Source organism: Natronomonas sp., from assembly GCF_046483325.1.
Classification (GTDB): Archaea; Halobacteriota; Halobacteria; order Halobacteriales; family Haloarculaceae; genus Natronomonas.
Genome location: NZ_JAWODL010000042.1, coordinates 1 through 55,448, shown reverse-complemented (window position 1 = coordinate 55,448; position 55,448 = coordinate 1). Strand labels below are relative to the sequence as shown.

Here is a 55,448-nt window from a genome sequence, read left to right as displayed (position 1 = left end):
CTCATCATCCTCTTCGTCGCGACGCCGGAACTGTTCCGGATGCTCGGCCGCCACCTCGATCGGCGCGGGACGATCGACCTCAAGAGCGGAGGTGAGAAGCGTTGAGCGATCTCGGCAGGACGGCGCTCAAATGGGGGCTGTTGGCGGCGGCGGCGATCGCGGCGCTGTTCGTCGGACAGTTGCTCGCACCGACCGGTTCGGTGACCGAGCAGGCCTTCGACGCGCTGCTCACGACGAGCTACGCCAGCGCGATCCTTCGCGTCAGCGTTCCGATCGGCTTCGCGGCCCTCGGCGGGATCTTCGCCGAGAAAGCCGGCATCATCAACATCGGAATCGAGGGATTTCTGGTTCTGTCGGCGTTGAGCAGCGTCGTCGCGCTCCACCGCCTCACGGAGGCCGGCATCGGGACGACCGCAGCGCTTTGGACCGCTTTCGCTGCGGGAATCCTCGTGAGCGTCGCGGCTGCTACCGTGTTCGCCGTCTTCGTCATCCGTTATAAGGCAGATCAGGTCATCGCCGGGCTGGCGGTGTGGCTTATCTCGCTCGGTGTCGCACCGTTCGTCTCGCTCGTGTTGTTCGAGAGCGTCAACAGTCCATCGGTGGAGACGTTCGGCACGTGGCGGATCCCGATCTTGGCGGAGATCCCGGGGATCGGACCGGTGCTGTTCGACGCGTCCCCGATGGTATATTTACTGCTCGTGGCGACGCCGATCTGTTGGTACGTGCTCGGACACACGCGACTCGGGCGGCGGATCCGAGCCAGCGGCGAGAACCCGCGTGCGCTCGATACGGCCGGAGTGAGCGTCAGCCGAACCCGCTACGTCGCCGTCTTGCTCTCCGGCGTCCTCTGTGGTATCGGCGGTGCGGGGTTCACGCTCGGTCAGCTCGGCCGATTCGTCGGGGCCGGAGCTACGAGTATCGACGGCCGCGGGTTTCTCGGCATCGTCGCGTACCTGTTCGGAAACTACAATCCGATTACCTCACTCGGCGGCGCGCTCTTGTTCGCCAGTTTCGACTCGCTGCAGTTGCGACTCCAGCAGATCTCAGAACTCGACGTACCGAGCGCGCTGTTCGGCATTCTGCCGTTCGTCGTCGTCATTCTCGTGTTGACGCTCATCGGCGGGACCCGCCTGCCGGCGGCGCTCGGCGAGGATTACGACGAAGATGAGTAGCGACCACCGTGAACGTCATTGTCCCGACCTGCTAACCCATCATCCATGGCAGAGATACGCGTCGCAGCCCTCGTCGGAAGTCTCCGTGACGGTAGCTACACCCAGCCGGCGTGTCGTCACGCGCTCTCCGTGGCGGCCGAGTTCGAAGCGGTCGAAACTGATCTCGTCGATCTTCGGACGCTGTCGTTGCCGATCTTCGACGCCGACGTGGACGACGTAGCGGACGCAGCCGAACTCAGATCGCGGCTTCGGAGCGCGGACTCGATCGTCCTCGGCAGTCCCGTCTACCACGGCTCGTACTCCTCGGCGCTGAAGAACGCGCTCGATTACTGCGGATTCGACGAGTTCGAGGACACGACGGTCGGACTGTTGTGCGTCGCGGGGGGGTCGTTTCCGACGCCGACGCTCGATCACCTCCGATCCGTGAGTCGAGCGCTCGATGCGTGGGTCGTTCCCCATCAGGTGGCGATTCCGAGGGCCCGAGAGTGCTTCGAGGCCGGTGAGATCACCGACGCCGGTGTTCGAGATCGCGTGGAGGTGCTCGGCCGTCGAATGGTCGAATACGCGCGGATCGAACCTGATCCGCGAACGTTCGAATCGACACAGAACGTGGGGGCCGACGGTCGATGATGGGGGCGATCCCGAGGCGCGTAGATTCCGACAACCGTTTTAATCCCCGACTGTTGTGTTTCGCTAATGGGTAACTGTATCATTTGCGGCACGTCCGTCGACGGACCGATTTGTGAGGTCCACCAGGAGGATGTCGTCTTCGAATTCACGGGGAATCAACCGTCACAGTTGACGCCGGGGCGGTTCTACCTCGGTAGCGTCGACGGCTACGCCGACTTCGGCGTGTTCGTCAACATCGGTCACGTGACCGGCTTGCTCCACAGAAGCAAACTCGACCGTCGGATCGAAAGCCTCGATTGGGAGGTCGGCGACGAGGTCTGTGTTCAGGTCAACAACGTCCGAGACAACGGTGACATCGATCTCGACTGGTCGATCCGACAGTCGCCTTCGGACTTCCGTGGACGGCTCGTCCAGACGCCGGCGGGGGACGAACTCCCCGAGGAAGACGAAGCGGACACACGATCGGGATCCGAATCCGAATCGGAGTCGGAACCGGAACCGGAACCGGAACCGGAGTCCAAAGCGGGAGCGCAAGCGGAAACGGGATCGGCCCCCGAGAGGGCAGCCGAGACGGATACCGAACCGACTGATGCCTCGGAGGCGGATGAAGACACCGTGGTCGGCGAGCCGGGGACGACGGGCGGTGCCGACGAACAGAGCAGCGGAAACCCGGGCGACTCCGAACTGGCGGAGATCGCGACGACCGACGGCGAAACGGAATCCGATGAAGAGGGCGAATCTGTGGAGCCTGCGGAACTCGAACGCGTCCAAGTCGGTTCGCTCGGAGATCGCGTCGGAGAGACCGTTCGACTCGAGGGGACGCTGGCCTCGGTTCGGCAGACCTCCGGCCCGACAGTCTTCGAACTCCGCGATGAAACCGATATCGTCGACTGTGCAGCGTTCGTCGAAGCTGGAGTCCGGGCGTATCCGGAGATCGACGCGGGCGACGTCGTCCGGTTGGACGGCGAAGTGCAACTGCGACGCGGCGAGATACAGATCGAAACCGACTCGCTCACCGTACTTGAGGAGGACGAGCGGTCGGCCGTCGAAGCACGGATGGACGAGGCCCTGGAAAACCGAGCGAGTCCGGAGCCGTTCGAGCCGATCGCCAGCGATCCCGAGATCGATGCAATCGTCGATGAGATCGACGCCGCGGCGACGGAGATCCGTCGTGCGGTGATCGAATCGCGCCCGATCGTCGTCCGACACGACTCGACGACGGACGGCTACGTCGCCGGCGCGGCGATCGAGCGAGCCGTCCTGCCGCTTATCGAGGCCGAACACGGGACGGCCGACGCGGTCTACCACTACTTCGATCGACGCCCGCTCGAAGACGGCGTCTACGACATGAACGACGCGACGAAGGACGTGACCCGCATGCTCTCGGACCGCGATCGTCACGGCGAGACGCTTCCGCTGTTCGTGTTCGCTGCGGCCGGATCGACAGCGGCCTCGACGGACGGGCTCGAGCTGCTGGACATCTACGACGCTCCGCGCGTCGTCCTCGACGGACGAGCCGCCGATGCGGCCGTGATCGAGCGAATCGACTCACTCGCCACCGCCGGGGGTCGAACCGCGTCGACCGTCGCGGCAACCCTCGCGGCGGCGATCAACGGCGACGTCCGCGACGATGTACGACACCTGCCGGCAGTTAGCTACTGGGCGGATGCGCCCGCGGTCTACGACGAACTCGCCGTCGAGGCCGGAATCGACCCCGAGTCCGCAAAACAGCTCCGCGAGGCGATAGCGCTGGAGGCGTACTACCAGTCCTACGAGGACAAACGCGAACTCATCATCGACCTGCTGTTCGAAAAGCGGACCGGACTCGCCGCGCAGGTCTCAGAGCAGTTCGCGACGAAACTCGATGCGGAGCTCGACACCGCCGTCCCGAACCTCGAAGAGCGGACCGTCGACGGCGTCACGGTGACCGTCTTGGACACCGACGCATACACGCACCGATACGACTTCCCGCCGACGCGACTCCTGCTCGACGAACTCGCCAGACGGATCGATTCGACGGCCATCATCGGCGTCGGCACCGACGAACTCCACATCCGAACCGATGGGCAGTTCGACCTCGACGCGGTCGTCTCGGAACTCACGGCGGCGATTCCGGAAGCCGGTATCGCCGACCCGGGTGCACGCGAGCCGAAGATAGAGTTCCTCGTCGGGGAGCGCGACGACGTTATCGAGGCGACCATCGAGGCGGTCGCAGCGGCGATTGCGACGCCGTCGGCCTGAGTCGGGAGTGCGGAAACCGGTCGAACTTTTATGATTTCGCCCGTATGGGTGGTATGCACCGCCGCACGTTCCTCGCCGGGGTTTCGGCCCTCTTTGCCGGTTGTAGCGGTCGCGAGGATTCCGACGTGATACGGCCGACGGTTACGCCGGTCGAGGTACCGGCAGACCCGCGGGCGGACGGCGACGCAGTTCCGATCGGCGGTTCCCGGTTCGGGGATGACGTACCTGGTCCCGATGGCGTACTCTGTTTTCACCGGCTCGATCGATTCGAGCAGGCGTACGTCGCCCCGTCCCGAGAACGGTTCTCGGTCGAAAACCCGGTCGGGTGGATGTACGTGACGAACGACGGGACGACCGACCTCGCGATCGGTACCGGCTGGGACCTGCTGAAATACAGCGGGCACCGATGGGTACCGATCAACGCACCGCAGGTCGGCGGCAGCGAAATATCGGTTCTCAGACCTGGCGAACGGTGGCGACGGGTCCACGTCGTACAGCGGGTGTTCGGGTTGCCGGTGTTAGGGCCGGGACGGTACGTCCGAGTCGAGTCGATACGCATTCAGAACGAAGGCCAACCGCGGTCGGTCGGCGCGATGTTCGAGGTCAGCGAAACGCAGTTCCGGATGGTTCCCCAACGGGAACCGACCGAACGTGGCGACGATCTGATTCGAATCGAAACCAGACAACGAGCCGAGCTAGAACTCGTCTTCGAGCGCGTCGAGAACACTGCGGACGGCGTCGAACTCGTGCCGGAGGCGATCGGCGCGATCCCGATGTTTCGGGACTCGATCCCCCGACTCCGAGACGTATCGATCGTCCGGTTTCGGACCACCAGTGCCGACGCCGCGTTCACCTACCTGGACGCCGCGACCGCCAGGGACGAACCCGTGGGCCCCGGAGATCCACTCGTCGTCGGGGACGTGTCGTTCACCGTACGAATCGCCGAACGCAACCGCTAGCCATTTCCCGTCGCGCCCCGTTGTGCCGATAGCGAATGAGTACCGACGCCGATCCCGCGGAGTCCGAAGCGTTCGAGCGCGTCTGTGAGTCGCTCGTCGAGGCGATCCTCGCCGGCGATGTCGACCGCGACGATGTCGAGAGCGCGAAGATGGACGCCTGCCGCGAACACTCCGCGCCGAAGGTGCCGAAGAACACCGAGGTGCTCGATCACGCACCCGAAGAGCACCGCGGGGAGCTCGAATCGGTCCTCCAGCGGAAACCGGTCCGAACGGCCTCGGGCGTCTCCCCGGTCGCGATCATGACCTCGCCGCATATGTGTCCACACGGAAAGTGTCTCTACTGTCCCGGCGGGCCGGCGTCGGAGTTCTCCTCCTCGCAGAGCTACACGGGCCACGAGCCGGCGGCGGCGCGCGGCGTGCAAAACGACTACGATCCGTACGGGCAGGTGACGCTTCGACTCCACCAGCTCCGCAAGATCGGCCATCCCGTCGACAAGGTCGAGCTCATCCTCATGGGCGGGACGATGACCGCCCGAAGCCACGACTACCAGGAGTGGTTCGTCAAGCGCGCGCTGGAGGCGATGAACGACTACGACCTCGACGTGCCGCCCGAGCCGAGCGAATCGGAGTCGTTCAAACCGGCTCCTGAGACGAGCGAGTTCCGCTATCTCGAGGACGTGATCGCCGAAAACGAGACCAACGAGATACGAAACATCGGAACGACCTTCGAGACGAAGCCCGACTGGTGCGATCCCGAACAGATCGACAGAATGCTCGCGTTGGGCGGCACGAAGGTCGAGGTCGGCGTCCAGACCACCTACGAGCGGATCAACCGCGAGATGCACCGTGGGCACGGCGTTCAGGCGTCGCTCGATGCGAACCGCCGGCTCCGGAACGCGGGGTTCAAAGTCGGCTTCCACATGATGCCAGGCCAGCCGGGGATGTCCAAGGAGATGTGCGTACAGGACTTCCGCGAACTCTTCGAGAACGCCGACTGGCGGCCGGATTACCTCAAGATCTATCCGACGCTGGTCGTCCGCGACACGATCACCTACGACATGTGGCGACGCGGGGAGTACGAACCGCTCACGAACGAGGAGGCGGCGAAACTCGTCGCCGAGATCAAATCCATGATCCCGCGATACACTCGCCTCCAACGGGTCCAACGGGACATCCCCGCCGACTTCATCGACGCCGGCGTCTGGAAGTCGAACCTCAGACAGCTCGCCAGGCGGCGGATGGACGAGCACGGGTGGACGTGCGAGTGTATCCGCTGTCGCGAGGTCGGGATGAACGACGCCGAACCCGACATCGTCGAGTCGAACGTCGAGAGCTACGAGGCCGCCGGCGGGACGGAGCACTTCATCTCCGTCGAGGACTTCGACAAGGACCTATTGATCGGCTTCTGTCGGCTTCGATTCCCCGGGGGATCGCCGGAGGAGCGAGTGCTCCCGATGGACGACCCGATCAGACCCGAACTCGAAGACGCCGCCGTGGTCCGCGAACTTCACGTCTACGGCAGCGAGGTCGGCGTCGGCGAGGCGAGCGGCGACGACCACCAACACCGCGGTTACGGCCGCCAACTGCTCGAAACGGCCGAATCGATGGCGGCCGAGGCCGGATTCGAGAAGCTATCGGTCATCTCCGGTATCGGCGTCAGGGAGTACTACCGCGAGAAACTCGGCTACTACCAGGACGGGCCGTACGTCTCGAAGCGACTCTGAGGCGAAGCCGCCAACGGATCTTCAGACGTCGAGGATCGCGTCCATCAGTTTCGACTGCGCCGCCGAGAGATGCTCGGAAAACGTCGAAGTGGTAATCCCGAGTTCGTCGGCGACCTCGCCGGCGTTGGCGCCCTTCGGGTGCTCGAAGTAACCCATCGAGCTGGCGGTCTCGAGCACCTCCCGCTGTCTGTCGGTGAGTCGACTCCGATCGAGCAACACCAGGTTGGCCTCCGGGGCGTCGTGTTCGCTGCGGAGCAATCGCCGAACGTCGACCTCGGAGAACCGATCTTGCAGCGACACGATCGTCTCCTGGAGGGTGTCCATATCGGCGGCGTGAAAGACCAGATACAGCGAATCGTCCCGCGAGTGGAGATCGACGATCGGGCAGTCAAACACTTCGACGATCTCGCAGGGACAGCCGCGACCGCGCTCGCGGCTGAACCGATACATCCTCTTCGCACCGTAGTCGAACACCTCCGTCAACTCGACGCTTGCTTCCGGATCGCCGCCGCTTTCGAGTATGAACTCCTCGTTCACCCGTTCGGCGGTGCTTCCCGTAACGCTCCGCGCGATCGTGTACGACGGCGAGCCGAGACCCGAGGACGCCTCGACGATCGGGCAGGTGCCGTCGGGGTCGACGCGGATCTCGGCGCGAATCCCGGTGCCCATCGGTTCGAGTTGTATCCGAGCGTACCTAAGTCTGCTTGCTGGCGGAGGACGTTCGGACGTCCTCCGACAGGTTATAAAACACCCTGTATACTGAGGGATGGATTTCGCCACCCAAACGGACGTTGTATCGGGTGCGAAGATGTCAGCTGAACTCCACCCGAGAGATGGCCTGCGGACAGCGAACGAAGACCACTCGAGTCGGACTGATTGTGGGGCGATCCTGACTGCACTCGAAGACCCAGACTGTCGAGCGCTACTCGAAGCGACGACCGACGAGGCGTTGACCGCGAGCGAGCTGACCGAACGATGTGACGTCCCGCGATCGACGACCTATCGGAAGCTTGAACAGTTAACCGAGGCGGGGCTCTTGGAGGAGCGCGTTCGGCTCAGTACCGACGGTAAACACGCCAGCGAGTACCGGCGGACGTTCGACGACGTCACCATCTCGCTCGGTGAGACGGACGGCCTGACTGTCGGTCTCTCGTCGGCGACCGCGGCGCCGGAGGCAGCCGACTGACAGTGCCGATCGTCGACGCCCCCGAACCGAATCGAGCGGATCAGCGTCCGCAATCGCCGAACACCACATCGATATATGACACAGAATGTCGTGCCCACAAAACGACCGGACACCCGATAGCCGGGATCAGACGATGAGTACGTACATTTTCGTCTGCCCCGATTGCAAACAGGAGATCGAGGTCAACGCCTCGATGCGAGAGGCGATCCTCTCGAGCGGCTGTCCGGTGTGTACCGAAGCCGTGGAGACGGCTCACTTCGAGGCGGCGTAGTCGCCGTCGACAGTATCGGCTACTACTCGCGAGAGACTTCTACGAGACGGCCGCTGAGCGTCTCGGGGTCGAGACGGTACAGTTCGATATCGAGCTCGCCCTTCCGGTTCGGCCAGATCTCGAAGAGCGGCCGCTTGGCGTCACCGTACTGTTGGACGTCCTCGACGGTCAACTCCCCCGGGTCGATGTGGACGAGCGTACCGACGGCGATAACGCTCCGATAGACGTCGTCATCGGCGTCGTAGATGACCAGCCGTGCGTCCGGGGTCGAGTCGAGAAACCGACGCTTTTCGCTATTTGACGCCGAAACCAATCGCATGTAGAACTGTCGATCGGACGCGTCGTATCCGAAGGATATCGGGATCGCATACGGCTCGTCCGTCCGCGCGAGCGATATCACCCCCGTCTCGTGGACACCGAGGAAGGCGTCCATTTCCTCGGGCGACATCTCGGAGCGGCGATCGATTGCCATACGCCGAGAAACGCCCCCCGGTACTTATCCTTGACTTATCCGGTAGCACTCAACGCCAGGCGGAGAGTTCGACGATCGCGTTGCTATCGGCACTGATCCACTGCGTGAGACGCTCGATCCCGTCCGCATCGCGGGGAACGAACGTGTACTGGCCGGTCGGGTCTTCGGGGTCGCTCGGGAGCACCTCGAGCGTGTACGGGTGGTCGGTCGATCGAACCCGCCTCGGTCCGAAACCGCTGGAGGAGTCGGTCATACCTTACAGTTCGATCCACCGCTCATAAATCAAGGCGGGGGATCTCAAACGGTGAGACCGGGGCGAAATCGAACATGTTCGGGGGAATCGACTTTCCGTCTCGTCGCCTCCCAACCGACATGAGCAGTAACCGATCCATCGCCGAGCACGCGGAACCGAGTAGCCGGACGACCGTCGAAATCCGCTGTACCGGTTACGTCAGAACGGAAATCGGCAAGCACAGCTTCGAGTACACGTTCGCGGGATCGACGCTTCGGGAGTTCCTCGAGGCGTTCTTCGAGGAGTACGACGTCGCCGACATGCTCATCGCCGAGACCGAGGCGGACGCCACCACGAAAGGATGGGCGCCGAACGACGGCAATCCGCCGGGAACCTGGAAGAAAAATCCCGAAGGCGAACAGGCCCGCGCGTTCGCTCGCGTGGCGATCAACGGACGGTTCAACGAACACATCGACGGCCTCGACACGGAACTGACCGACGGCGATCGCTTCGCTTCGGTGTACCCGTTCATGTTCTGTTTATAACCCGATCGTGCGGCTCCGTCGTCGTCGCGGCGAGGTTCACACAGCAGCAAGCGACCTGCTGGTATCAAGTTCCCGAAACGGTCGGGCCGGAAAGCGACCAGCCAGGGAGGACGAAGCCGGTCGCGACCCGGATACTTCGAACCGTGATCCCGAGCAAAAGCGATACGAGTCTCGACTGATGTACGGGGCCACCCGATCGAAGCTCCTCGAATCGCTCGGCGTGGAGTAATCACTCCGGACAATCGGATCCGAGCCACCAGGACGCTCGACGATCCGATAGTTGGGAATCCCGATCGCGGATGACCGCGAAACCGTCGTTTTAGTGGGCTCGGCCCGTCTTGGCTGGTATGCCAACAGTTGGAATCGTCGGTGCGGGTGCGGCGGCAGCGACAGCCTCGTTCGCCCTCCAGCGAGCCGTTCCAGACATCGAGATAACCGTCCTCGAAAAATCCGGCGGGCTCTGCGGACGCGCAGCGACCCGACGGGGCGACGACGTCGTGTACGATTACGGCGCGAACTACGTCAAATCCGACGACGAGCGCGTCGTCGAACTCCTCACTGAGACGCTCGAGACGGAGGGGCTCGTCGACATCTCCGAACCGATCTACACCTTCGACGAGTCGGGATCGGTTTCGCCGGGACGCGACGCGGACGCACAAAAGTGGAGCTACGAGACCGGGCTGACGCAGATCGCAAAGCGCCTGTTCGGGCGGACCGACGCGACGATCCATCGCAGAGCGCGGGTCGAGACGATCCGCCGCGACGGCGACCGCTGGACGCTCGTCGACACCGACGGCCGGTCTTGGGGACCGTTCGACACCTTGTGTCTCAATCCCCCCGCCCCACAGACGGCCGAGTTACTCGGCGACGCCGAGTGGGACGACGAGCGGCGAGAACGGCTCCGCGAAGCGGCCTCGGCGGTCCCCTATCGGACGATCTGGACGGCAGTGCTCGGCTATCCGTTTCGGCTCGATCGGCCGTACTACGGACTCGTCAATACGGACAAAAACCACGCGGTGGGATGGCTCTCCCGCGAGGAGTGCAAAGCCGGTCACGTCCCCGATGGCGAATCGGTGCTGATCGCCCAGGCGAATCGCGAGTGGTCGGAGGCGAACTACGACCGAGACCCGGCCGAAAACGTCGCCGAACTCGCCGAACTCACGGCCGGCGTGGTCGGCGACGATCGGCTGTCCGATCCGGCGTGGAGCGATCACCAGGGGTGGCGGTACGCCCTGACCGAGGACCGCGTCGCCCGCGATCCCCTCGTGGCGGCCGAAGCGGCCGGCCTGTACTGTCTCGGCGATTGGGTCGCGGGGGAGGCGCGGATTCACGCCGCGCTCGCGAACGGGCTGGACGTGGGCGAACGGATCGCCGACACGTACTGACCGGTGTCCGACCGAGAAACGCCGATCCGCGTGGCCGGCTGGGAAAGACGGATACCGCTCGCGACACATACCCCACGTATGAGCCGCGACCGGACCCGGACGCGGGACCGACCTGCGGACGCCTCCACCGACGAGTTCGACGTCGAATTCGACCTGAACGACGATCGGAGCCGAACGGGATCGCGTGCCGATCCGAACGCAGAGCGTGGGCTTCGAGAGCGTGCGGCCGAACGAGCCGGACGGCTATTCTCCCCCCGACACTTCATCTCGGCGCTCCTTCTCACCGTCGCCGGCGTCCTCGGAGCCGGAACGTTGCTCCCGCTTCCCGGTGCCGGCCTCCTGGGGATCTTCGTCGCGACGTTCCTGTTCGGTCTCGTCGTCTCGGAGCGCAGATACGCCGAGACGATCCTCGCGGGGGCGCTCGCGGCGTCCGCGAGCACCCTCCTCGATTTCGCCGTCGTCGCCTTCCTCGGCGGCTTCGGGATCTCGCTTGCGGCCCTCGCGGGCGGGCTCGGCGCTGTCGTCGCCGGCGTTGGAACGTACTTCGGACGCGATCTCCGAGACGGGCTGACGAGGGATATCTAACCGGGGAACGGACGCGATCAGGAGTCGGTGGCGACGAGTCTCCAGCGGTCGCCGTCGCGTTCGACGACGCCGTAAGCCGAGAGCCCTTCGAGTGCGTCGCGAACGATCTCGGGCGGGGCCTCGGACTTTCTGGCGAGACTCTCGACCGTCTCCGGTCCGCACGTGAGACCGCGAAGGAGGTCACCGTAGAATCGACCGTCGACGCCCTCGAAGTGTGCGCTGATCCGATCCAGCGTCTCGGTCAGCCGACCCTGAACCCACCGCTGAGCCATCGAAAGTTCGTTCTCGAGCCGTTCGAGCTGTTCGAGATCCGCGGCGAGGGCGGCGAGGTCGTGTTCGCCGGTTTCCTCGTTCCCGTTTCCGAGTTCGTTCCCCGAGGGAGCGTCCGACTCCCGGCCGACGTGCAGCGAGACGTGTCGCCAGGAGGTGATATCGAGGTTCGGGGAAGCGGAGTAGGCGCTTTTCGTGCCGAACTCGTACGGCGAGACGTTCACTTCGAGTCGGAGGTTTCTAGCGATAGAGAAGTATTTGCGTCGACCGTCGTCGACGTGTGACTCGACCAACCCGGCCTCCTCAAGCTTTCGGAGGTGGTCGATGACCGCCTTCGGACTCACGCCGAGATACTCGCTGATCTCCGTGACGTAGCAGGGCTTTCTCGAAAGCAATCGCAGGATTCGCCGGCGGTTCTCGTTGCCGAGCAGATCCAGCAGTGCCGCGGAGTCCATCTGAATGGACGTAGGTTCCGAGGACGAAAAAGCGTAACGTGAGCGATCGACGGCCGACGAGAGGGGGAGATGTGCAGCGTCAACGCCCGTAGTCGGACGTCCCGACATTGAAACGGTTATATGCCGCGGGGAGCCACAAAGGGGTAAGAGGCTTTTCTATGTCTGAATCCGACACCACCGACGCCGGGGACGGCGCGCAGTTGCGGACGCCGATCGTGGCCGTTCTCGGCCACGTCGACCACGGGAAGACGAGTCTGCTGGACGAGATCCGTGGCTCCGCCGTTACCGCGGGCGAGGCCGGGGCGATCACCCAGCACATCGGGGCGACCGCCGTCCCGCTCGACACGATCTCGGACATCGCCGGCAGCCTCGTCGACCCGAAGGATTTCGATCTTCCGGGACTCCTCTTTATCGATACGCCGGGGCACCACTCGTTTTCGACGCTTCGCTCGCGCGGCGGCGCGCTCGCCGACATCGCTATCCTCGTTGTCGACGTGAACGACGGGTTTCAGCCGCAGACCCACGAGGCGCTCGACATCTTGAAACGCACGCAGACGCCGTTCATCGTCGCCGCGAACAAGATCGATACGATCCCCGGCTGGAACCCCAACCCGGACACGCCAGTGCAGACGACGCTCGAGCGCCAAAGCGATCGTGCCGAGTCGCGGCTCAACGAGAAACTCTACGAACTCATCGGGGAACTCTCCGACGAGGGCTTTTCGGCCGACATGTACTGGCGCGTCCAGAACTTCAGAGAGAACATCGGCGTCGTCCCCGTCTCCGCGGAGACCGGCGAGGGGATCCCCGACCTGTTGACCGTCCTCATGGGGCTCTCCCAGCGATATCTCAAATCGGAGATGTCGATCGACACCGACGGCCCCGGGATCGGGACGGTCCTGGAGGTCAAAGACGAGCGCGGCTTCGGGGCGACGATCGACATAGTCCTCTACGACGGGATGATCCGCGCCGACGACACGATCGTCGTCGGCGGGAAGAACGAACCGATCATCACGGACGTTCGGGCGCTGCTGCAGCCGCGACCGCTCGCCGAGATCCGGACCGAAAAGCAGTTCGAACAGGTCGACATCGTCCGGGCGGCCGCGGGCGTCAAGATCGCCGCGCCGGACCTCGACGACGCGATGGCCGGCGCGCCCGTCCGCGTCGTCCGGGACCGAAACCTCGAGGAGGTCGTCGCGGAGGTCCGCGCCGAACTCGCCGACATCGAGGTCGTCACCGAGGAGCAAGGCGTCGTCGTCAAGGCCGACACGCTCGGCTCGCTGGAGGCGATCTCCGCAGCGTTGGGGGAGGCCGAAATTCCGATCGTCCGCGCGGAAGTGGGCGACGTCGCTCCTCGGGACGTGGCCGTCGCCTCCACGGCCGACGAGCCGAAACACGCCGCGATCCTCGCGTTCAACGTCGATGTCCTCGACGACGCCGCACGGGAGATCGAACAGGGGAACGTCGATCTCTTCGCGGACGACGTGATCTACCAACTCATCGAGGAGTACGAAGAGCACGTCGCGGCCATCGAGGACGCCCAACAGGAGCAGATCCTCGACAAGATCCAGCGGCCCTGCCGCTTCCGGATCCTCGAAGATCACACGTTCAGACAGTCGAATCCGGCCGTCGTCGGCGTCGAAGTTCTCTCCGGAACGCTCAACCGAAACTCCCGCGTGGTCAAGTGGGAAGGCAACGAACCCGAGCGCGTCGGCGAGCTGAAATCGCTACAGGATGCGGGCGAGGACGTCGATTCGGCGCGGATGGGTGAGTCGATCGCCGCCTCCATCGACGGACCGACCGTCGGCCGCCAGATCGAGGAGGGCGACGAACTGTGGACGGAACTCCCCGAAAAGCACGCGAAGATCCTCGAACAGGAACTGGCCGACGAAATTCCGGCCGACGAACTGGAGGCGCTGCGGATGTATCTCGACAAGCGGCGCAAGCGGGACCCGTTCTGGGGGAAATAACGTCGCCTATTCGCTGCGTGTGACGCGATGTCTGAGCCGTATTTATTCGATACGAACGAGCCGGGGCCGCACTCCTAGTACCCGCCGGGCCAGGCGAAAAGCACCGCGAGCGCGAACAGCGGAACGGCGAAGGTGAACGCGTACCAGAATCCGCCGACCGCGAGGAGCAGCCACGACGCGACCGGGGAGTCGGACGGATCCCACGCGACGTCGAGACGTGGAAGTCCAACGACTGCGGCGGTCGGAACGAAAAGCGTGTACACGACGCCGACGGCCAAAACGAGCGTGAAGATGGCGTTGCTCCACGCGGCCCCCTCCGACGGGAGCACGGTCACGATCACCGCGAGTCCGAGGACGTACGGGACCGAGGCGGTGAGGGCGATTCCGACGTAGGTGGGGAGCAACGATCCACGTGGAGGGAGCGCTACGACGAGGGTCCGAACGCGGCAGGACAACAGGAGGGGCGTCCAAAGAACCGCGGCGAGCAGGCCGGGAAGCGACAGAACAAGCAGGGTGAGTACCCACCCGAAGACGTCCTGGAGGGGGGACATACGGAAGGCTACGGCACGATAATAAAGAAACTGACGACCGATGCACGCTACGTCGCTCCGTGTCAACAGACGACCGCGTGCAGCGGGGGTAGAGTGGGCCGGGACGACAGTAAAACGGGAATGCGGCTCCTTCTTCGAATCATGACGCTCGAATACCCGTATTTTCTCATCAATTTCAAGCGCTACGAGGGACGGCCGGCGACGCCGGCCTCGAACTCGCGCGGACGATCGAAGCGGTCCATCGACGGACCGACGGGACGTTCGTCGTCGCCCCACAGACGCCCGACATTCGCCTGCTCGCCGAAGGGACGTCCCTCTCCGTCGTCGCCCAGTCGATCGACGCCGTCGAACCGGATCGCGGGAACGGGCAGGTAGCAATTCGGGCGGTCGCGGCGGCGGGGGCCGACGGCGTGGTTATAAATCACCCTGAGAGTCCGGACACGCTAGCGGACGTCGAGGCGTTCGTCGCGGGGTGTGCGTCTTTCGACCTCGAATCGATCGTCTGCGTCGACAGCGTCGAAGTGGGGCGAGCAGTGCTGACGCTCGATCCGGACTGTCTCCTCTTCGAGGCGCCCTCGGACGTCGCGACTGGACGCGCGATGACTCGCCAGCATCCCGAACGCGTCGAGGCGTTCGTGTCGATGGTCGAAAGCGAGAGTCCCCGCACCCGCGTTCTCCTCGGCGGCGGGATCTCCAGTGCGGCGGACGTTGGGGACGCGTTCGATCTCGGTGCCGACGCGGCCGGAGCGGCGTCGGCGTTCGTCGACGCGGCGGATCCGGAGGCGTGGCTGTCGTCGATCGCGGCCGCACTTGTGGCCGAGTAGGTCCGTGCTGACGGATCGGATGCATCGACCACATAGCGGTGAGATGTCCTGATGGTCCGCCTCTAGGAATCATCGATGTACATATATAATCGTCGGAGATAGTCGATTGTTATTACATAAACCCCACCTGTGGCAACGGTAGACTCATGCTATTCGGTGGTGTCAATTATGTAATGAGTGGAAGACCGCTGGACGAGATCGACTACGCAGTGTTATATGCCTTACAGGAGGATGCCCGCCACAACACGAACGCTGCGATCAGCGAACGCGTCAGCGTCTCCGCCAGCACCGTCGGCAAGCGAATCTCACGAATGGAAGCCGAAGGTATGATCAGGGGATACCGCTCGAGTGTCGATTACGAGAAGGTCGGCTTTCCGTTACAGGTTCTTTTCATCTGCACTGCTGGGATCGCCGAGCGCGGGTCACTCACGCAAGAGGCCCTCGGCCTCGATGGCGTTGTCAACGTCCGGGAGTTAATCCGTGGGGAGAACAACGTTCACATTCAGGCCGTCGGCGCCTCGAACGAGGACATCACGCACGTCGCTCACGAGCTCGACATCATGGGCTATACCGTCACCGACGGGATTTTGATGCGTAACGAGTACGACCGACCGTCAGTCCGGTTCGGGACGGACACTCCGAGCGGGTGATCGCGACCGGAGGTTCAGGATCGTTCACATCGGCCCCGTGTTTCGATCGTATCGCTTGTTTCGATGGATTCCATCGCCCAAACGGTTTGTTACGATGGGTTCGAAAGGTAACTTTCCAATATATATATGCTGAAACGAACCCTAGCCACGGCCGACCACACAATGAGTTCCATTCGGCCAGTGAATCCAACGGTGGACTCTGTCACACCAACGCAGGCTATCATCGAAGCGGTAGCGGCCGCCGCCTGCGTCGATGAGACGGACCTCGACCCGTTGTACGAAGCCATCGACCCCGACGCATTGAACGCGCTCGTCGAAGCTAGCGGCGGCGAACGGTCGGAGGTTCGGATCCAATTCCGTTTCAACGGGTATGTCGTAACGGTCGCGGATACCGGTGTGATCCAGCTCCAAGAAGTCGGAGACGAGAGCTAACCACTGAGCGAGCGATACGAGCTGACCTGTACTCAGAGGGATTATCGTAGTAGTTCATACACTCCCCCGCGAAGCATCGAGACACCGTGTCCAGTATGGGTTTCGAAAGCTCCCGCCGGCTGGAATAATCCCTACGATTGTTCGTTTCGAACGGCGGTCGTCGGGACGCTTACCGAGGTGTTCATCGCGATCGAGGCCCACAGGAAAGAACGAAACGCCGGACCCGCGAACCCTCTCGTCAACGTCCGTCGCGTGAACGACGCGGAGTAACGGTTAGACTTCGTCCGACACGTACTAGCTCATATACGGCTCGTGTGACACCGCGTAACCGTCCTCGGACACCTCGACCGACTCGACGGTATATAGGCGAAGCTGTCGTTCCTGCTTCGTCGTGACGGGAACGCCGTAGTGTTCGGCGTCGTACGCGAAAGTTTCGCCGGCCGCTCTGCGATCCTCGACGAACGATTCGTGGCGATTGAAACGGGTTTCCGCGACGCTTCGGGAGAGCCTTTTTATATCTCCCAGGGTCTCCTCGAATACGTTTATAAAGCCCTCGTCGAGTTCGTAACCGGCGGAGTTCCGGCCGGTAGCCATCGCGGCGAGCGATGTCGTCCCGGTCCCCCAGAACGGGTCGAGTACGGTGTCGCCGTAGACGCTGTACATGTTTATCAGGCGGTACGGGATCTCGAACGGGTAGGCGGCCGAACGTTCGCGGATGTCGCCACCGTCCCCGTCGAGAGCCTGTACTGTCCCGCGAACGTCCGTCCACACGTCGGAGAACCACTCGTTGCGTTCCTCCCAGAAGTACGCCGACTCGTAGCGCCGCTTGGATCCCGGTTCGAAGCTCCGTCGCTCGGCCCCGCGTCTGAAGATGAGGATGTACTCGTGTTCGAGGGTCGCGTAGGCGTTCGGCGGGATCATTCCCGATCCCATGAACTTCGTCGCGGAGTTGGCCGGCTTCCGCCAGAGGATGTCGGGGAGCGGTTCGAATCCCAACTCGTCGAAGTACTCGATGATTCTGGCGTGGTTCTGATACACCCGAAAGCCGCCGCCGACGGTCCGCGTGGCGTCGCCGACGTTGATGCAGGCGATCCCGCCGTCGACCAGCACGCGGGCGAGCTCGTCCCACGTCGGGTGGAGCGTCTCGTGCATCGATTCGAACGCCCGTCGTCCGTCGCCGGCGTCGAGGGCGGCCTCGATGTCGGGATCGAGCGAGCAAAACAGGTCATCCCACATCTCGATCATCGGATAGGGCGGAGAGGTGACAACGAGTTCGACGCTGTCGTCGTCCAGCGCCGACATCTCCCGGGAATCGCCGACGAACACGCGGTGGGACGTCTCCATGTCCGAGGCTGTCGGCGGAGCCCCGTATACCCTTCCTTCGACGGTCGTCACGCCGCGTCCGGATACGGGATCTCTGCGACGTCGCCGTCCTCGGGGACGAACGCGTCCTCGCCCGAGAACGCCCCCTCAGCGTCCCGCTCGATCGGGTCGGCGTTGCCGGCGTACCGAGAGGAGATGTGGACCAACGCGAGCCGTTTGGCTCCCGCGCGATTCGCTATGTCCGCTGCCGATTCGGCCGTCGAGTGGCCGGTTCGACGGGCGCGCGTCTCGTTGTCGGCCGCGAACGTCGCGTCGTGGATCAGCAGATCGGCATCCCGTGCGACCTCGGCGGTGCGGTCGACGGGTCGCGTGTCGCCGGTGTAGACCACGGTCCGGCCGGGACGCGGCGGGCCGACGATCTGTTCGGACTCTACGACGGTCCCGTCGTCGAGTTCGACCGACTCCCCGGCGTGCAGTTTCTGATACATCGGGCCGACGGGGACGCCGAGTTCCTCGGCGCGCTCGCGGTCGAAGCGGCCCTTTCGCTCGTCCTCTTTGAGCGCGTAGCCAACTGACGGGGTGTCGTGATCCGTCCGGAAGGCAGTGATCTCGTAGCCGTCGCCGTCGAGAACGGTGTCCTCATCGCCGACGCCGTTGATCCGGAGCGGAAAGGAGGGCCGACCTGACGCGGCGTCGATGAATGCCTCGAGTCGGTTCCGCGCCGCCGTGGGGACGTGTATCGACAGCGCGGCCTCGCGTTCGTTGAAGTCCATCGTCTGGAGGAGTCCGGGGATCCCGAGGGTGTGGTCGCCGTGGATGTGCGTGAGGAAGATATGCGAGACGGCGAAGCCGGTTCCGAACCGCATCATCTGGCGCTGGGTGCCCTCACCGCAGTCGAAGAGCAGTCGGTCGCCCTCCCGGCGGAGGAAGATCGAGCTCGTGTTTCGCCGCGTCGTCGGCACGGCACCACCGGTCCCCAGAAAGGTCACGCGAAGCGACATACCCGCAACGACAAGCGGCACCGATAAACCGACTTCGGTGTCACGCCACGCCTCGAACCAGATATCGGTTTTCGACGGGCTTATACCCCCTCCACGGCAAGACTGCTGGGAATGAGTAGCCCCGAACTCGATGTAGTTGAGTTCCTGTTGACTGCGGCTATCTACACCGGAAACCGCGATCTGGATGAACGCGATCTCCCCCCACGATACCGTCAGGTTTTCTGGAAGGATGGCGCCGTCGAACGACCGCTGACGACGACGACCAACACCATCGCCGCGGCGACCGGCGTCGAGCGTCCCTGGGAGGCCATCTCCGGACTGATGTTCACCGACCGGGACGACTTCTCCGGGAAGATCGAATTCACCGACCGCGGGATGGCCGAATCCTGGTTCCTCGAACGGATCTCCGCCGACGCGCTCGTAGAGAACCCGACGCTCGCGTACGCCTTCGGCGACCGGTTCGACGAGGTCGACTACGAGGCCGCCCGCGAGACGAACCGACCGATCCATGCCGACCGCGTCTGGATCGATTCGCTTCTGGAGGAGATGTTCGACGAGGACGAAGAGGAGATGCTGGACCTCGTCGAGATCCGCGCGCCCGAAGAGATCAAGATCACGCTCGATGACCTCGTGTTGACGGCCGATCAGGAGAACGAGATCCACAAGATCGTCAAGGCGATCGAACACCGCGATTACCTCGCGGAGATCGGTCTGCGCGAGATCGGCAAACTACTCTTCGTCGGCCCGCCGGGGACCGGAAAGACCTCCGTCGCCCGCGCGCTCGCACAGGACCTCGATCTCCCGTTCGTCGAGGTCAAACTCTCGATGATCACGAGTCAGTACCTCGGTGAGACGGCCAAAAACGTCGACAAGACGTTCGAGATCGCGAAACGGCTCTCGCCGTGTATCCTCTTCATGGACGAGTTCGACTTCGTCGCGAAGACGCGCGCCTCCGACGAGCACGCCGCGATCAAACGGGCGGTCAACACGCTGTTGAAGAGCATCGACGAGATCTCGCTTATCCAAGACGACGTGTTGCTCATCGGCGCGACGAACCACCCCGACCAACTCGACGCGGCCGCCTGGCGGCGCTTCGACGAGATCGTCAACTTCCCGAAACCCGACGCGGGGATGCGGTCGGATATCCTCCGTATCGTCACCCGTCGAATGGAGGTCGAGGGGTTCGACCCCGACGCGCTCGCCGAGGAGACGGAGGGACTGACCGGCAGCGACCTCCGACTCGTGCTTCGCGAGGCCGTTCTCGACGCGTTGACAGAGGAGCGAACGACGCTGACCCAAGCCGACCTGATGGAGGCTATCGCGGGGTTCGAGGAGCGCGACAACCTGAAGAACATGGACATGATCGAGGGCGACCCCGACGTGCTCATCGCGGGCGGGTCGGACGGTCACGACCACGACCACTGATGGAGGTCACGCTGCTCGGCACCGGGGACACGACCGGGACGCCCACGCCGAGGTGCGACTGTGCCACCTGCGAACGCGCCGTCGAACGCGGAGTCGAACGATCTCGATTTTCCGTCCACGTTCACAACGAACGAACCGGGGAATCGGTACTCGTCGACGCGAGTCCCGACTTCCGTTATCAGTTTCTCACCCAAGACGTGCCGTTGCCGGATTCGATCATCGTCAGCCACGTTCATTTCGACCACCTCGACGGGCTCGGCAACGCCTACCGCCTGCTCGACGACGTTCCGGTCTTCGCGGCGAACGAGACGGATCCACAAACGGGGCAAAGCGTCGCGGGGACCGTCGACGAAAAGTACCACTACCTCGATACGATAACCGTCCGTCCCCAAACGCCGTTCGAGACGTTCGAGACGTGCGGCTTCGAGGTGACGCTCGTCCCCGTTGAACACCCACCGTTGGTCTGTTATGGACTCACGATCGAGGACCCCGAAACCGACGGGAAGCTCTCGATTTCGGGCGACACGAACTACGATATCTCCGAGGAATCCAGCGACGTGCTCGCCGATCCGGACCTGTGTTTCGTCGACGGGATCGTTCCGGCGAAACACACCGAGTTCCACCCGCTCGGTGGCGATCACCCCGACGAGAACGGCGTCTACCGAACGTTCGGGACCAAACACATGACGATCGAGGGTGCGAGAGCGCTGGCGGACGACCTCGACGCCGACGAGTACCGTCTCGTCCACCTGTCACACTACATCCCCGCCGAGGAGGCCTTCGACGACGACATGGCTGTCGACGGCGAACGGTTCAAGCTGTGACTCGCCGGAATCGACGTCCCGACGACGCGAACAGTAGCCTTTAGGTTCGAGACACCCCCGGTTTTCGTATGATTATCGACGCGGTGGACGTTCGCCGCCGATACGGGGAGACGGTCGCCCTCGACGGCGTATCCTTCTCCGTGGACGAGGGCAAGATCTTCGCGCTCATCGGCCCCAACGGCGCGGGCAAGACGACGCTCGTTCGTGCGCTTTCGGGGACGACCGACGCCGAAGGAACGGTGTCCGTCTTCGGGCAGTCGCCCGCCGACGTCGCGCGCGACCGGATCGGCCTCCTCCCACAGGAGTTCACGCCGGCGGGTCGGCTCACGGCCAAAGAGCTCGTCGAGTACTACGCGGGACTGTACGACGAGTCGAGGGATCCGGAGGCGGTTCTCGACGACGTCGGACTCACCGACAGCGCGGACACGTTCTACGAGAACCTCTCGGGGGGACAGAAACGTCGCGTCTGCGTGGGGACGGCGCTGGTCAACGACCCCGCGCTGCTCATGCTCGACGAGCCGACGACCGGGATCGATCCGACCGGCCGTCGCGACCTCTGGCGGCTCATCGAGGGGCTTGCCGACGGCGGGACGACCGTCGTGTTGACGACCCACTACATGGAGGAAGCCGAGGAACTGGCCGATCACGTCGGGCTGTTGGCCGACGGCGAGCTCGTCGCACTCGGTTCACCGTCGGAGCTTATCGGGCGATACGGCGGCGAGAGCCGCCTCCTGATAGAGCCCGAAGACGGCGATGCCGCGGTCGAAGCGCTGACCGACGCCGGGTACGAGATCATCTCTGAGGACCGCCGCGTCGCGGTCCCCGCCGACGCGACGGATATCCCGTCGATCGTCGAGACACTCGCCGACGCCGGCGTCGTCTACGAGGGGCTGACCTGGCGCCAGCCGACCTTGGAGGACGTCTACATCGAGCTGACCGGGACCGACGCGGCCTCGGCCGACGGGATGACCACGGAGGGATGGGCGTGAGTCGACTCGGCCGGATTACCGCCGAAACGCGGGCGGCGTGGTACGCCTTCGTCCGCCGGCGAACGGCGGTGTTCTTCACGTTCTTCTTCCCGATCATCCTCATCCTCATCTTCGGCGCGTTGATACGGACGGACCCGACCGACGGCGGCCTCTTCGCGGAACCGGCCGGCTACTACGTCGCCAGCTACCTCGCGGTCGTCGTGTTGTTTACGCCGCTGTCGCGCGTCGGCAGCGAGGTCGCCCGTCACCGTGAGGGGAACCGGTTCGAGAAATTGGCCACGACCCCGCTGTCGCGAGCCGAGTGGTTGCTGGCGCAGACGCTAGTCAACGTCGCCGTCATCGGCCTCGCCTCGCTCGTCATTCTCGCGATGGTGTTGGCCGTCACGGACGCGAGCTTCGTCGCGTCACCGCTCGTCGTCCCGTACATCGCCCTCGGAGTCGCGCTGTTCTGTGGGTTCGGCGCGGTGTTGGGCCGGGTCGCCGACTCCCAAGACGGCGTCATCGCGGCTTCGAACGGCGTCGCGATCCCGCTTTTGTTCCTCTCGGAGACGTTTATTCCGCCGGCGATGCTCCCGGAGTGGTTCGTGCCGTTCATGCAGCTGTCACCGCTGACGTACTTCGCACGGGGGCTTCGGGCAGCGACGTACGAAGCACCGACCGGTGCCATGGTAGGAGTGGGCGAGACGGGCGTCGTGGGTGTCGATCCGTACCTCAACCTGCTCGTCCTCGCGGTGCTCGCGCTCGGATTCTTCGTCGCCGGGGCGTACGCCCTCCCGCGGACGGACTGACGCGAACAACCGACAATCGACGGGGGAAAGCGAAGCGACCTTTGGTCGGGGCCCCAAAGCGTGAGTATGTCCACCGTACGCGGACCACAGTTCGCACGGGACCACCCCCGCGCGCTCGCTGCTTTCCTGACGATAGTCGGGTACGTCGTCGTCATCGGGACGCTCTATGCGGATCTCGGGATCTATCCGGAGATCACCGAGTCGACGGTCGATCTGCTCGCACACGCGATCTCGGTCGTCAACGCGGCGACGATCGTCTGTCTCGTTCTCGGAATACGCTGGATCAGAGCCGACGAGGTCGAGAAACACCGCACGGCGATGATCGCGGCGTTCGTGCTCATCCTCCTGTTCTTGGTGATGTACCTGTTGAAGACGGGTGGCGGCGGCCGAAAGGAGATCGTCGCGGGCGCGCCGCTTCGAAGCCTCTATCTCGGCAGCCTCGGCGTCCACATCTTCCTCTCGGTCGTGGCCGTTCCGTTCGTCCTCTATGCGATCACGCTCGGATTGACGCACACACCGACCGAACTCCGCCAAACCGCCCACGCGAAGGTCGGTCGGGTGGCGGTGACGGCGTGGCTCGTGAGCCTGGTGTTGGGCCTCCTCGCCTACGGGATGCTCACGTTTTACTACGGCCCAGAGCAGATCGAGTTCGTCCGCGGAATAGCGTAGGATGGTCGACAAAGACGCCATTAGAACGCGGATCTGGGATCGCCTCGAACGCGACGGGATCGCGCGCTTTCCCTTTCCGCCGCGCGGCCGTATCAGCAACTTCGACGGCGCGCGGGAGGCGGCCGATCGGGCGATCGAGCTTCCGGAACTCGCGACCGCCACCGCGGTCAAGGCCAACCCCGACGCCCCGCAGTTGCCCCTTCGTCGTCGGCTGTTGAAGGGCGGCACGACGGTGTACATGGCCGTCCCGCGACTCGCCGAGGAGGCGTGTTTCGTGGAACTCGATCCCGCCGAGATAGCCGACCTCGACGCCGCACCGACCGTCTCGCACCTGAGCGAGTATGGGGCGCGAGTCGAACCGAGCGCACTCGCGGGGATCGACGCGATCGTCGTCGGCAGCGTCGCGGTGGACGACTCGGGGACACGGATCGGAAAAGGGGAGGGATACAGCGATCTCGAGTACGCGGTCCTCAGAGAGATCGGACTCGTCGACGACGACACGACGACGGTGACGACCGTCCACGACGTGCAGGTGGTCGAAGAGACGCTCACGCCCGACGCTCACGACGTACCCGTCGACGTCGTCTGTACGCCGACGCGGACGATCCGAACCGACGGCGGACCGAAGCCGACGGGGATCGACTGGTCGACGCTCGACGACGCGCGCCGCGAGGAGATCCCGATCCTCGATCGCCTTTCGTCGTGAGGACCGAGGACGACCGGCAGCATTTGCCGCATTCTTGATCATCAATCATTACATTTAAGACCGTGACAGTTGTTGGTGGACGTAGATGTCCCGAGACGATATCGAACCCATGGTGCCCATCATGCCGACAGACGACAGCCCCGCGACGACCGTCCGCGCCGACGGCGGACGGAAAAAGCGCTACGACGAGGGCGAGGTAGAAGCACCGCTCGTCCCGGACCTCCGGTAAGGACTCGCTTCTTTCGAGTGATCCGGGACCGCAAGCGGTGCGGCCGTTCGATCGCTCCCTTTTTCGCTTAGGCGGATCGATTCGAGTGCATGCAGACCCTCGCGTTCGACGGTTCGACCGGTGCCAGCGGCGATATGATCCTCGCCGCCCTCCTCGCTGTCGGTGCCGATTCCGACGCGCTCACACCGGTGGAGACCGCCCTCCCCGTCGAGTATCGGATCGGCGAGACGACGAAAAACGGGATCGTAGCGACCACCGTCGACGTGCTCCTCGAGGGGACGGACGGCGACGAACCCACGGCGGCGGATGACCACGAGCACGGGCACACGCACGAGCACGAGCACGCCCATGCTCACGACCACGCACACGAGCACCACCACGCCGAAGGGGCCGGCACGAGCCGAACGTACGCCGAGTGCTGTGACCTCGTCGCCGAGATGGGTCTCCCGGAGTCCGTCGAGGCCGACGCGCTGGCCATCTTCGAGCGACTCGGGGAGGCCGAATCCCGCGTCCACGGCACCGATCTCGACTCGACGTACTTCCACGAGGTCGGCGCCGACGACGCGATCGCGGACATCGTCGGCGTCGCGCTGCTTCTCGACGACCTCGGGGTCGAACGCGTCGCGACGACGCCCGTCTCGGCCGGTGGCGGCGAGGCGTCGATGAGCCACGGGACATACCCGGTGCCGACGCCGGCCGTTACCTACATCGCCGAGACGGCATCATGGACGCTGTGCGGGGGGCCGATCGAGACGGAACTGTTGACGCCGACGGGGGCGGCGATCCTCGCGCACGTCGCCGATGGCGTCGAGTCGCTGCCGCCGCTGTCGATCGACGCGGTCGGTTACGGCGCGGGCGACAAATCGTTCGCCGACTACCCGAACGTCCTGCGGGCGACGCTCGGCGAATCGACCGGCGAACTCCTGCGAGACGGGATCCGCGTGCTCGAAACCACCGTCGACGACGTGACACCGGAGATCCTCGGCGGACTCCACGAACGACTGGCCGAGGCCGGCGCGCGCGACGTGAGCATCGTTCCGACGACGATGAAGAAGTCCCGTCCCGGCCACCTGATCCAGGTGATCGTCAGACCGAGGGACGTCACGGCGGTCGCGCGGAAGCTCGCCACAGAAACCGGAACGCTCGGCGTCAGGGAGACCCCCGCCACTCACCGATGGATCGCCGATCGAACCATCGACGCAGTGGACGTCGAAATCGACGGCGAAACCCACGAGGTGCACGTCAAGGTCGCCAGCGACGACGACGGAACGGTGTATGACGCGAGCGCGGAGTACGACGACTGCGCGGCGATAGCGGCGGAGACGGGCGTACCGACCCGAGACATCGCCCGACGCGCCGAGACGACCTACCGAAACGCAAACTAAAACCGAAGGGACCGTTCACTCGCCGCCACGGACGTTCTTCAACCGCCGTAGGCGACCGACTGTCCGATCGGTCAGCCGGACGTATATATACTCGCTGACGCCGACGAGGCCGAAGGCGGCCGCGAGAAAGAAGACTCCGAGTGCGTACTGGCCCTCGAGAACGTTGAGCACGCCCACCAACGCGATCGGGCCGGCGACGACGAGCGTCGCGGCGAGTTGGAGCATCCGGATGATTCCGATGGCCATGCCTCCCCTTTTAACTCAGTCCTTATAGGCCTCTTCGTCGCGACCGTCATCGGGATCCTCGGTCGCCACGTCGACGACGGTCTCCGCCACGATCCCTTTTAAATCCGGTTTGAGGTATCCGCCCGCGACGAGCGCGAACGCGACGAACAGAAAGCCCCCACCGGTGATGAGTCGGCCCTCGAAGACGAACTCCGCGCCGAGGAGTCCGATCGGCGCCGCGAGCACGACCGTCCCGAACAGGGTGAGCGTGTCGAGCAGGTCCATTTATATATGAAAGGGCGCTCACGGACAAAAAGACGCCGTTCGTCCCGAGAGCGACGGGCGCCGTTTCGAGATGTGAGTTCGATCGGAGATTTATACGTGCAGCGATCGTTGCGAGAGGCATGGTAGGGGGAGAACTACGGATATCGGAAGGCGTCGTACGAGCGGTCGCGAGGAGAACGCATCGAGACGAGACGAAACTCCCGCCGTTGTACGATCGCATCGATCCCGGGGCGCTGGATTCACTTATAAATAAAATGGCGGAGGGTGAGGTGTCGTTCGCGTATGCGGGCTGTAAGATCACGGTCGGAAGCGATGGATCGATTCGTGTCACGGACTGCCGACCGGCCAGCCTCGGTGGCGTCCCGGTTGGCAGCGACTGACACCGATTATACCCGGCACATCGGCGTCGATCGCCGATGACGACAGCCTTTCACCATCGACGCGCGAACCCGAGGGTATGTTTACCGGTATCGTCGAAGCGACCGGAGAGGTCGTCTCGATAGAGGACACCGACGAGGGGCGACGGCTTCGCGTCACCGCCCCTTTTTGTGACGAACTCGAACACGGCCAAAGTGTCGCGATAAGCGGGGCCTGCCTGACCGTCGAGACGTTCGACGACGAAACGTTCGAGCTGTTTCTCTCGGCAGAGACGCTCGAACGGACGTACTTCGACGACGTCGCAGGCGGCGATCACGTCAATCTCGAACGCGCGCTCCCTGCGGACGGCCGCCTCGACGGCCACTTCGTACAGGGGCACGTAGACGGGGTCGGCGAGGTCACTCGCGTCGAGCAGATCGGCGGCGACTGGACGTTCGGCTTCGCGCTGCCGGACGAACTGCGGCGCTACGTCGTCGAAAAAGGCTCGATCGCCATCGACGGTATCTCGTTGACGGTAGCGGAGTTCGAAGACGGCGAGTTCACCGTCGCGATCATCCCGGCCACCTACGAGCTGACGACCCTCTCGGAGAAGTCGATCGGCGACCCCGTCCACCTCGAAGTGGACGTGGTCGCAAAGTACGTCGAGAGCCTGACGGAAGGATACCGCTAACCATTCACTCGCCGGCGAGTTCGTCGCCGATCGAGCCCTCGTACTTTTCTCGGGCCGATTCGGGGAGGTAGGCGTTCTCCCACTCGAGGACCTCGGGGAACCCCGAGAACTCGTGGAGACTGCCGACCGGTTGACTCGAAAACGCCTCGTCGACGCGCCGCATCGACTCGACGGGGTCGTCGGCGAACACCGCCAAGTCGGCGTGGACGTTCGCGATGGTCGAGAGCGTCGAGACGATCGGAAACAAGACGACGTCGAAGCCCCACGACTCGAGATCGTCGAGATCGATGTACGGCGAGGTCCCGAGATCGCCGACGAAGTTGTACACGAGGGGGCCGTCCACCTCGCGGCCGACGCGTTGTAGCTCCGCTTCGTCGGTCGGCCCCTCGACGAAGGCGACGTCCGCCCCGGCATCGAGGAACGCGTTGACCCGCTCGATGCCTTCATCCAGCGAGCCGTCGCCCGTTCCGCGAGCGTCGCTGCGGGCGATGATGACGAACCCTTCGTCGCGCTCGTCTCGCACGTCGGCGGCGGCGGCGATCTTGCCGACGGCCTCCTCCGTCGGGATCACCTGCCGGCCCTTCGTGTGCCCGCAGCGCTTCGGGAACGTCTGGTCTTCGATGTGGATCCCGCCGACGCCGGCTTTGATGTACTCGCGGACCGTCCGGATCACGTTCGTCGCGTTGCCGTAGCCGTTGTCGGCGTCGGCGATGAGCGGCACGTCGATCCGCTCTTGAATGTTCTTGGCGTTCTCGATCATCTCCGGCATCGTGATGAACCCGCCATCGGGGTAGCCGATCTTCGATAGCGAGGTTCCGTAGCCGGTCATGTAGATGACGTCGAAGCCGACGTGGTCGGCGACGGCGGCCGTCAAGGGGTCGTGGACGCCCGGACAGACGAGCAGTTCGTCGCGCGAGAGCCGGTTTCTGAGCGTGGCACCGTACGTCGTCATGGCGGAGACTCCCCTCCGTTCGTCAAACCGGTGTCGATCGAACCGTCGGGGCTCAGGATCCGTCACCGCCCGCGAGGTGGTCGATCACGTCCGACGACGCGACCACGTCGCCGTATTTCGCGTCGATGTCGAAGAGGTTCGCCCGGTGTGGGTCGTCGGCCCGGTCGCCGACCGCGTCAGCGGGGACGATCGTCCGATAGCCGTGCTGGAGGCTATCGACGGCCGTCGCTCGGACGCAACCGCTCGTCGTCACGCCGGTGATGACGAGCGTATCGACGCCGTTCGTCGTCAGTTCGGTGCCGAGGTCGGTCCCGAAGAAGGCGCTGGCGTATTTTTTTAGCATCACTCGCTCGTCACCGACCGGTGCGACGCGGTCGTCCAGCTGGACGGCTTCGGTGCCGAGTCGAAGCTCTCGAAGCGCGGGCACCTTCTCGACGAAGTGACCGGCGTCGCCGTACGACTCTTCGAAGGCGACCGTGGTGAAGTATCGGGGCAGATCGTGTTCGCGAAACGCGGAGAGGAGTTCCCCGACGCGGTCGAGTACATCCCCAAGCTCGGAGCCGAGATCGGAGTTGGGATCGGTGAAGGCGTTTATGAGATCGACGACGACGAGCGCCGGTCTATCGCCCATCCCGACGCGCTCGCCGAACGCTCCGACGGCGTATCGCTCCCGCACCTCGGCGGTCGTTTCCGGTGTGGTCATCGGCTCGTGATCACCGGCTCCCGCTCTCGAATTCCCGCCGTTCAGCGGCGATTTCGGCTTCGAGTGTCCCCTCGTCCGGCAGCGGTCCGTAATCGAACTCCGGTGGTTCCTCGCGGTCCGCGCGGATCGCTTCGCGACGCTCCTCGGTCGCGTCCGTATCGACGGTTCCGTCGGACGTCAGAACGATGCCGTACTCGGTCTCGGCGGCCGACTCGCTGATGAGTCCCCGCTGGACCTCGGTCGCGACGACGTCGGGGTCCCGGTTGAGCGGGTCGCCCAGGCCACCGCCGCCGGCCGTGCTGAAGACGAGTTTGTCGCCGGCCGCCACGGCCACGTTCTCGACCTTCGACGGGAGCGCCTCCTCGGTGCCGTCGACGCGGATGAGTCGCTTCTTGCTCCGCATGGCGTGTTTGCCGCCGTCGACGCCCCACGGGTAGGTGTGAGCGCGATCGTCTTGGAAGGTGATCGCCCCCGGTTCCTCGAAGGTGTAGACCTTCGTGATGCCGTGGCCGCCGCGGAACTCGCCGGGACCGCCGGTGTCCTCGCGCGTGCTGTACTCGTCGATCGTCAGGGGGTAGTACGCCTCCTGATACTCCGCGGGAACCGTTCGGAACAGTGGCCACCACGAGTGGCCGTCGAGGCCGTCACCGCCGGGACGGGCCGGGATCCCGCCGTAGAGGATTTCAAGCATCTGGAAGTCGTTGCCGTCCGAATTGGTGCCGGCGTAGACGAGGTTCGGCGAGGTGCCGTAGCTGCCGGCCACGGAGAAGCCGTCGATGAGCTTCGAGAACGTCGCCTGCAGCACGTCGAACTGTCGGGCCATCATCGGCAGGCGGTTGCCGAGCGCCGCCGGGAACTCCGGTTGGACGACCGAACCCTCGGGCAGGGTCACCTCGAAGAGGTCGTAGTATCCGTCGTTGAACGTGAGGAGGGGATCGAAGGCCATGATGAGAAAGACCCCGGTGAACATCTTGAACATCTTCTCGTTCAACAGGAAGTTCACGGTCCCAGGCACCTGTCCGTCCGTGCCCGTCCAATCGAGGTGGACGGTGTCGCCCTCCCGGTAGATCTCGAGGTGGAGTTTGATCGGGCCGTTGCCCATCCCGTCGTCGTCGACGTAGTCCTCGAAGGTGTAGCGTTCGCCCTCGGGGACGAACTCGTGGATCAGGTCGATCATCCCGTCGCGGGTCCGATCGAGGATGGCGTCACAGCCTTCGACGTACGTCTCCTTCCCGAACCGATCGCAGAGCCCGTGAACGCGCGTTTCGGCGGCTTTCGTCCCCGCCGCGAGCGCTTTAATATCTGCCTCGGCGTGCTCGGGGAGGCGAGTGTTGTGTGCGAACGTTTCGAGCAGTTCGCTGTCGAACTCACCTCGTTTGTACAACTTGACCGGCGGGAGTCGCATCCCCTCCTCGAAGATCGTCGTCGCCTGGACGGGCATGCTGCCCGGCGTCTTCCCGCCGACGTCCATCAGGTTCCCCCACTGGCTCGAGTAGCCCACGAGATCGCCGTCGTAGAAGATCGGCCGGAGCAACAGCATGTCAGGCGTGTGCGACACCGCGCCCGCGCACATGTAGGGATCGTTGGTCGCGATCACGTCGCCGTCCTCCAGGTCGTCGACCTCGAACGGCGAGTTCTCGATGATCGTGTCGATGGCCGAGCCGAACTGTCCCATCACCATCCGCCCCTTCCGATCGGCGATGAGCGGGAACTGGTCGGACTGTTCGCGGATCACCGGGCTGATCGCCGTCGTCTCGACGACCCGGTCCATCTCCTCTCTGGTGTTCGCGAGCGTGCTCTCGATGATGTCGAGCGTGGTCTGGTGGATATCGTGGTCGCCGACGAAGTCGGGCGTGGTGCTCATTGGGTCTCACCTCTGTTGATCTCGATGTTCCCAAAGCGGTCGATCGTCGCGACGTGGTCGGGTTGGACGACGACCGTCGAGTCGTCGTCGACGACGACGGCCGGACCCGACAGCTCGTTGCCCGGCAGCAGGTCAGTCCGGTCGTACACCGGCGTCTCCCGGTACTCGCCGTCGAAGTAGATCGGCTCGGTTCCGATCTCCGCATCGCTCGGATCGGCGTGCGCGAGTTCGTACTCGTCGATCGCGACGCCCTCGATGGTTCCCCTGCCGATGACTCGGAGATTGGCGATCTCCAGCGGCGCGTCGAGCGCGAAGCCGAACTGCCGCTCGTGGCGGGCCTCGAAGTCGTCTTTGATCACCGCGAGGCCGGTGTCGCTCCGCAGGTTGTCGATGTCGACGGGTATCGACATCCGGATGTCCTGTCGGAAGTACCGACACTCCGCGTAGTACTCGAAGGCGTGGTCGGCCTCGTCGACGCCCTCCGAATCGAGCCACGCAGTCGCCTCCTCCCGGAGCGAGAGGAGTTCCCCGTGAACGTCCTCGCCGTCGACGTCGAGGTCGGTTTCGAGGTAGGTCTCCGCGAACTCGTTTTGAATGTCGGAGGTGAGAAAGCCAAACGCCGACATGACGCCCGGTCCCGGCGGAATGACGAGCGGATACGCGCCCATCACGTCCGCGAGGGCGTTGGCGTGCATCGGGCCCGCGCCGCCGAAAGCGACGAGCCCGAAGTCGCGGGGGTCGTATCCCCGCTCGACGGAGACGACCCGGAGAGCGCCGTGCATGTTCTCGTTAACTATGTCGAGGATCGCCTGAGCGGCCTCTTCGACCGTGCTTTCGCGCTCGTCGGCGATCGTCGCGATCGCCTCGTGAGCGGCGTCGCGGTCCAGATCCATCCGCCCGCCGAGTTGGACCGTCGAGGGGATGCGACCCAACACGACGTTCGCGTCAGTGACCGTCGGCTCCTCGCCGCCCTGACCGTAGCAGGCCGGGCCGGGGTCAGCGCCGGCGCTCTCGGGGCCGACCTGCAGCGAGCCGTTCAACTGGACGCGGGCGATCGAGCCGCCGCCCGCGCCAACGGTGTTCACGTCGACGGAGCGGGATTTGAACTCCCGATAGCCGACCTTGGTCTGTCGACTCGTCTCGGGCGTGCCGTCCTCGACGAGCGAGACGTCCGTCGACGTGCCGCCCATATCCAGCGTCAACACGTCGGGGACGCCCTTCGTCGCCGCGATCGTCGCCGCGCCAACGACGCCGCCGCTCGGACCCGAAAGCGCGAGTTCGACCGGGCGGTTCTTCGCCGCGCGCGAACTCATCAGTCCGCCGTCGGAGCGGACGACGTTCATTTTCGCCGACGACCCGGCCGCTTCCAGCGAGTCGTCGAGGTCGTCCAGATAGCGGATCACCTGCGGACGGGCGTAGTCGTTGATGACCGTGGTGAGCGTCCGCTCGTACTCGCCGTACTCGGGGACGATCTCCGAGGAAATCGACACCGGCAGGTCGGGCGCTTCCTCGGCGACGATCTCTCGAATCCGCTCCTCGTGAGCCGGGTTGAGATACGCGTTGAGCAACGCGACGGTCAGCGACTCGACGCCCGAATCCGCGAGTTCATTGACCGCGTCGCGGACTTCAGCCGCCTCGAGCGGCTCGGATTCGGTCCCGTCAGGCGAGCTGATCGATCCCGAGACGCCGCGGGTGTCGACCAGATCCGCCAGCGGATCCGGTTTCTCCATGGCCATCCAGCCGTACAGCGGACCGGGCGTCCACGCGCGGGCCAAGTGGAGGATGTCCTCGTGGCCCGACGACGTGATGAGACCGACGCGAGAGCCGGTCTCCTCGAGCAGCATGTTCGTCACGACGGTCGTGCCGTGAAAGATGAGATCCAGCTCCGAGACGGTGGTACCGGCCTTTTCGGTGGCGGATTCGATCCCCGTGAGAACGCCTTCGGACGGGTTCGAAGGCGTCGAGAGGACCTTCTCGATGGTGAGGTCGTGGGTGGTTTCGTCGAAGACGATAACGTCGGTGAAGGTCCCGCCGACGTCCACGCCGAGGTTGTATGTCATGCGATATCGTACGCTCTGAAAGACTCGTGAGCGGAGCCTAAGCGTTCTCCCAACACCTGTTGGCTCTTTTTAACCCACGCACTGGCGACTTCGGGGGAACGAGGGCCGACCGAGACGGCAGAATCGATCGATCGTGGCCGATTCGGGCAGCTATGACCGAAGTGAGCGGGGTCCTCACGGAGGACCGCAGACTTTTATCCGCTCACACCGATTCTCACGGCGACGCACCGAGATGTTCACTGCGACGATCCACTTCGAACAACACCGCGAATGTATCCTGCGCCGGCTCACGGCCGGCGCCGACGACCCCGTTCCGATCGAGATCGAGGAAGTTCGGGACGGCTCCGTGACGTTCGTGCTTCGGGCGGGAGCGGACGCGGACGCCTTCCAGCGGGAACTCGAGGCGGCCGATGACGTCGAGCACGTCGATCGGCTCGACGAGACGAACCTGTTGGTGACGAAACCGTCCTGTGGGGCCTACTCGGCGATCTACCGTAACCACGGGACGCTACGGCGGTCGAACACGATCAAAGGCACCCATCGAGAGTACAACGTGTTGATCTTTCGCCGGGAGGACCTCAAGGCAATCATCGAGGATCTGTCGTCGTTCGGAACGGTGACACTCGGAAAACTCGAGGAGTTCGGCAAGGGCAGAGAGCCCTCGATGACCGACCGACAGCGAACCGTGTTGGCCGAGGCGCTCGATCGCGGCTACTACGAGTGGCCCCGGCGGATCAAAAGCGCCGAGCTCGCCGAAGCGCTGGACATCAGTCGCGCGACGCTGCAAGAGCACCTCCGAAAGGCCGAACGGACGTTGCTTTCCGCTGCGCTCGACCGGGACCGCGGGGTGAGTGGACGGCGTACCACGCCGAAGCGGCGGTGAAGGCGGTCCGGGCCGCTTAACAGCCTCGGGACGAAACGATGAGCAATGAGTTCCGGGTCACGGTCGGGGGAGTTCTGTCCGCGATGTGGTGACGAGATCGAACGGCCTCCGGAGATCGACCTCCCCGGCGGGCCGCGTGACCCCGACGCCGTCCTCTGTGACGACTGCTATTTCGAGTCGTTCGACCTCGTCGACGCCCCCGACCGCATCGAGATCGGAGTCTGCAGCCAGTGCGGCGCACTCTATCGTGGCAACCGGTGGGTCGACGTCGGCGCGCGCGATTACACGGGGGTCGCCATCGACGAGACGGCCGAACGGCTGTCGGTCCACGTCGACGCCGACGAGGTGGAGTGGGGGGTCGAGCCCGAACAGATCGATCAGAACACGATCCGGATGCACTGCCTGTTCAGCGGTCGCGTCCGGGAAACGCCGATCTCCGAGGAGGTCACCGTCCCGGTCTACATCGCCAGACAGACCTGTGATCGGTGCGGCCGCATCGCGGGCGACTACTACGCCAGTATAGTTCAGGTACGGGGAACGGATCGTGAGCCGACGCCCGAGGAGAACGACCGAGCCGTCGAGATCGCCGAGTCATACATCGCCGACCGGGAGGCCACGGGCGACAGGAACGCGTTCATCACCGAGACCACCCGGACTGACGACGGCGTCGACATGAAAATATCCACGAATCAGATGGGCCAGGGGATCGCAAAACGGATTATCGCCGAGTTGGGCGGCACCGTCTCCGAAGCGCCGACGCTCGTCACCGAGGACGGCGACGGAAACGAGGTCTACCGGGTCACCTTCACCGCACGATTGCCGCCGTACACGCCTGGCGACGTGATCGACCTCGGCGACGGCGACGATCCCGTGCTCGTGCGGAGCGCTCACGGCAATCTGAAGGGTACGCGGCTGGCGACAGGCGAGCGTTATGAGGCGTCCTTTGAGGAGGGGATCGCCCCCGACGCGCGCAAACTCGGCGAGCGCGCCGACGGGGAGGAGACGATTGTCGTGACAGTCGAGGACGAACACGCCGTGCAGGTGCTCGACCCGGAGACGTTCGAGGCGAAGACGATCCCGAGGCCGGCGTATCTGGATCCCGACGCCGACACGGTCAGGGTGTTCAAGCACCGAAATGGCCTCCACGTCCTGCCCGAGCCCGAAGAAGCCGATGAATGAGCTCGCGGCGATCGTCGAGCGATCGAGGACGGAATCGGTCGTCGAGGCGCTCGGTGCGGAGGGGGTATACGATCGGAGTCGTCGAATCGAATCGTACGACGCCGACAGAACCGCCATACCGGTGCTCGACGCGCCGCGTTCGATAGCCGTCGATGCCGTCGAACGCGTCGGTCTCCCGCGCCGCGAACGTGGCCTGCGGGATCTTCTCGACGCTCGCGGGGCGTCCGACGAGATCATCGACGCCGCGCCCTCGTCGTGGGCGGTGATCGGCAGCGTCGTGCTGGTCGATTTCGGCGACGTGTCCGCCAAGGGGACACTCGATCCGACGGCGTGTGAGACGGTCGGCGAGGCGCTCCTCGAACTGCACGGCGAAGCCGACACGGTGTTCGCTCGCGGCGGAATTTCCGGCACTCGACGCGATCCGTCCGGAAAGGTCGTCGCCGGTATCGGGGAGACGGAGACGATCCACGCCGAACACGGAACGAGATACGCGCTCGACCTCGCCGAGGTGATGTTCTCGCCGGGGAACAAAGCCGAGCGCGCTCGGATGGGCGAGGTCGTTGAACCGGGCGAGCGCGTCTTCGATATGTTCGCCGGGATCGGCTACTTCACCCTTCCCATGGCCCGCGAGAGCGCGTCGGTGACGGCCGCCGAAATCGATCCCGTCTCCTACCGGTGGCTTGTCGAGAACGCGCAGTTGAACGGCGTGACCGACGACATCCGCGCCGTATTGGGCGATTGCCGGACGGTCGAGACGACCGCAGATCGGGTCGTCATGGGATACTACGACGCCCACGAGTACCTCGGACCGGCCCTCGATTCGCTGGTTCCGGGGGGAACCGTTCACCTCCACGAGGCGACGCCCGAGGCGCGCTTCCCCGATCGTCCAATCGATAGCCTTCGGACCGCCGCCCAGGTGGCCGATCGAACCGTCGACGTGCTCGAAACTAGACTGGTGAAGACACACAGCGCCGGCGTCGTTCACGGCGTCGTTGACGCGAAAATCGAGTAGCGATCGGCTCACCGACGGACGGCGACGGCGATCGATCCGATTCCGACGATGGAGACGAGCGCGGCGGCCGAGAACACGCCACGGACACCGAACGGCGCTACGACCGATCCAAAGACGACCGGCGACACGAACTGGCCGACGTAGCCGGCCATGGCGACGTACGAGCCGAACTGGCCCTGCTGGGCCGTGGGAGCCAGCGATTCCACCCAGACGAACGTCGACGGAAAGACGAGTCCGATCCCCAGTCCGAACAGAACGACGGGGGCGAACGCGGTCACGGGGGAGGTGACGACGGTGGCGAGGACGAACGCGACGAGCCACAGCGCGAACGCCGACGAAACCAGCGGGCGGGCACCGAACCGACCTTTCAGACGGCCGTACAACACCCCGGTGACGCCCCCCGCGAGACCGTTCGCCGAGAGGTACAGGCCGATCCCGAACGACGAGCCGACGCCGATCCCGGTGAGCAACTGTGGGTAGAACACCACGATCGAATACAGGAGCGCGTTCGCCGCGAAGTAGAGGAGATAGACGGCAAGGAGCGCGGGGCGACGACGGAGAACCGCGAACACGCCCGAACGATCGACCGGATCGGTTCCGTCGCCGTTCGCGGCCACGTCGCTCCCGCCCCGCCCGGTGTTCGGAATCGCCACGAATGCCACCAACCCGAGCGGGACCGCGACGAGGTACACCGCGAAGGGAAACTGCCAGGAGACGACGCCCAACGCGCCGCCGACGAGCGGCCAGACGGCCGCTCCGGCGCTGTTCGCCCCGCTTCGGAGCCCCAGCGCTCGATCCATCCGCTCGCCGCGGTACAGGTCGTATATCAGCACCGTAATCCCCGTGTAAACGAACGCGACGCCCACGCCGAGTACCGCCCGGGAGGCCAAAAGCGGGAGAAACGAGTCGATGAAAAGCCCCGCGCCGCCGCCGATCGCGTAGATCCCGAGGCCGGCGAGATAGGGCCAACGCGGGCCGTAGCGATCGATGAGCGCGCCGGCGAGCGGACTCGTCAGAACGATGAACGCGCCGTGCGTCGTGATTATGAGCCCCGCGAGCGATTCGGAGACGCCCAACCCGTCTTGAATCCCCGGGACGACCGGCCCCAACACCGCCCCGGCCATCACGGTCAGCGTCGCGGACGCGACGATCACCGGGAGCGTCACGCGGGTCGGCCCGTCTCGCATCGGCGGATCGTTCAGACCGAACGCGCAACGACCTTTCGATTCGGCTCGCGGGATCGAGCGGGAGAATTATATAAACCGAGAGGATAAAAGCGGTATGGACCGACAAAAGGTTCTCGCGATTTTCTTCGCTTTGCTGATGGCGATGTGGCTCGTCGCGACGGCGGCGACGCTGTTGTGAGCGCTATCGATCGCCCGGTCGTTCGCGTTCGCGGAGCGTCGCCCGCTGGATCTTTCCCGTCGACGTCTGTGGAAGGGCATCGACGAACTCGATCTCACGAGGGTACTCGTATTCGGCGAGCCGTTCGCGGACAAGCGACCGGAGCTCCTCGCGCAACCGTTCGGGATCGAACTCGTCGGTCGTCGGCTGGACGAACGCCTTGATCGCCTCCCCGCGAACGTCGTCGGGAACGCCGATCACGCCGGCCTGTTCGATATCCGGATGCCGTAGCAGCGCCCCCTCGACCTCCATCGGGCCGACCCGGTAGCCGCTCGTCAGTATGACGTCGTCGGCTCGCGATTGGAACCACAGGTAGCCTTCCGAGTCCACGGACGCGATGTCGCCCGTGAGGAACCAGCCGTCGTCGGTCCGCTTTTTCGCCGTTCTCTCGGGTAACCCCCAGTACTCGTCGAAGAAGACGCGCTCGTCGTCGGGCTTCACCGCGATCTCGCCGAGTTCGCCGGTCTCGACCGGTGTCCGATCCTCGGGGTCGAGCAGTTCGATCTCGTAGCCGGGGAAGGGCCGACCCATGCTTCCGGGGCGCGTGTCGAACCACGACGATCGGTTGCCGACGACGAGGTTCAGTTCGGTCTGGCCATAGAACTCGTTGATGGACACGTCCGGGAGACGCTCGTCCACCCACTCGACGACCTCGGGGGTGAGCGGTTCGCCGGCCGACCCGATCGTTTCGAGATCGAGGTCCCACCGCTCGGCGGGCGCGTCGACGGTCATCAACATCCGGAGCGCCGTCGGTGGCATGAACGCCTTCGTGACGCCGTGTCGTTGCATGAGTTCGAAAGCGGCCTCGGGGTCGAATCCCCCCCGAGGGCGGCCGACGATCGACTGGCCGTGGTGCCACGCCGCAAAGAGCGTCCCGCCGAGTGCGGCCCCCCACGCCCAATCCGCGGGCGTCCACACGGTGGCGTCCCGGAGCCCCTCGAAGTAGTTGTGGGCCGCAGCGGCGCGGCCCAACCACAGCGCGTGGCTGTGTAGAACCCCCTTCGGCGGTCCCGTCGAGCCGCTCGTGTACATGATCGCCGTCGACGTCTCCGGCGTCGAATCGTACGCGTCGATTCCCGGTTCCTGGGCCGAAACGAGCGATTCGAACGCGTGCGCGTCGCCATCCGCGCGGTCGCCGAGCTCGATGATCGCTTCGAGGTCGGGACACTCACCGCGAACCGCCTCGATCGTCTCTTTGGCCATCGGATCGACGACGACGGCGCGTGCGCCGCTGTCGGAAAGCCGGTGGGCGATCGCGTCCCGCCCGAACAGCACGGTCAGCGGTACTGAGACGGCACCGAGTTTCCAGTTCGCGAGGTGAGTGAGCGGGTTCTGCGGTTTCTGCGGGACCACGACGGCGACCCGGTCGCCGGCCTCGATGCCGAGTTCCGCAAGCGCCGCGGCGAGTCGATCCGACCGCTCGTCGAGTTCACCGAACGTGAACGTCCGCTCCGGGCCGTCCGGCGGATCGTATATAAGCGCGGATCGGTCGGCACGGTCGCCTTTCCGCAGAAAGTCGACCGCGGGGTTGAAGCGCTCCGGAAGGTTCCACTCGAACTCCCGACGAGCCGTCTCGTAGGAGTCGAATTCGGGCATCACCTGCCATGACATATCGGGAGATCGAAGAGCAGCCACTTATAAGTAGCACTGATCGAGCTAGTCCGGATCCCCCAGTGCGTACAACGCTCCATCGGTACTGCCGACATAGAGGCCGCCGTCTGCGGCCACTGGGGGAGAACGAACCGAATCGTTCGTCGAGAATCGCCACTGTTCGGTCCCATCGGTCACGCTCAGTGCCGTTAGGACCCCGTCCGATCGACCGACGTAGACGGCGCCGTCTGCGATCGACGCCGGCGCACTCACGGCGACGCCCACATCGATCGTCCACCGGAGGGTCCCATCACCCGCGTTTATGGCGGAGAACCGACCGTCGTCGGTCTCGGTACCGACGTAGACGGTCCCGTTCGCGACCGCCGGTGTCGTCGCGATCCCGTTCGTGGTCACGGTCCATCGCTCGCTCCCGTCTGACCCATCGAGCGCGTACAGCGTGTCGTCGTTTCCGCCGATGTAGACCGTCCCCTCGTGGACGGCGGGCGAGGACAGGACCGGTTGCCCGGTTTCGACGACCCACCGTTCGCTCCCGTCGGTCGCATCGATGGCGTAGACGTTCGAATCCCACCCGCCGACGTAGACGGTGTCGGCAGCGATAGCAGGCGACGAGATGACCCGATACGACGTTTCGAAGTGCCACTGCTCGGTTCCGTCTGCAGTGTCGAGCGCGTAGACGCGCCCCGCTGTCGCTCGAGTGGCGGTGTACGCGACCCCGTCGACGACCACCGGCGAGGAATCGACCGGGCCGTTGGCCTCGAAGCGCCACCGCTCAGTTCCATCCGCCACGTTGATCGCGTACACCACCCCGCCGCGCGATCCGACGTAGAGCGTGCCGTCGACGACGGCCGGTGACGCGCGGACGGCGCCGGTGGTTTCGAACGACCACTGCCGCACGCCGTCGACCGCATCGAGTGCGTAGACGTGTGTTCCCCCACCGACGTAGACGGTGCCGTCGGAAACGGCCGGGGGAGCGGCCACCGGACCGTCGGTTCGGAATCGCCACCGTTCGTCCCCCTCGGTCTGGACGGACGTGTCGGGTGCGTATCCGCTGTTCAGTTCGTCGTACTGGAACATCGGTGCGCCGTCGATCGATGGATCGAGGGGTTCCTCCCGGGAGGTGTCCTCGGTCTCCGCAAAACACCCCGCGAGAACAGCCGTTCCGCCGAGCGCGAGCCGCGAAAGCACCTGACGACGATTCATCCGAGACACCGCACGACAGTCGCGACTTCGATCAGTTCCACGCGCTTGAATTGGACCGAGCGGGGCATAAATCCCCGACAGGCCGTAAAACTGAGCGTCCGCCGGCGCCACCCGGACGGGGCCGTTTCAATACCCTTTTGCCGTCGCGCCCAGTTTCACCGCGTATGGCAGATTTCCAGGTCATCGTCGGCGACGACGACGGGACCACCCACTCGTTCGAGGTGGACGGACAGGACGCGAACCGATTCATCGGGCGATCGATCGGCGAGACGGTCGACGGTGACGCCGTCGGCCTATCGGGCTACGAACTCGAGATCACCGGCGGATCGGATAAGGCCGGCCGACCGATGCACAGCGAGGTCTCAGGTGGCAGGACGAAACAGATCCTCTCGACCGGCGGCGTCGGCTTCAAACCGACCGTCGACGGGGAGCGAAAGCGTATCACCGTTCGCGGTGCGGAGGTCTCCGACGAGACGCGTCAGATCAACGCGAAGATCGCCTCGCGCGGCGACGAATCGATCGAGTCGCTGCTCGTCGAGGACGACGGCGAGGACGAGTAACGCCGCTCGTTATGTACGGTCGCTACACCGAGAGCCCAGCGCTCGAGATTTTTCGAGGGACTGCGGATGAGTGACGACGATAGCGCGAACGCCGATCGCTACGCCGAGTTTCTTCGCGGCGAGCGGCCCGACGACATCCTGATCTACCTCCACGAGGAAGGCGTCGGATCGATCGACGAGCTGGCAGAGATCGGCGTTCGCGTCGACAACGGTGTCGTGTTGGTGCTTCCGGGTGAGGAGGGACGTGCGGCATTCCAGCGAGCGGCGGGGCTCGATGCGATGGACTTCGCCGGGATGGCGATGAACACCGAGGGCGAGATCGACGACGACTGTACGGGCGGCGTCTGCCCCGACTCGGAGGGCTCCGAGGACCACTACGGCAAGTTCGTCTTCGCGTTCGTCGAAGAGCAAAACGAGGCCGTCGGAGGGATCTACGCCGAGGGAGACGTGTGTCACGGATACGCGGCCTGCGCCTGCGGGACGACCTATTCCGAGAAATCGGTGCTCGACGCGAACTGATCCGGACATCACGCAGTTCGATAGAACGCGTGGATCGGTCCGTCGCCGCTCACGCCAGCTCGTCGGCCAGCGCATCCACGATCCGGCCGCCGATCGTCCCCTTGTCACCCTCGTGTACCACAACGTCGTCGGACGAAACGAACAGCACGCGCGTCCGATCCGATCCCATGACGCCCGCGTCGTTGGCGACGACGAACGTCAGCCCGGCGCGGTCGAGCGTCTCCGTGGCCTGTTCGATCATCGCATCGTCGTCACCGCTCGTCTCGAGTTTGAACCCGACGATCGGGAGGTCGGGATTCTCCTCGCGGATCGTATCGATGAGCTTCGGCGTCGGATCGAGCTCGAGCGTCAGTTCCTGGCCGGAGCGGATCTTTTCGGACGCGGTGTCGACCGTGTAATCGCCGATCGCGGCCGCGGAGACGAGCGCGTCCGCGCCGTCTTCGACCGCCGATCGAACCGCGTCGAGCATCTCGGCCGCGCTCTCGACGGCGATCGTATCCGCGTACGGCACCGCCGGACCGTCGTGGACTAGCGTCACGTCGGCCCCCCGGACATAGCAGGCCTTCGCCACCGCCCGCCCGGTTCGCCCGGAGGCGCGGTTCGAAAGCACCCGAACCGGATCGATCGCCTCGGTCGTCGGCCCGCTGGTCACGACGACGCGTTTGCCGGCGAGCGGCCGGGAACCGGCCGCTCGCGCGACATCGAGGACGATCGCCTCCTCTGTCGCGATCTTGGCTTTCCCCTCCTCGACACGCGGCTCGACGAACCCGACGCCCCACGATTCGAGGTGCTCGATCGCATCGAGGACGCCCGGATGGTCGTACATCGGTTCGTGCATCGCCGGCGCGACGACGACCGGCACGTCGGCCCCGAGGGCGGTCGTCGCCGTCGTCGTCACGGGAGTGTCGTCGACCGCCGAGGCGACCTTCCCGATCGTGTTCGCGGTCGAGGGCGCGAGCAGGAGAACGTCGGCCCAGCCGTCGTATCCGCACAACTCCACGTGTTCGACAGAGCCGGTGATCTCGGTGACGACCGGGTTCTCGGTCGCGAACTCCAGCGCCCACGGGTGGATGATCCCCCGTGCGGCCTCCGTCATCACGGCCCGAACCTCGGCGCCCTGTCGCCGGAGTTCGTGGGCCAACTCGACCGTCTTGACCGCCGCGATAGAACCCGACACGCCCAAAGCGACGTTTGTGCCCGCGAGCATCGACGATGGTTCGACGCCCCAGTTTAAAAACCATCGTGACTGCGGTTGGGGGTGGCTTACTTTTATCCGTACGTCCCAACCTCGGTGCATGACCGGCCAAATTTCTCCCCCAAGATGGGTGACGGACATCCTGTTGGCGTACGATCAGGTGCTCTCGGAACTGTTGTGGTTCATCGTGGGGTTCGGTATCGTCTATCTCGTCGGCCAAGCAGTTCTCAGTCCGCTCGTCAGTCGAATCGTCAGATCACGCAATCGAAATAACCCCACGATCGCGACGGCTACAAAAACGTACCTTCGGGTAATTGTGATTGGGTTTGCGACACTGACAGGCACCATCGCCGCGGGCTATGGACGGGTGCTCTCTGAGTCGGCGGTGATCATTGCAGCCATCACGTTCGTCCTCGGTATCGCCGGACAGCAAGTGTTCGGATCGCTCATCAGCGGGATGTTTCTGGTCGCCGACCCGGATTTCAACGTCGGCGACTGGATCGAGTGGCCGGGCGGGAGCGGGACAATCGAAGCCGTCGATTTTCGCGTCACCAGAGTCAGGACACCTGACAACGAGACCGTCTCGGTCCCGAACACGGAACTCACGAACAACGCGATCGTTCGCCCCTACGGTCGGGACCGGTATCGGATCACAGAGCAGATATATGTCGCCTATTACGAGGACAGCGAGCGAGCGCTGATGGAACTCCGACAGGTCGCGAGCGATCACGAGTCGATTCTCGGCGACCCAGCGCCGAACACACGTATCCTCGAACTCGGGGAGAACGCGATCACAGTACAGGCGGAGTTTTGGATCGAGGATCCGCGACACATAGACATCCAGACAGTGCGCTCTGACTTCCGGCGATCGGTGAAACATCAGTTCGACGAGGAGGGGATCACGCTCGCACCGCCCTCCGCGCAGTTGCTCTCCGGGGAAGTCACCGTGACCGATGGTACGGCCGATTCCCCGGTCTCGAACGGGAGCAGAGAGTGAGCGCGCCGAGAGATTCCAACGGCGACCGAGTCACCGCGTCTCGATCCGCAGTTCGACCCCCCGTTCCTCGCCTTCGAGGTCGGCGACGACTCGCCGGACTATCCGCTCGGCCTCGGCACGGATCTTCGGCTTGATTTTCTCGACGACCCACCCGAGCGAGACGAATCGGGGGAGATCGACGATCCCGTCGTCGGTGGATCCCAGCGCGTACTCGACGACGAACGTGACCTCGGTTCCCTGCGCGTCGGTTTCGCGTTCGTCGTCCGCGAGCGGGTTGACGAGCCACCGACCGGAGGCGTCGATGTCCTTCGTTACCCGCCACTCGATTCGATCGGGCGGGTCGACCTCGGTGACTTCCGAACGGGCGGTGTACTGGAGCTTCCACCACGCGAACGTGAGCTCGTACTCGGTGCCCGGCTCGCCGTCGCCGAACTGCCTAACCGAGCGGAGGTGCTCCGAATAGTTCGCGTACTGACGAAAAGCCAACAGAAACTCGTAGACCTCCTCGGGCGGCGCGTAAACGACGGTGCTGACTTCGACTCGCTCCACACGTTCACGTGGAGTGGGAGTACGGTAAGCTTTCGGCCGCCGAGTGAGGGACGTGTGAGGAGGGCTCACATCGTGTCGCGGGGGATCGATGATCTCGCCTGAAGCGCGTGGTGCCGATCTATTCAGCCGTAACCAGAAGGCTCGCTGTTCGCGAGAACGCGACCGTCGAACGAAAGCAGATTCCGCAGCTAAAGTCGATTTATTACCGACCCGCTGCTACCGGTCGAATCCGGATCGTTCGGAAGACGAATCGGGGACTGCAGGAACTGACCCTTTTTGCCGACGGAGAACCGAGTGAGCCTATGACGGATCCACGCACGGCCGGATTCAAACAGCGGACTCGGGTGACCGACGCCCGCGAGTCGCTGCTCGATATCCCGCCATTCGACCGCACGGAGCTGCTCTCGCTGTCCGTTGCCGACGGGCGCGTCGTCGCCGAGCCGATCGACGCGATCCGAAACGTCCCACACTACGCCCGCGCGGCGATGGACGGGTGGGCGGTCCGAGCTGAGGACACCTTCGGCGCCTCGGATCGCTCCCCAGCGATCGTTCGCCCCGACGAGACGATCGGGCCGGATCGGGCCGTCCGCGTCCACACGGGGAGCGAACTGCCGGACGGCGCGGACGCGGTCGTGATGATAGAGGAGACCGAACGAGTCGGCGACGAACTGGAAGTGTTTGACGCCGTCGGCGAGGGCGAGAACGTCGGCCCGGTCGGCGAAGACGTCGAGGCCGGCCAGCGGCTCTACGAACCGGGACACACGCTCCGTCCCTCCGATCTCGGACTGCTGAAGGGAACCGGGATCGATACCGTCGAGCTCGTCCAGCGACCCGAGGTAGCCGTCGTCCCGACGGGTGAAGAGCTGGTACAGGCTGACCCCGCTCCCGGGGAGGTCGTCGAGACCAACCGATTCACCGTCTCCCGGCTCGCCGAGCGGTGGGGCGCGGAGGTAACGCGACGCGGGATCGTTACCGACGACCACGACGCGCTTCGAGCGGCGATCCAGCGCGACCTCGTCCGCGACGTCATCGTGACGACCGGCGGATCGTCCGTGGGCGAGCGCGACCTCATCCCCGAGGTCGTCGAAGAACTCGGCGAGGTGTTCGTCCACGGCGTCGCCCTGAAGCCGGGGCATCCCGTCGCTTTGGGCCGCGTCGAGGGCGTCACCGTCGTCATGCTCCCGGGGTACCCGGTCGCCGCGATCATCAACGCCGTGCAGTTCCTCCGACCGCTGATCAAACACCTCGGCGGGACCGATCCGGAGCCGTTGCCGACGCGGAACGCGACGCTCGCTCGGAAGATCCGCAGCGAACCGGGCGTTCGGACGTTCGTGCGTGTAACCCTCGAGGAGACGAACGGGGGCGATGAGTCCGATCCGAGCCTCGAAGCGACGCCGACGCGTGCCAGCGGCTCCGGCGTTCTCTCCAGCGTCGCGCTCGCCGACGGGTGGGTCGTCGTCGAAGAGAGCCTAGAGGGGATCCCCGAAGGAGAGACCGTCGCGGTCGAAATCTGGGAGTACAATGGCTAGAAAGCAGTTCCGCGACCTCGCCGATCCCGAAACGGCCCGGCGGGCGATCCGGTCGCTGGACCTCGACCCCGAGCCCGAAACAGTCCCGCTCCGGGAGGCCCGCGGCCGCGTCCTCGCCGAGCGGATCGACGCCGACCTCGACGTTCCCGGCTTCGACCGGGCGAGCGTCGACGGCTACGCGCTCAAGGCCGCGGACACGTTCGGTGCCGACGAAGCCGATCCCGCCGAACTGAGGTGTATCGGCGAGGTCCACGCCGGGGCGGAACCCACCGTCGAAGTCGGCACCGGTGAGTGCGCCGAGATCTCCACCGGAGCCGTTCTGCCACCCGGCGCGGACGCGGTCGTGATGGTGGAACGAACGGATCGGGCGACGGATGAATCGAGTGAGACGATCCTCGTCAAAACGTCGCTCGCGCCCGGAGATCGCGTCATGTTCGCCGGCGCCGATATCGCGGCCGGCGAGCGCGCGCTCGGGCCCGGGGCGACGATTACGCCGCGGGAGATCGGACTGCTATCGGCCATCGGGGTCGATGCGGTTCCGGTCCGCGGAAGGCCGACCGTCGGGATCGTCTCGACGGGCGACGAACTCGTTCGTCCCGGCGGATCGCTCGATAGCGCCGCGGGAGAGATCTACGACGTCAACAGCTACACGACGGCCGCGGCCGTCGAGGACGCCGGCGGCGAGGCGCGGCTGTATCCCCACGCTGGCGACGATTACGACGCGATGGAAGCCACGCTCCGGGAGGCGGCCGACGAGTGCGATCTCGTCCTCTCGTCGGGGTCGACCTCGGCCTCCGCGGTCGACGTCATCTACCGCGTCGTCGAGGAGACGGGCGAACTCCTCTTACACGGCGTCGCGGTCAAACCCGGCAAACCGATGCTCATCGGCCGGCTCGGCGGGAGCGCCTACGTCGGGCTTCCGGGCTATCCAGTCTCCGCGCTCACGATCTTCCGGGCGTTCGTCGCTCCGGCCATCCGGCGTGCGGCGGGCGTCCCCGAGCCCGAGACGGCAACGGTAGAGGGACGGATGGCCCACCGAGAGCGATACAGCGAAGGACGACTCAGATACATGCCCGTCGGACTCGTCACCGACGGCGACGGAGGGACGCTCGTCTACCCGGTCGACAAGGGCAGCGGCGCGACCACGAGTCTCGTGGAAGCCGACGGGATCGTCTCAGTTGCACCGGACGTCGAGTACCTGGACGTCGGCGAGCGCGTCGAGGTACAGCTATTCTCGCCCGACGTTCGTCCGCCGACCGTCTTCGGCGCTGGGGAAGACGATCCGGCGCTCTCGCGGCTCCTCGATCACGTCGACCGCCCGCGTTATCTCGCGATCGGAAGCCGACAGGGGCGTAGACGGCTCCGGGACGGCGTAACCGACGTGGCGGTCGTGACGGGTGAGTCGCTCCCCGACGGTACCGAACTCGGCCGCTGGAGCCGCGAGTGGGGGCTGGTCGTTCCGTCGGGCAACCCCGATGAGATCGACGGTCTCGCCGACCTCGTTGACACCGATGTTCGGTTCGTCAATCGGACGACCGATTCCGGACTGCGGTCGACGCTCGAAGCCGCCCTCGACGACCTTGCTTCCGAACGCGATGTCGACCGGCGCGGACTGACCGACGCGATCGATGGCTTCGATCTCGCCGTACGAGCGCACGAATCGCCCGCACGGAAGGTACGTGTTGGTGACGCGGACGTCGGATTGGGACTGCGTGCGACCGCCGACGCGCTCGGGATGGGATTCGTTCACTGTGGGACCGAGCGGGTCAGCGTCGTCGCCGACGAGACACGAGCGGACAAAGACGGCGTAGAACGCCTCGCCGCGGCGATCGACGGAAACGAGTCGATCTTCGAGTCGCTGGCCGGCTATCGGCGGTAATCGATCCGAGCGCGATGATCAAAGCTACGATCCGGTTACGGCCGCGAACCGCTCGGCATCGAACTGGATGCCGCCGGCCGTTTCGACGAGCGTATCGGACCGAACCTGCTTGAGTCGGCCGAACGGTGGCCGAACGATGGCAAATCCCGAACAGTGATGTAACAACAGTCGATCCGGCGTGCCGATCGCCGCGAGCACTCGGATCATGAACACCTCGTGGTCGACCTCGGCTCGACGCTTCACGAAGACGTAAACGACAGTTGGCTGTTATTTTCGGTCGCGGATCGTTCATCGTGCGACGGGAGGTGAAATCGAACGTCCCCGTCCGACTGTGTGACGTTTGTTTTCAGTGTGACATCGACGTCGCCGATGGAGAACCCACTGTGATCGATATCGTCGTCGATTCCGGTGAGCGCTGATTCGAGTCTCGAAAACAGTCGTTTCGGCTCGATCGCCGTCCGTTCGGCTCGCGATTCCGCCGGCTGGAGACCGATCGGGACCGGAACCGGCTGGAGCGCGGCGCCGATCTGTGTGTTCGCGGTCACGCTCCGATCGAACGTCCGCTGCTCGTTGATCCCGGTTTCCGCGAGCGTCTCCACCACCCTCGACGGAGTTCATATCCAGTTAGTTTTGGGCGTCAGCGATTCCGGCACCCAACTTCGCGACCATCTCCGGGAGCGGTACGTCCAACAGCTCCTCTCGTACTAACATTCGGAAACTTACACTAACGGTGTATATATCTGTAGCTGAATATGCTTCGAGTCGGACAGATACACGGAGCGCCCAGTTTCAGTCGGGGACACGACGGATGTGTCTCCGGATCGGTTATGCCGATGGCGCGCATCGAAGTATCCGATGACGCAACTGTCGGAGCTGGATCTCGATGCGACGGATGTCGCGGCCGTCACCGAACGGCGCGACGAACTACTCACAACGGTCAGAGACCACGTCGGACGGATCGCCTACAACGTCGCACGTATCGAAGGCGGCGATTACGGTCGACGATCGTTCTCGACCGATCGGGGCGAATGGACAGTCAAATACGAGGCCGGCGACATCGACTTCCTCCGCTACGACCCCCGGGGCGGCGGCGAAACGTACGTCATCTCGACGCGGTCACCGGCCGAGCCTGAGGCGTTGGCGCGCGCGCTCGAAGACTACGCATCGTTCGTCGCGGCGTACAACGACTACGTCGCCTCGCTCGATGGCATCCTCGACGGCGTCGACGCGGACTTTCCGAGCGTCGAATCGACCGAATCGATCGTCGCCGAACGCGACCGTATCGTCGATCGGATCGAAGCGTGCTGTGACCGGATGGCCGGCGAACTCTACCGCTACGACGGGACAGACTACGGCACCTTCTCGGTCCGCGTCGATGCGACGCGGTGGGAGCTAAAACGCGAACAGGATGCGGTCTCGTACCTCCGTGCCGGCGGCTCGGGCGGCGTCTATCTGCTCTCGCAGTACGGGCCGCCGTCGGCCACCGACGTTCGCGAGTACGCACCCCGATTTTCGGGGGTCGTCGAGGCGTACAACGACCACGCCTCCGAGTTGGAGCTCGATCTCGAGCGGGTCGAGCTGTAACGAAGTATCGGCGTCGAAACGGAGGGTAGAGACGGAGAGTCGCCATCGGACGAACACGCGGATTCGAGACGGCAACCAATATAAACGCCGATGCCGTTCGGCGGCGTATGCGAGGATTCTCCCGTCGCCCGTTCCGGATAGCCGACTCTGCCCAGCAGATCGTCGGCGGCTTTTTGCTCGCCGGACCGTTCGTCGTCACCGAGGAAGTGTGGCTACTCGCGGAGAATATGTCGATCATACAGTCGCTCGCGACCGTTCTGATCGTCTTCGGGATCGGCTACGCCGCGCTGTACAAGGCGGCCGGGCGAGACCCAGAAGACGAGGTCGACGTCGGTGGGATTCCCGCCCGATTTCTATCGTTGATGCTAGTCTCCTACGGAGCTGTCGTGATTTTGGCGTTCGCGTTCGGCGCACCGGAGACGTTCCTCGAAGATCTCTCCGGGATCGAACGGCATGTCGTCACGGCAAAAGCGATCGCGGTCGGGGCGGTGTTTAGCGTCGTTGGGGCGGCGACGGCCGACTCGGTGTTCTGATCGACTAGCGAGCGGCTCGCTCCGAACGGATGGCCTCGACTGTGGAACCCAATGGCCGCCGAGGTTTACCGTTTTATTGACTAAGTGGACGGGCGGCTAACATTGTGAGGCGTATGCCACACGTTTATTACCACCACGGCGGTATCCGACGGTATGTTATCGTACGACGATTCACCCGAGGCCGTCGAGTTGGCCGAGCGGGCCCACGAACTGATGGAGGAGGTCGTCCTCCCGAAAGAGCGCGAACTCGCAGGCGGCATGTCGGTCTCCGACCGAACGATCGAGGAACTCCGCGATGCGGCCCGCGACTACGGCGTCTACGCTCCCCAGATCGCAGAGGAATACGGCGGGATGGGATACAGCTTTCGCGACGTGTTGCCGACCTTCGAGGAGGCCGGACGCAGCATCCTCGGCGAGGAGGCGATGCACGTCGACGCCCCCGACGAGGGGAACATGCACACGCTCGAACTCCTCGGAACGGAACTCCAGAAAGAACAGTACCTGAAACCGCTCGTCGAGGGTGAAGTCGTCTCCGGGTTCTGTATGACGGAACCGCTTCAGGGTGGCGGCTCCGACCCCAAGATGCTGCAGACGACCGCCGAGAAGGACGGCGACGACTGGGTTATCGACGGCCACAAGTGGTGGACGACGAACGGTATCCGTGCCGACTTCCTGCTCGTTTTCGCCCGCACCGATCAGGAGGCACACCCCTACGAGGGCTGTTCGATGTTCATCGTCCCGTCGGAGGCACCCGGCGTCGAGGTCGTCCGAAACATCCCCCACATGGGCGCAGCGATCGATCTCCACGGCCACGCCGAAATCAAGTTCGACGACGTCCGCGTGCCCGAAGAGCACCTTCTCGGCGAGGAAGGCAAAGGGTTCACCCACGTGCAGGAACGACTCGGCCCCGCCCGCCTGACTCACTGCATGCGCTACTCCGGGATGGCACAGCGCTCGCTCGACATCGCCAAGGCGTACATGACCGAGCGGGAGGCGTTCGGCACGCCGATCGCCGACAAGCAGGCTCCGCGCCACGAGATCGCCAACCGACAGACCGAGCTCGCGGCGGCGCGAGCGCTCGTCCGGCAGGTCGCAGACGAGATCGATTCTGGCGGCGAGGCGCGTGTTGGCGTCTCGATGGCGAAGACGTTCACGGCGAACGCCACCCAAGACGCGATCGACACTGCGCTCCAGTTCTGCGGCGGCAACGGGATCGCCAAGGACCTACCGATCTCGGATTTCTACGAACGCGTTCGACAGTTCCGACTCGTCGACGGGGCCGACGAGGTTCACCGACGCGTCATCGCCCGGGACGCCTTCGAGAACGTCGATCCGGCCGAACTCGATCCGATCACGCGATTCGACGAATAGCGCCGAGCGTATCGACGCGGCGAGGCGGCGACGAGGGGCGACCGGCCGTTCTCCCACGAATTTTTGTACCACGTCGCTCCAGAGAGTGTATGCGAAACGTCAAGATCGTCTCGACGCTCGGTCCCGCCTCCGACGATCGCGTGACCATCCGTCGTCTCACCGAGGCGGGGATGTCCGTCGCCCGGTTGAACGCGAGCCACGGGACGGCGGACGGACACCGAGAACTCATCGAACACGTCCGCGCCGTCGACGAGGGGAGGGACGATCCACTCGCGGTCATGCTTGATCTCCGCGGCCCGGAGGTCCGGACGGCCGAGACGGACGCACCGACGGAATTCGCCTCGGGCGCTACCGTCGAGTTCGTCGAGGGATCGACCGTATCCCCCGAGCGCGTCGGTCTGAGTCACTCGATCGGCGCAGTCGCCCCGGGCGACACGGTGCTACTGGACGACGGTCGCATCGAAACGACCGTCGAGCGCGTCGAGGGCGAGACGGTCGTCGCACGCATCGACTCCGGCGGTGAGATCGACTCGCGGTCGGGCGTGACGACTCGGGGCGTCGATCTCGACCTCGATCTCGTCGGTGAGGAGGACGAGACGAGCCTCCGTCTCGCCGCCGAAGAGGGCATCGATCTCGTCGCGGCGTCGTTCGTCCGCGACGGTGATGACGTCTATGAGATCGCGGACATCTTAGAGCGGTTCGGCGCGTCGAACACCCCGGTGGTCGCGAAGGTCGAACGGGCGGCGGCGATCGACAACATCGGGAGCATCGTCAGCGCGGCCGACGGCGTCATGGTCGCCCGCGGCGACCTCGGCGTCGAGTGCCCGCTGGAGGACGTGCCGATCATTCAAAAGCGGATCATTCGACGATGCGTCAACGCCGGGATACCCGTCATCACCGCGACCGAGATGCTCGAATCGATGATCCAGTCCCGACGGCCGACGCGGGCCGAGGCGTCCGACGTGGCCAACGCGGTCTTCGACGGGACGGACGCGGTGATGCTCTCCGGGGAAACCGCGGTCGGAGAGTATCCCGTCGAGGCCGTCGAAACGATGGCAACCATCGCAAATCGAATCGAGGAGAGCAACGAGTACGCCGACACGCGCGATAGTCGAATCCCGGCGGCCGATCGGGGTGTCAGAACCGACGCCGTCGCCCGTTCGGCTCGCTACCTCGCGAGCGACGTCGGGGCGAGCGCGATCGTCGCCGTCTCCGAATCGGGCTACACGGCACGCAAAGCCGCGAAGTTTCGACCATCCGTCCCGATCATCGCCGCGACGCCCAACGACGACGTGCGGCGACAACTGGCCGTTTCGTGGGGCATCAACGCGCGCTATGCCAGCTATGCGGCCGACGCCGATTCGATCATCGAGACGGCGGTCGACAGCGCCGTCGACGCGGGCGTCGCCGCGAGCGGCGATACGATCGTCGTTCTCGCCGGAATGATGAGCGAGTTTCCCGAAACGGACGTGGCGAACACGCTGAAGGTGCACGTCGTCGCCGAGACGATCGCAACGGGACGATCCGTCGTCGCGGGACAGGTGGCTGCCCCGATCGTCAGAATCGAACGGGGCGATATGACCGACATCTCGGAGGGTTCGGTCGTCGTCCTACCCGCCGGCTTCGAGGGGGAATTCGAGGGCGACGTGTCGAAGATCGCAGGCATCGTCGCGGCCGACTCCGAGCTGACTGGCTATCCAGCGATCGTCGCTCGCGAACTCGCCGTCCCGATGGTATCGGGGGTTGTCCTGCCGTCGTCGATCGAGGATGGAGCGGTCATCACCGTCGACGGTGAACGCGGTGTAATTTACGAGAGCGACGTGACCGGCGGGGCGCGACGAGAGCGATAGACACATCCGTTCGATGGCCGGCATCGGGGACTTTAACGCGGACGCGCTCGTACGGCCGGATATGCAACTGCGCGAGGCACTCGGTGATCTTCCGGACACGGTGTTCGCCGATCTGCTGGAGAACGACGACGCCTACCTCCTCATCGTCGATCTGCCGGGAGCGACCGCCGAGACGGTCGAAATAACGATCGAGGGGGGACAGCTGACGATCCAAGCCCGGCGCGAGAAGGACGTGCCGCGGGAGTTCCGGTACGTCTCCGAGGATCGAGATCTCTTCCTCGACGCTGAATTACCGCTTCCGGGCGACGCGACGGGAGCCGACGCCGAGGGAGAGATCGACCGCGGTGTCCTGACGATCACCCTCCCGAAGTCGTCCGCCGAGGGCGGCACGAAAATACCCCTCTCGTGACGGGAGCGCTCGGACATCGATGACCAGTTCGGACGGGGCTCACATCTAATGTTTCGCTCCTATCGACGATTCGTCATCGTCGCCTACCAGTTTCTGCCGCTGTTGTTCGCCTATGCTCGTGACCGAAAGCGATTCGTCCTCTTCGGTCGGAGCCGGCAAGTGTCGGCCAAAACCCGTCGAAGGCGGGCCCGGTCGCTGTTGAACTCGCTTTTGACCCTCGGGCCAACGTTCATCAAACTCGGCCAACTGCTCTCGACGCGACCCGACGTGTTGCCGTCGGAGTATATCGACGAGTTCGAACGGCTCCAAGACGACGTGCCGCCCGCCGAGTGGACGGCCGCCAAAGCCGTCATCGAAGCCGATCTCGGGCCGATAGACGAAGTGTTCGAAACCTTCGACGAGGAGGCCATAAGCGGCGCGAGCCTCGGACAGGTCTACGTCGCCCGCGTCGGCGGCGAGAAGGTGGCGGTGAAAGTCAGACGACCGGGGATCGGACCCCTCGTCGAGGCCGACCTGCGCGTCGTCCGATGGTCGCTGCCGATCCTCATGCGGTTCGTCGGGCAAGCGCGTTCGTTCTCGCTGGAGACGATCGCCGACGAGTTCGAGAAGACGATCCGCGAAGAGATGGACTACCGGCGGGAGCGCGAGATGCTGATCGAGATCGGCGAGAACTTCGCTGACAGCGATCGGATCCGGGTGCCGGGCGCCATTCCCGATCTCTCAAGTGAACGAGTGTTGACCATGGAGTACGTCGGGGGAACCAAGATTTCCGATATCGATGATCTCGACAACTTAGGGATCGACCGGACCGAACTCGCCAAGACGCTCCAGCGGACGTATCTGCAGATGATCGTTCAAGACGGGGTTTTTCACGCCGACCCTCATCCCGGAAACCTGGCCGTCCGCGACGACGGGACGATCGTGTTTTACGATTTCGGTATGTCGGGTCGCGTCGACCCGTTCATCCAAGAGAAGATCATCGAGTTCTACATGGCCATCGCGGCGCAGGACACCGACGCGATCCTCGATGCGCTCATCGAGATGGGGACGCTCAGCCCGGAAGCGGACAGGGAGGTGATGTCGAGCGTCATGGAGCTAGCCATCGCCGACGCCCGCGGCGAGAATATTGAGCAGTACCGCGTCCAACAGATCATTGAGCAAGTAGAGGATACGATCTACGAGTTCCCGCTCAGATTGCCGCCCAACCTCGCGTTGGTGCTACGCGTCGCGACGGTCGTCGAGGGGGTCTGCGTCACGCTCGACCCCGAGTTCGATTTCATCTCCGTGGCGACCGGCTATCTCCGCGAGGAGGGATTCATACAGGAGAGTGCCCGCGATTTCATCGTCGACCGGGCCGACGAAGCGTTGCAGTTCGGTGAGTCGATGGTCCGCGTCCCGCCGAAACTCGAATCCGCGCTGGACGATCTCGACCGCGGAAACGTCACGCTCAAAGTCGAGTTCGAGCGCGACGAACGGACGTTCGACGTGTTAGCCAAACGGCTCGTTCTCGCGGCGCTGTCGACGGCGGCGCTTATTTCGGCCTCAGTGCTGTACGCCTTCGCGACGACCCCGGCCGCAGCCGTGGCGCTCACCATCGGAGCAGCGCTTTCGGTATCGCTTTGGCGCTCGTTCAGACGGCGACGCGGCATCGACGCCCAACCGCAGTTCACGAGACAGCGGCTACGAGAACGCGAAAAGTGAAGCGCTGAATATCGCCAGCCACGCGTCGGGTGTTATCCACCGGAGGTGTCCTCCTCGTCCGTTCCGAGTCGTATCCAATCGTCCGGGAGACTCTCTTCGTGTTGATCTAACAGTTCTAGCAACGGTCTAATACGTTCGAAGTTCGGTCCCGCTTTTACTCGATAGTTCGCCTCGTCCCATTCGATCAGCCCGTACTCGACCAGTTTCGGGGCGTGGATATGGTTTATTTCGAGCCGCGTTTGTGCGTCCATGCCGTCGAACTCGATAGACACCCAGGGGTCGTCCGCCGAACCGCGTTCGAGCAACGCGATAACCACGTGTCGACGGTGGACATCTGATAATGCATCTAACATATCGTCAAACGATATTTCAGTGCCTTTGTCGGACATATTGGACAGTTCTATCTACAACATATTGTTTATCCAGTATCTAATGAACGACATACAGTCATTGCTA

The 55,448-nt window shown here is 64.5% G+C and carries 60 protein-coding genes (1 of these 60 running past the window's edge); 39 read left to right on the top strand and 21 right to left on the bottom strand.

The features are described 5' to 3' along the window. From R6U53_RS12705 to R6U53_RS12680, 6 genes are all read left to right on the top strand, one after another. Positions 1-105, top strand: the end of a protein-coding gene (locus tag R6U53_RS12705) for an ABC transporter permease (RefSeq protein WP_410322739.1). 1,089 nt of this gene lie to the left of the window's left edge; 105 of the gene's 1,194 nt are visible here — the last part of the coding sequence; its start codon lies off the left edge, out of view; its stop codon occupies positions 103-105. Continuing rightward, positions 102-1,172 (top strand): ABC transporter permease, encoded by a 1,071-nt coding sequence (locus R6U53_RS12700; protein WP_410322738.1) that lies wholly within the window; start codon positions 102-104, stop codon positions 1,170-1,172. The genes R6U53_RS12705 and R6U53_RS12700 overlap by 4 nt, the downstream gene beginning before the upstream one ends. Positions 1,173-1,217: 45 nt before the next feature. Then, positions 1,218-1,802, top strand: coding sequence for an NADPH-dependent FMN reductase (locus R6U53_RS12695; RefSeq protein WP_410322737.1), 585 nt, complete (start codon positions 1,218-1,220; stop codon positions 1,800-1,802). Positions 1,803-1,868: 66 nt separating this feature from the next. Beyond that, positions 1,869-4,043 carry an OB-fold nucleic acid binding domain-containing protein gene (locus tag R6U53_RS12690; RefSeq protein ID WP_410322736.1) on the top strand — a complete coding sequence of 725 codons (2,175 nt, stop codon included), beginning with the start codon at positions 1,869-1,871 and terminating at the stop codon, positions 4,041-4,043. Positions 4,044-4,096: 53 nt separating this feature from the next. Further along, positions 4,097-5,002 carry a hypothetical protein gene (locus tag R6U53_RS12685; protein ID WP_410322735.1) on the top strand — a complete coding sequence of 302 codons (906 nt, stop codon included), beginning with the start codon at positions 4,097-4,099 and terminating at the stop codon, positions 5,000-5,002. Between the two features lie 35 nt (positions 5,003-5,037). Beyond that, complete coding sequence (locus R6U53_RS12680; protein ID WP_410322734.1) at positions 5,038-6,726, top strand: tRNA uridine(34) 5-carboxymethylaminomethyl modification radical SAM/GNAT enzyme Elp3; 1,689 nt, start codon at positions 5,038-5,040, stop codon at positions 6,724-6,726. 21 nt (positions 6,727-6,747) lie between these two features. On the opposite strand, the gene R6U53_RS12675 is transcribed toward R6U53_RS12680, so the two are convergent. After that, positions 6,748-7,395, bottom strand: coding sequence for a helix-turn-helix domain-containing protein (locus tag R6U53_RS12675; protein ID WP_410322733.1), 648 nt, complete (start codon positions 7,393-7,395; stop codon positions 6,748-6,750). A gap of 139 nt (positions 7,396-7,534) precedes the next feature. Between R6U53_RS12675 and R6U53_RS12670 the strand changes: the two genes are divergently transcribed. Both R6U53_RS12670 and R6U53_RS12665 read left to right on the top strand, forming a co-directional pair. Next, entirely contained in the window at positions 7,535-7,912 is a 378-nt protein-coding gene (locus R6U53_RS12670; protein ID WP_410322732.1) for a helix-turn-helix domain-containing protein, read from the top strand. 133 nt (positions 7,913-8,045) lie between these two features. Beyond that, positions 8,046-8,183, top strand: a complete 138-nt coding sequence (locus tag R6U53_RS12665; protein ID WP_410322731.1) for a zinc ribbon domain-containing protein — start codon at positions 8,046-8,048, stop codon at positions 8,181-8,183. A 22-nt stretch (positions 8,184-8,205) separates the two neighbouring features. Here R6U53_RS12665 and R6U53_RS12660 read toward each other — a convergent pair whose 3' ends face one another. Then, positions 8,206-8,655 carry a pyridoxamine 5'-phosphate oxidase family protein gene (locus R6U53_RS12660; protein WP_410322730.1) on the bottom strand — a complete coding sequence of 150 codons (450 nt, stop codon included), beginning with the start codon at positions 8,653-8,655 and terminating at the stop codon, positions 8,206-8,208. Between the two features lie 49 nt (positions 8,656-8,704). Next, positions 8,705-8,908, bottom strand: a complete 204-nt coding sequence (locus R6U53_RS12655) for a hypothetical protein (RefSeq protein WP_410322729.1) — start codon at positions 8,906-8,908, stop codon at positions 8,705-8,707. Positions 8,909-9,027: 119 nt separating this feature from the next. On the opposite strand from R6U53_RS12655, the gene R6U53_RS12650 reads away from it, so the two are divergent. From R6U53_RS12650 to R6U53_RS12640, 3 genes are all read left to right on the top strand, one after another. Next, positions 9,028-9,432, top strand: coding sequence for a pterin cluster protein (locus R6U53_RS12650; protein ID WP_410322728.1), 405 nt, complete (start codon positions 9,028-9,030; stop codon positions 9,430-9,432). A gap of 347 nt (positions 9,433-9,779) precedes the next feature. After that, the gene (locus tag R6U53_RS12645; RefSeq protein WP_410322727.1) at positions 9,780-10,817 is read left to right on the top strand and encodes an NAD(P)/FAD-dependent oxidoreductase; all 1,038 of its coding nucleotides are present in this window, start codon (positions 9,780-9,782) and stop codon (positions 10,815-10,817) included. A 78-nt stretch (positions 10,818-10,895) separates the two neighbouring features. Then, positions 10,896-11,402, top strand: coding sequence for a hypothetical protein (locus R6U53_RS12640; protein ID WP_410322726.1), 507 nt, complete (start codon positions 10,896-10,898; stop codon positions 11,400-11,402). 17 nt (positions 11,403-11,419) lie between these two features. Here the strand turns inward: R6U53_RS12640 and R6U53_RS12635 are convergent, their stop codons facing one another. Then, positions 11,420-12,127: an ArsR/SmtB family transcription factor gene (locus R6U53_RS12635; protein ID WP_410322725.1), complete on the bottom strand. Its 708-nt coding sequence runs from the start codon at positions 12,125-12,127 to the stop codon at positions 11,420-11,422. Between the two features lie 158 nt (positions 12,128-12,285). On the opposite strand from R6U53_RS12635, the gene infB reads away from it, so the two are divergent. Then, entirely contained in the window at positions 12,286-14,094 is a 1,809-nt protein-coding gene (gene infB, locus R6U53_RS12630) for a translation initiation factor IF-2 (RefSeq protein ID WP_410322724.1), read from the top strand. A gap of 74 nt (positions 14,095-14,168) precedes the next feature. Here infB and R6U53_RS12625 read toward each other — a convergent pair whose 3' ends face one another. Continuing rightward, the gene (locus R6U53_RS12625; RefSeq protein ID WP_410322723.1) at positions 14,169-14,645 is read right to left on the bottom strand and encodes a hypothetical protein; all 477 of its coding nucleotides are present in this window, start codon (positions 14,643-14,645) and stop codon (positions 14,169-14,171) included. Between the two features lie 152 nt (positions 14,646-14,797). On the opposite strand from R6U53_RS12625, the gene R6U53_RS12620 reads away from it, so the two are divergent. From R6U53_RS12620 to R6U53_RS12610, 3 genes are all read left to right on the top strand, one after another. Then, positions 14,798-15,469: a triose-phosphate isomerase gene (locus R6U53_RS12620; protein WP_410322788.1), complete on the top strand. Its 672-nt coding sequence runs from the start codon at positions 14,798-14,800 to the stop codon at positions 15,467-15,469. Positions 15,470-15,642: 173 nt separating this feature from the next. Further along, positions 15,643-16,119 (top strand): Lrp/AsnC family transcriptional regulator, encoded by a 477-nt coding sequence (locus R6U53_RS12615; RefSeq protein ID WP_410322722.1) that lies wholly within the window; start codon positions 15,643-15,645, stop codon positions 16,117-16,119. Positions 16,120-16,311: 192 nt separating this feature from the next. After that, on the top strand, positions 16,312-16,551 hold the full coding sequence (locus R6U53_RS12610; protein ID WP_410322721.1) for a HalOD1 output domain-containing protein: 240 nt from the start codon (positions 16,312-16,314) through the stop codon (positions 16,549-16,551). A 294-nt stretch (positions 16,552-16,845) separates the two neighbouring features. On the opposite strand, the gene R6U53_RS12605 is transcribed toward R6U53_RS12610, so the two are convergent. Then, complete coding sequence (locus R6U53_RS12605; protein ID WP_410322720.1) at positions 16,846-17,895, bottom strand: DNA-methyltransferase; 1,050 nt, start codon at positions 17,893-17,895, stop codon at positions 16,846-16,848. Between the two features lie 47 nt (positions 17,896-17,942). Further along, entirely contained in the window at positions 17,943-18,875 is a 933-nt protein-coding gene (gene rnz, locus R6U53_RS12600; protein WP_410322719.1) for a ribonuclease Z, read from the bottom strand. A 111-nt stretch (positions 18,876-18,986) separates the two neighbouring features. Between rnz and R6U53_RS12595 the strand changes: the two genes are divergently transcribed. The 8 genes from R6U53_RS12595 to larC all read left to right on the top strand — a co-directional run bounded on the left by R6U53_RS12595 (position 18,987) and on the right by larC (position 25,890). Beyond that, the gene (locus R6U53_RS12595) at positions 18,987-20,300 is read left to right on the top strand and encodes an ATP-binding protein (RefSeq protein ID WP_410322718.1); all 1,314 of its coding nucleotides are present in this window, start codon (positions 18,987-18,989) and stop codon (positions 20,298-20,300) included. Further along, positions 20,300-21,124 (top strand): MBL fold metallo-hydrolase, encoded by an 825-nt coding sequence (locus tag R6U53_RS12590; RefSeq protein WP_410322717.1) that lies wholly within the window; start codon positions 20,300-20,302, stop codon positions 21,122-21,124. The genes R6U53_RS12595 and R6U53_RS12590 overlap by 1 nt, the downstream gene beginning before the upstream one ends. A 68-nt stretch (positions 21,125-21,192) precedes the next feature. Continuing rightward, positions 21,193-22,113: an ABC transporter ATP-binding protein gene (locus R6U53_RS12585; protein ID WP_410322716.1), complete on the top strand. Its 921-nt coding sequence runs from the start codon at positions 21,193-21,195 to the stop codon at positions 22,111-22,113. Then, complete coding sequence (locus R6U53_RS12580; RefSeq protein ID WP_410322715.1) at positions 22,110-22,901, top strand: ABC transporter permease; 792 nt, start codon at positions 22,110-22,112, stop codon at positions 22,899-22,901. Before R6U53_RS12585 ends, R6U53_RS12580 begins: the two co-directional genes overlap by 4 nt. 66 nt (positions 22,902-22,967) lie before the next feature. Next, positions 22,968-23,570: a DUF420 domain-containing protein gene (locus R6U53_RS12575; RefSeq protein WP_410322714.1), complete on the top strand. Its 603-nt coding sequence runs from the start codon at positions 22,968-22,970 to the stop codon at positions 23,568-23,570. Between the two features lies 1 nt (position 23,571). Then, a complete protein-coding gene (locus R6U53_RS12570) occupies positions 23,572-24,276 on the top strand; it encodes a 5-formyltetrahydrofolate cyclo-ligase (protein ID WP_410322713.1) in 705 nt (234 codons plus the stop codon). Between the two features lie 85 nt (positions 24,277-24,361). Next, on the top strand, positions 24,362-24,505 hold the full coding sequence (locus tag R6U53_RS12565) for a hypothetical protein (RefSeq protein WP_410322712.1): 144 nt from the start codon (positions 24,362-24,364) through the stop codon (positions 24,503-24,505). Between the two features lie 89 nt (positions 24,506-24,594). After that, a complete protein-coding gene (gene larC, locus R6U53_RS12560) occupies positions 24,595-25,890 on the top strand; it encodes a nickel pincer cofactor biosynthesis protein LarC (protein ID WP_410322711.1) in 1,296 nt (431 codons plus the stop codon). Between the two features lie 15 nt (positions 25,891-25,905). Here larC and R6U53_RS12555 read toward each other — a convergent pair whose 3' ends face one another. Together R6U53_RS12555 and R6U53_RS12550 are read right to left on the bottom strand one after the other, a co-directional pair. Continuing rightward, positions 25,906-26,136, bottom strand: coding sequence for a hypothetical protein (locus R6U53_RS12555; protein ID WP_410322710.1), 231 nt, complete (start codon positions 26,134-26,136; stop codon positions 25,906-25,908). Between the two features lie 15 nt (positions 26,137-26,151). Next, positions 26,152-26,400, bottom strand: coding sequence for a hypothetical protein (locus tag R6U53_RS12550; RefSeq protein ID WP_410322709.1), 249 nt, complete (start codon positions 26,398-26,400; stop codon positions 26,152-26,154). Between the two features lie 119 nt (positions 26,401-26,519). Between R6U53_RS12550 and R6U53_RS12545 the strand changes: the two genes are divergently transcribed. After that, entirely contained in the window at positions 26,520-26,780 is a 261-nt protein-coding gene (locus R6U53_RS12545; protein ID WP_410322708.1) for a HalOD1 output domain-containing protein, read from the top strand. A 77-nt stretch (positions 26,781-26,857) separates the two neighbouring features. After that, positions 26,858-27,448: a riboflavin synthase gene (locus R6U53_RS12540; protein WP_410322707.1), complete on the top strand. Its 591-nt coding sequence runs from the start codon at positions 26,858-26,860 to the stop codon at positions 27,446-27,448. 4 nt (positions 27,449-27,452) lie between these two features. Here R6U53_RS12540 and R6U53_RS12535 read toward each other — a convergent pair whose 3' ends face one another. The 4 genes from R6U53_RS12535 to R6U53_RS12520 are packed head-to-tail and all read right to left on the bottom strand — an operon-like array spanning position 27,453 to position 33,027. Then, positions 27,453-28,400 carry an oxaloacetate decarboxylase gene (locus R6U53_RS12535; RefSeq protein WP_410322706.1) on the bottom strand — a complete coding sequence of 316 codons (948 nt, stop codon included), beginning with the start codon at positions 28,398-28,400 and terminating at the stop codon, positions 27,453-27,455. Positions 28,401-28,452: 52 nt separating this feature from the next. Next, positions 28,453-29,103: an isochorismatase family protein gene (locus R6U53_RS12530; RefSeq protein ID WP_410322705.1), complete on the bottom strand. Its 651-nt coding sequence runs from the start codon at positions 29,101-29,103 to the stop codon at positions 28,453-28,455. 10 nt (positions 29,104-29,113) lie between these two features. Beyond that, a complete protein-coding gene (locus R6U53_RS12525; RefSeq protein WP_410322704.1) occupies positions 29,114-30,967 on the bottom strand; it encodes a hydantoinase B/oxoprolinase family protein in 1,854 nt (617 codons plus the stop codon). Next, the gene (locus tag R6U53_RS12520; RefSeq protein WP_410322703.1) at positions 30,964-33,027 is read right to left on the bottom strand and encodes a hydantoinase/oxoprolinase family protein; all 2,064 of its coding nucleotides are present in this window, start codon (positions 33,025-33,027) and stop codon (positions 30,964-30,966) included. The genes R6U53_RS12525 and R6U53_RS12520 overlap by 4 nt, the downstream gene beginning before the upstream one ends. A gap of 232 nt (positions 33,028-33,259) precedes the next feature. Here R6U53_RS12520 and R6U53_RS12515 point away from each other — a divergent pair, with 232 nt between their 5' ends. From R6U53_RS12515 to R6U53_RS12505, 3 genes are read left to right on the top strand one after another with little or no spacing between them, the layout of a single operon-like run. Further along, positions 33,260-33,910 carry a helix-turn-helix domain-containing protein gene (locus R6U53_RS12515; protein ID WP_410322702.1) on the top strand — a complete coding sequence of 217 codons (651 nt, stop codon included), beginning with the start codon at positions 33,260-33,262 and terminating at the stop codon, positions 33,908-33,910. 45 nt (positions 33,911-33,955) lie between these two features. Further along, positions 33,956-35,089 (top strand): 60S ribosomal export protein NMD3, encoded by a 1,134-nt coding sequence (locus R6U53_RS12510; RefSeq protein WP_410322701.1) that lies wholly within the window; start codon positions 33,956-33,958, stop codon positions 35,087-35,089. After that, complete coding sequence (locus tag R6U53_RS12505) at positions 35,082-36,101, top strand: class I SAM-dependent methyltransferase (RefSeq protein ID WP_410322700.1); 1,020 nt, start codon at positions 35,082-35,084, stop codon at positions 36,099-36,101. Before R6U53_RS12510 ends, R6U53_RS12505 begins: the two co-directional genes overlap by 8 nt. A gap of 8 nt (positions 36,102-36,109) precedes the next feature. Here the strand turns inward: R6U53_RS12505 and R6U53_RS12500 are convergent, their stop codons facing one another. The 3 genes from R6U53_RS12500 to R6U53_RS12490 all read right to left on the bottom strand — a co-directional run bounded on the left by R6U53_RS12500 (position 36,110) and on the right by R6U53_RS12490 (position 40,316). Then, positions 36,110-37,288 (bottom strand): MFS transporter, encoded by a 1,179-nt coding sequence (locus tag R6U53_RS12500; RefSeq protein ID WP_410322699.1) that lies wholly within the window; start codon positions 37,286-37,288, stop codon positions 36,110-36,112. 181 nt (positions 37,289-37,469) lie between these two features. Next, positions 37,470-39,116: an acyl-CoA synthetase gene (locus R6U53_RS12495; RefSeq protein ID WP_410322698.1), complete on the bottom strand. Its 1,647-nt coding sequence runs from the start codon at positions 39,114-39,116 to the stop codon at positions 37,470-37,472. 45 nt (positions 39,117-39,161) lie between these two features. After that, complete coding sequence (locus R6U53_RS12490) at positions 39,162-40,316, bottom strand: PQQ-binding-like beta-propeller repeat protein (RefSeq protein WP_410322697.1); 1,155 nt, start codon at positions 40,314-40,316, stop codon at positions 39,162-39,164. Between the two features lie 164 nt (positions 40,317-40,480). Here R6U53_RS12490 and R6U53_RS12485 point away from each other — a divergent pair, with 164 nt between their 5' ends. Continuing rightward, the gene (locus tag R6U53_RS12485) at positions 40,481-40,876 is read left to right on the top strand and encodes a 30S ribosomal protein S6e (RefSeq protein ID WP_410322696.1); all 396 of its coding nucleotides are present in this window, start codon (positions 40,481-40,483) and stop codon (positions 40,874-40,876) included. A gap of 66 nt (positions 40,877-40,942) precedes the next feature. Beyond that, positions 40,943-41,395 (top strand): DUF5807 family protein, encoded by a 453-nt coding sequence (locus R6U53_RS12480; protein WP_410322695.1) that lies wholly within the window; start codon positions 40,943-40,945, stop codon positions 41,393-41,395. 49 nt (positions 41,396-41,444) lie between these two features. Here R6U53_RS12480 and coaBC read toward each other — a convergent pair whose 3' ends face one another. Then, on the bottom strand, positions 41,445-42,602 hold the full coding sequence (gene coaBC / locus R6U53_RS12475; protein ID WP_410322694.1) for a bifunctional phosphopantothenoylcysteine decarboxylase/phosphopantothenate--cysteine ligase CoaBC: 1,158 nt from the start codon (positions 42,600-42,602) through the stop codon (positions 41,445-41,447). An 88-nt stretch (positions 42,603-42,690) separates the two neighbouring features. Here coaBC and R6U53_RS12470 point away from each other — a divergent pair, with 88 nt between their 5' ends. Beyond that, on the top strand, positions 42,691-43,587 hold the full coding sequence (locus R6U53_RS12470; RefSeq protein ID WP_410322693.1) for a mechanosensitive ion channel family protein: 897 nt from the start codon (positions 42,691-42,693) through the stop codon (positions 43,585-43,587). Between the two features lie 30 nt (positions 43,588-43,617). Here the strand turns inward: R6U53_RS12470 and R6U53_RS12465 are convergent, their stop codons facing one another. Continuing rightward, a complete protein-coding gene (locus tag R6U53_RS12465; RefSeq protein ID WP_410322692.1) occupies positions 43,618-44,136 on the bottom strand; it encodes an SRPBCC family protein in 519 nt (172 codons plus the stop codon). Between the two features lie 302 nt (positions 44,137-44,438). On the opposite strand from R6U53_RS12465, the gene glp reads away from it, so the two are divergent. Further along, positions 44,439-45,665, top strand: coding sequence for a gephyrin-like molybdotransferase Glp (glp, locus tag R6U53_RS12460; RefSeq protein WP_410322691.1), 1,227 nt, complete (start codon positions 44,439-44,441; stop codon positions 45,663-45,665). Beyond that, positions 45,658-47,544 (top strand): molybdopterin biosynthesis protein, encoded by a 1,887-nt coding sequence (locus R6U53_RS12455; protein ID WP_410322690.1) that lies wholly within the window; start codon positions 45,658-45,660, stop codon positions 47,542-47,544. The genes glp and R6U53_RS12455 overlap by 8 nt, the downstream gene beginning before the upstream one ends. A 24-nt stretch (positions 47,545-47,568) precedes the next feature. On the opposite strand, the gene R6U53_RS12450 is transcribed toward R6U53_RS12455, so the two are convergent. Together R6U53_RS12450 and R6U53_RS12445 are read right to left on the bottom strand one after the other, a co-directional pair. After that, positions 47,569-47,787, bottom strand: coding sequence for a hypothetical protein (locus tag R6U53_RS12450; RefSeq protein ID WP_410322689.1), 219 nt, complete (start codon positions 47,785-47,787; stop codon positions 47,569-47,571). Beyond that, positions 47,784-48,143: a hypothetical protein gene (locus R6U53_RS12445; RefSeq protein WP_410322688.1), complete on the bottom strand. Its 360-nt coding sequence runs from the start codon at positions 48,141-48,143 to the stop codon at positions 47,784-47,786. The genes R6U53_RS12450 and R6U53_RS12445 overlap by 4 nt, the downstream gene beginning before the upstream one ends. Positions 48,144-48,399: 256 nt before the next feature. Between R6U53_RS12445 and R6U53_RS12440 the strand changes: the two genes are divergently transcribed. From R6U53_RS12440 to R6U53_RS12415, 6 genes are all read left to right on the top strand, one after another. After that, positions 48,400-49,128 (top strand): hypothetical protein, encoded by a 729-nt coding sequence (locus R6U53_RS12440; protein ID WP_410322687.1) that lies wholly within the window; start codon positions 48,400-48,402, stop codon positions 49,126-49,128. A 107-nt stretch (positions 49,129-49,235) separates the two neighbouring features. Then, complete coding sequence (locus R6U53_RS12435; protein ID WP_410322686.1) at positions 49,236-49,661, top strand: DUF2391 family protein; 426 nt, start codon at positions 49,236-49,238, stop codon at positions 49,659-49,661. 153 nt (positions 49,662-49,814) lie between these two features. Next, positions 49,815-51,032, top strand: a complete 1,218-nt coding sequence (locus R6U53_RS12430; protein ID WP_410322685.1) for an acyl-CoA dehydrogenase family protein — start codon at positions 49,815-49,817, stop codon at positions 51,030-51,032. Positions 51,033-51,121: 89 nt separating this feature from the next. Next, positions 51,122-52,882, top strand: coding sequence for a pyruvate kinase (pyk, locus tag R6U53_RS12425; protein ID WP_410322684.1), 1,761 nt, complete (start codon positions 51,122-51,124; stop codon positions 52,880-52,882). A gap of 61 nt (positions 52,883-52,943) precedes the next feature. Beyond that, on the top strand, positions 52,944-53,291 hold the full coding sequence (locus R6U53_RS12420; RefSeq protein WP_410322683.1) for an Hsp20/alpha crystallin family protein: 348 nt from the start codon (positions 52,944-52,946) through the stop codon (positions 53,289-53,291). A gap of 48 nt (positions 53,292-53,339) precedes the next feature. Beyond that, positions 53,340-54,992, top strand: coding sequence for an ABC1 kinase family protein (locus tag R6U53_RS12415; RefSeq protein ID WP_410322682.1), 1,653 nt, complete (start codon positions 53,340-53,342; stop codon positions 54,990-54,992). 32 nt (positions 54,993-55,024) lie between these two features. Here the strand turns inward: R6U53_RS12415 and R6U53_RS12410 are convergent, their stop codons facing one another. Next, entirely contained in the window at positions 55,025-55,243 is a 219-nt protein-coding gene (locus R6U53_RS12410; protein WP_410322681.1) for a transcriptional regulator, read from the bottom strand. Positions 55,244-55,448 lie beyond the last annotated feature (205 nt).

What these genes read in the sequence shown, in the direction of transcription:
- R6U53_RS12570 (WP_410322713.1), top strand. Translation starts at nt 23,572, where the DNA reads ATGGTCGACAAAGACGCCATTAGAACGCGGATCTGGGATCGCCTCGAA.
- R6U53_RS12540 (WP_410322707.1), top strand. Translation starts at nt 26,858, where the DNA reads ATGTTTACCGGTATCGTCGAAGCGACCGGAGAGGTCGTCTCGATAGAG.
- R6U53_RS12550 (WP_410322709.1), bottom strand. Translation starts at nt 26,400, where the DNA reads ATGGACCTGCTCGACACGCTCACCCTGTTCGGGACGGTCGTGCTCGCG.
- R6U53_RS12650 (WP_410322728.1), top strand. Translation starts at nt 9,028, where the DNA reads ATGAGCAGTAACCGATCCATCGCCGAGCACGCGGAACCGAGTAGCCGG.
- R6U53_RS12530 (WP_410322705.1), bottom strand. Translation starts at nt 29,103, where the DNA reads ATGACCACACCGGAAACGACCGCCGAGGTGCGGGAGCGATACGCCGTC.
- R6U53_RS12490 (WP_410322697.1), bottom strand. Translation starts at nt 40,316, where the DNA reads ATGAATCGTCGTCAGGTGCTTTCGCGGCTCGCGCTCGGCGGAACGGCT.
- R6U53_RS12680 (WP_410322734.1), top strand. Translation starts at nt 5,038, where the DNA reads ATGAGTACCGACGCCGATCCCGCGGAGTCCGAAGCGTTCGAGCGCGTC.
- R6U53_RS12625 (WP_410322723.1), bottom strand. Translation starts at nt 14,645, where the DNA reads ATGTCCCCCCTCCAGGACGTCTTCGGGTGGGTACTCACCCTGCTTGTT.
- R6U53_RS12470 (WP_410322693.1), top strand. Translation starts at nt 42,691, where the DNA reads ATGACCGGCCAAATTTCTCCCCCAAGATGGGTGACGGACATCCTGTTG.
- R6U53_RS12670 (WP_410322732.1), top strand. Translation starts at nt 7,535, where the DNA reads ATGTCAGCTGAACTCCACCCGAGAGATGGCCTGCGGACAGCGAACGAA.
- R6U53_RS12485 (WP_410322696.1), top strand. Translation starts at nt 40,481, where the DNA reads ATGGCAGATTTCCAGGTCATCGTCGGCGACGACGACGGGACCACCCAC.
- R6U53_RS12635 (WP_410322725.1), bottom strand. Translation starts at nt 12,127, where the DNA reads ATGGACTCCGCGGCACTGCTGGATCTGCTCGGCAACGAGAACCGCCGG.
- R6U53_RS12660 (WP_410322730.1), bottom strand. Translation starts at nt 8,655, where the DNA reads ATGGCAATCGATCGCCGCTCCGAGATGTCGCCCGAGGAAATGGACGCC.
- R6U53_RS12525 (WP_410322704.1), bottom strand. Translation starts at nt 30,967, where the DNA reads ATGAGCACCACGCCCGACTTCGTCGGCGACCACGATATCCACCAGACC.
- coaBC (WP_410322694.1), bottom strand. Translation starts at nt 42,602, where the DNA reads ATGCTCGCGGGCACAAACGTCGCTTTGGGCGTGTCGGGTTCTATCGCG.
- R6U53_RS12640 (WP_410322726.1), top strand. Translation starts at nt 10,896, where the DNA reads ATGAGCCGCGACCGGACCCGGACGCGGGACCGACCTGCGGACGCCTCC.
- R6U53_RS12535 (WP_410322706.1), bottom strand. Translation starts at nt 28,400, where the DNA reads ATGACGACGTACGGTGCCACGCTCAGAAACCGGCTCTCGCGCGACGAA.
- R6U53_RS12615 (WP_410322722.1), top strand. Translation starts at nt 15,643, where the DNA reads ATGAGTGGAAGACCGCTGGACGAGATCGACTACGCAGTGTTATATGCC.
- R6U53_RS12645 (WP_410322727.1), top strand. Translation starts at nt 9,780, where the DNA reads ATGCCAACAGTTGGAATCGTCGGTGCGGGTGCGGCGGCAGCGACAGCC.
- R6U53_RS12595 (WP_410322718.1), top strand. Translation starts at nt 18,987, where the DNA reads ATGAGTAGCCCCGAACTCGATGTAGTTGAGTTCCTGTTGACTGCGGCT.
- R6U53_RS12685 (WP_410322735.1), top strand. Translation starts at nt 4,097, where the DNA reads ATGCACCGCCGCACGTTCCTCGCCGGGGTTTCGGCCCTCTTTGCCGGT.
- R6U53_RS12565 (WP_410322712.1), top strand. Translation starts at nt 24,362, where the DNA reads ATGTCCCGAGACGATATCGAACCCATGGTGCCCATCATGCCGACAGAC.
- R6U53_RS12575 (WP_410322714.1), top strand. Translation starts at nt 22,968, where the DNA reads ATGTCCACCGTACGCGGACCACAGTTCGCACGGGACCACCCCCGCGCG.
- larC (WP_410322711.1), top strand. Translation starts at nt 24,595, where the DNA reads ATGCAGACCCTCGCGTTCGACGGTTCGACCGGTGCCAGCGGCGATATG.
- R6U53_RS12675 (WP_410322733.1), bottom strand. Translation starts at nt 7,395, where the DNA reads ATGGGCACCGGGATTCGCGCCGAGATCCGCGTCGACCCCGACGGCACC.
- R6U53_RS12655 (WP_410322729.1), bottom strand. Translation starts at nt 8,908, where the DNA reads ATGACCGACTCCTCCAGCGGTTTCGGACCGAGGCGGGTTCGATCGACC.
- R6U53_RS12430 (WP_410322685.1), top strand. Translation starts at nt 49,815, where the DNA reads ATGTTATCGTACGACGATTCACCCGAGGCCGTCGAGTTGGCCGAGCGG.
- R6U53_RS12420 (WP_410322683.1), top strand. Translation starts at nt 52,944, where the DNA reads ATGCAACTGCGCGAGGCACTCGGTGATCTTCCGGACACGGTGTTCGCC.
- rnz (WP_410322719.1), bottom strand. Translation starts at nt 18,875, where the DNA reads ATGTCGCTTCGCGTGACCTTTCTGGGGACCGGTGGTGCCGTGCCGACG.
- R6U53_RS12510 (WP_410322701.1), top strand. Translation starts at nt 33,956, where the DNA reads ATGAGTTCCGGGTCACGGTCGGGGGAGTTCTGTCCGCGATGTGGTGAC.
- R6U53_RS12415 (WP_410322682.1), top strand. Translation starts at nt 53,340, where the DNA reads ATGTTTCGCTCCTATCGACGATTCGTCATCGTCGCCTACCAGTTTCTG.
- R6U53_RS12500 (WP_410322699.1), bottom strand. Translation starts at nt 37,288, where the DNA reads ATGCGAGACGGGCCGACCCGCGTGACGCTCCCGGTGATCGTCGCGTCC.
- R6U53_RS12585 (WP_410322716.1), top strand. Translation starts at nt 21,193, where the DNA reads ATGATTATCGACGCGGTGGACGTTCGCCGCCGATACGGGGAGACGGTC.
- R6U53_RS12515 (WP_410322702.1), top strand. Translation starts at nt 33,260, where the DNA reads ATGTTCACTGCGACGATCCACTTCGAACAACACCGCGAATGTATCCTG.
- R6U53_RS12545 (WP_410322708.1), top strand. Translation starts at nt 26,520, where the DNA reads ATGGTAGGGGGAGAACTACGGATATCGGAAGGCGTCGTACGAGCGGTC.
- glp (WP_410322691.1), top strand. Translation starts at nt 44,439, where the DNA reads ATGACGGATCCACGCACGGCCGGATTCAAACAGCGGACTCGGGTGACC.
- R6U53_RS12555 (WP_410322710.1), bottom strand. Translation starts at nt 26,136, where the DNA reads ATGGCCATCGGAATCATCCGGATGCTCCAACTCGCCGCGACGCTCGTC.
- R6U53_RS12455 (WP_410322690.1), top strand. Translation starts at nt 45,658, where the DNA reads ATGGCTAGAAAGCAGTTCCGCGACCTCGCCGATCCCGAAACGGCCCGG.
- R6U53_RS12590 (WP_410322717.1), top strand. Translation starts at nt 20,300, where the DNA reads ATGGAGGTCACGCTGCTCGGCACCGGGGACACGACCGGGACGCCCACG.
- pyk (WP_410322684.1), top strand. Translation starts at nt 51,122, where the DNA reads ATGCGAAACGTCAAGATCGTCTCGACGCTCGGTCCCGCCTCCGACGAT.
- R6U53_RS12435 (WP_410322686.1), top strand. Translation starts at nt 49,236, where the DNA reads ATGCGAGGATTCTCCCGTCGCCCGTTCCGGATAGCCGACTCTGCCCAG.
- R6U53_RS12440 (WP_410322687.1), top strand. Translation starts at nt 48,400, where the DNA reads ATGACGCAACTGTCGGAGCTGGATCTCGATGCGACGGATGTCGCGGCC.
- R6U53_RS12495 (WP_410322698.1), bottom strand. Translation starts at nt 39,116, where the DNA reads ATGTCATGGCAGGTGATGCCCGAATTCGACTCCTACGAGACGGCTCGT.
- R6U53_RS12665 (WP_410322731.1), top strand. Translation starts at nt 8,046, where the DNA reads ATGAGTACGTACATTTTCGTCTGCCCCGATTGCAAACAGGAGATCGAG.
- infB (WP_410322724.1), top strand. Translation starts at nt 12,286, where the DNA reads ATGTCTGAATCCGACACCACCGACGCCGGGGACGGCGCGCAGTTGCGG.
- R6U53_RS12605 (WP_410322720.1), bottom strand. Translation starts at nt 17,895, where the DNA reads ATGGAGACGTCCCACCGCGTGTTCGTCGGCGATTCCCGGGAGATGTCG.
- R6U53_RS12690 (WP_410322736.1), top strand. Translation starts at nt 1,869, where the DNA reads ATGGGTAACTGTATCATTTGCGGCACGTCCGTCGACGGACCGATTTGT.
- R6U53_RS12410 (WP_410322681.1), bottom strand. Translation starts at nt 55,243, where the DNA reads ATGGACGCACAAACGCGGCTCGAAATAAACCATATCCACGCCCCGAAA.
- R6U53_RS12480 (WP_410322695.1), top strand. Translation starts at nt 40,943, where the DNA reads ATGAGTGACGACGATAGCGCGAACGCCGATCGCTACGCCGAGTTTCTT.
- R6U53_RS12695 (WP_410322737.1), top strand. Translation starts at nt 1,218, where the DNA reads ATGGCAGAGATACGCGTCGCAGCCCTCGTCGGAAGTCTCCGTGACGGT.
- R6U53_RS12520 (WP_410322703.1), bottom strand. Translation starts at nt 33,027, where the DNA reads ATGACATACAACCTCGGCGTGGACGTCGGCGGGACCTTCACCGACGTT.
- R6U53_RS12505 (WP_410322700.1), top strand. Translation starts at nt 35,082, where the DNA reads ATGAATGAGCTCGCGGCGATCGTCGAGCGATCGAGGACGGAATCGGTC.